The following is a 57,671-nucleotide window of genomic DNA, read 5'->3' as shown; positions in this document are numbered from 1 at the left end:
GGTACCTGGCCGCCTCGGCAGCCGCCCTCGCCCTCACCGCCGGCCTCGGGGCCACGGCCGCCCAGGCCGCCAACCCGTACGAGCGGGGACCCGCCCCGACCCTGTCCGCGCTGCAGGCCTCCCGCGGCCCCTACGCCGTCTCGCAGACGTCGGTCTCCCGGCTCGCGGCCTCCGGATTCGGTGGCGGTCAGATCTACTACCCGACCACCACGGCGGACGGCACGTTCGGCGCGATCGCGATCTCGCCGGGCTTCACCGCCTACTGGTCCAGCATCTCCTGGCTCGGCCCCCGCCTGGCCTCGCACGGCTTCGTGGTGATCGGCATCGAGACGCTGACCACCGCCGACCAGCCCTCGTCGCGCGGTGACCAGCTGCTCGCGGCCCTCGACTACCTGACCCGGTCGAGCTCGGTGCGCAGCCGGATCGACGCGAGCCGGCTCGCCGTGGCCGGGCACTCGATGGGCGGCGGCGGCAGCCTCGAAGCGGCCAGCGACCGGCCGTCCCTGCAGGCCGCGGTGCCGCTCGCGCCGTGGAACCTGGACAAGTCGTGGAGCGAGCTGCGCGTACCGACCCTGATCGTCGGCGGCGAGTCGGACGCGATCGCGCCGGTCTCCTCGCACTCGATCCCGTTCTACAACAGCATCCCGGCCTCGGCGGAGAAGGCGTACCTCGAGCTCAACAACGCCAGCCACTTCTTCCCGCAGAGCGTCGACACCTGGACCGCGGTGCAGGCCACGTCCTGGCTGAAGCGGTTCGTCGACAACGACACCCGTTACGACAAGTTCATCTGCCCGGGGCCGAGCAGCCTGCTGCAGATCTCGGATTACCGGAGCAGCTGCCCGCTGAGCTGATCCGATCCCGGAACGGCGCTGGGCCGGCGGTCATCACCGCCGGCCCAGCGAACTCATGTCCAGCCTGCCGGCGCGGTCCACCCCGGTCACTCGGTCGAACGACCGTGCCCGGCCTGCGGAAACGTTCGTATCGTGGGGTCCGCACCTACCTGGAGGCCCGGGTGATCACCCGGGGCGGGCTGCTGCGCCACCCCCGGTTCCCGCGCACCGACCTGGTCCGGTACGCGGACGCGCCGCACCGGGAGGCCCGGGCGCTCGTGGTGCTCGACCCGGGCGCGCCCGCCGCGCTGATCGACAGGCTCCGCCGCGACGAGCACCCCGGCGTCCGCGCCTGGATGGCGGACGACCCGCGCCTCGGCGTGCCGCGGGTGATCGAGCTGCTGGACGACGAGGAGCTTGCCGCGGCGGCGGCCCGGAACCCGAACCTGCCGGTCGGCGTGATGGAACGAGGACGCCGGCGAGCTGTAGGGACGACCGTGCCGGCGTCGCCACGACGGGGGGCAGCGCGACGCCGGCACGGGGGCTCGGTGGGGAGTGTCAGGAGGCGGGCTTGAGGACCGCGCAGGTCTCCACGGCCTTCGTCACGGTCGCGTCCGACTCGTCGAGGTTCGCCGTGTCGGTGACGCCGTTCTCCTTGAGGCAGTTCGTGTAGGCCGCGTCGGCGCCGTTGCCCTGCTGACCGCTGCCGTTGCCGCGGCCGGCGCCCATGCTCGGGCGCAGCGAGGCGCACGCGGACTGCGCCTTCTCCCAGGTCGCGTCGTCGACGCCCGCGGGCTGCTGGAACATGCCGCCGCCCGGGAAGCCGCCGCCACCACGCTGGCCGGCGCTGCCGGACGGACGCGGCTGACCGGAGGGGAGGCCCGCGCCGTCGGGAGCGCCGGAGGGACGGGCACCGCCGGAGGGACGGGCACCGCCGTTGCCCATGCCCGGGCCGCCGGACGGCATCGTGATCGTCACGCCGTTCTCGTTGAGGCAGCTGACGTACGACGCGAACGCGCCGGCGCCGCCCTGCTCGCCGCTCGTGCCACCGGCGCTGCCGTCGTCCGAGCCGCCGCCGCAGGCCGCCGTGAACAGCACGGCCACCGAGGCCACGAGCAGGGCGCCTGCGCGCAGGCGCGTCGTCGAACTGACTACCGGCACGTTGATCTCCTGACGATGGTCGAAACGGGGAAGGTCGGCTCAGAGGAAAACGTCCCCACCTGTGCGGGAGGTCGGCGGACGCTAGGAATCAGGTAAGAGCCGGTCCGGGCGCTCCGAGCGAACTCCGAGGCAGGATCCAGCCGGCGGCGAGAACGGCTCGCCAGACTCTGCGGCCATGGGTGTTGCACTGGCCGGTCGCCGGCGATTGATCTGGCTCCTCGTGGCGGCCGTCGTGCTCGCGTCGATCGCCTTCGGCGTGGTGCGTGCGCTGACGGCGGGCGCCGCGGAAGAGGAGACGAAGGCGGCCGAGACGGCCACGGCCGACCGGGGCGCGGTCACCACCGAGGTCGCCACGACCGGCACGCTGCAGGCCGCGCAGACGCGCAGCCTGTCGTTCCCGGTCGAGGGCACGGTGGAGACCGTCAAGGTACGGGCCGGCTCGACGGTCACCGCGGGACAGGTGCTCGCCACCGTCGACGACGCGGACGCCGCCGAGGCGGTCGAGGACGCCGAGGACGCGCTCGACGCGGCGCGGGATCAGCTCGACGAGGCCGAGGAGAAGGCGAGCACGACGTCGGCGACCACCGGCTGCGACATGGCGGCGGCCTACACCACGACGGTCTCGCCGGCGCCCAGCGCGACCGCCACGGCCACCGCCACGGCCACCGCCACGGCCACGGCCACCTCCCCGGCTCCCGCGGCGACGGCCACGACCGGCCCCGCCGCCACGGCCCCGCCGTCGTCCACCCGTACGTCCAAGGCGGTCACGTCTCCCACCGCGAAGGCCCCCGGCGGGTCCTGCTCCTCGACCGGGAGCGGCAGCGGCGGGCAGCAGGGCGGCGGCAGCGGCACCGACGCGATCCTCACCGCGCAGCAGCGGGTCAACAAGGCCGAGGTGACCCTCCAGGAGGCCGAGGAGGCGCTCGAGGGCACGACCATCACCGCGCCGATCGCCGGCAAGATCCTCACGGTCGGCGGCAAGGTGGGCAGCCGGGTGAGCTCAAGCTCGGCGTTCATCACCCTGGCGGACGTGTACGACATGCAGATCAGCGCCGACTTCCCGGAGGCCGACGCCGATCACCTGGAGGTGCGGCAGAGCGCCGTGATCACGCTGGCCGACCGGCCGGGGGAGACGTTCGGCGCCACGGTCGTGCAGGTCGACCCGGTCGGCACCAGCGACGGCACGCTCACCCGGTTCGGCGTGGTGCTCTCCTTCGACGACGCCCCGGAGGAGCTGCTCGTCGGGCAGAGCGCCGGCGTGAAGGTGACCACCGGCAGCAAGGAGGACGTGCTGCGGGTGCCGAGCACGGCGGTGCACGACGTGAGCGGCGCGGCCGGGACCGTCTCGGCCGGCGGCGCCGAGCGCCCCGTGCGGATCGGCCTGCGCGGCGATCAGTACACCGAGATCACCTCGGGGCTCGCCGAGGGCGAGGTCGTCGCCAAATCATGGTGAGTTCATAGCCTGCTCAAAGACTCGGTTGCTATTCCTTTCCGGGTGCTTACCGAGACCCGTAGCCCCGTGATCGCCGGCGACGCCGCGGCGCGTCCCGCCCGCGTCCTCGTCGTGGACGACGAGCCGAACATCTCCGCGCTGCTCAGCGCGACCCTCCGGCTCGTCGCCTTCGACGTCCGGGTGGCCGGCTCCGGGCACGCCGCCCTGGTCGCGGTGCAGGAGTTCGAGCCCGATCTGATCGTCCTGGACGTGATGCTCCCGGACGTCGACGGGTTCGAGGTGGCCCGGCGGCTGCGCGCCGCCGGGCACCGGGTCCCGGTCCTGTTCCTCACCGCGCGGGACGCCGTCGAGGACCGGATCCACGGCCTGTCGGCCGGCGCCGACGACTACGTGACCAAGCCGTTCAGCCTCGAGGAGGTCGTGCTACGGATACGCGCGATCCTGCGGCGCAGCCAGCCGGACGAGCCTGCGGAGGAGACCGGGGTCCTGCGCTACGCGGACCTGGAGATGGACGAGCACGCCCACGAGGTGCGGCGGGCCGGCCGGCTGATCGAGCTGTCCCCGACCGAGTTCAACCTGCTGCGCTATCTGATGATCAACGCGGGCCGGGTGGTGAGCAAGGCGCAGATCCTGGACCGGGTGTGGAAGTACGACTTCGGGGGCGACGGACGGATCGTCGAGTCCTACGTCTACTACCTGCGCCGCAAGATCGACCGGACGGATCCGCCGTTGATCCACACGGTGCGGGGCGTGGGGTACGCGCTCAGGCTGCCTCGCGGCGAAGAGGGATGAGGCGCTGGAAGCACTGGACGCTGCGCTCGCGGCTGGTCCTGGTCGTCGCCTTACTGTCGGCGATAGCGCTCGTTGTCGCCAATGCGGCCGGAGTGCTCCTGATCCGCAGCTATCTGCAGGACCGGATCGACGAACAGCTCATCGGCATCTCTCGCCCGATGTCGGAGATGTCGCCCGGCTTTGTTCCCCGACTGGGCGGCCGCTTCCGGATCGGCGCCGACCAGGTCACCTATGTGTATCAAGCGGACGGGACCCTGGACCCGGCCCGGAGCTCCACGGTCAGCGCCGACCGTCCCGCGATCGAGTCGCTCACGCGGGTGGCGGCCAGGGTGGGAGCGCCCTACACCGTCGACGCCTCCGAGGGGGCCGCCTGGCGCATGATCGCCGTCGCGATCGGGGACACCGGCGGCTACGCCGTCATCGGTACGTCGCTGAGCGAGGTCGAACAGACCACGGAGCGCCTGCTGCTCATCGACGCCGGCGTCATGGTCCTGGTGCTCAGCCTGCTGGGAGCCGGCGCCGCGTTCGTGGTCCGGCTCGGTCTGCGGCCGCTCACCGCGATGGAGTCGGTGGCCGCCGACATCTCCGCCGGCAGTCTCTCCGGCCGGGTCCCGGACACCGATCCGCACACCGAGCCCGGCCGCCTCGGGCTCGCGCTCAACGCCATGCTCACCCGGATCGAGGCCGAGGTGGACGCCCGTACGCACTCCGAGCAGCGGCTGCGGCAGTTCGTCGCGGACGCCTCGCACGAGCTGCGGACCCCGCTCACGTCGATCCGCGGGTTCGCCGAGCTCTACCGGCGGGGCGGCGCGTCCAGCAGGGGAGAGCTCGACGAGACGATGGCCCGGATCGAGGGCGAGGCCGGCCGGATGGGCGTGCTCGTCGAGGATCTGCTGATGCTGGCCCGGCTCGATCGGAAACGGACCCTGGAGATCCGCCGCGTCGACCTGCTGGAGATCGCGGCGGACACCATCCGGGACGGGCACGCGCGGCAGCCGGACCGGTCGATCGTGCTGGCCGACGCGTTCGAGCCGGCCACCGTGCTGGGGGACGAGCACGGGCTGCGCCAGGTCGCGACGAATTTGGTGGCGAACGCGCTGAGCCACACGCCGGTGGGGACGACCGTGACGGTTCGCGTCGGTTATTTCACGAAAAATCCGGATAAGGGGGTCGTGCGTTCCGGGCCGGTGACGCTCGGTAGCGACGTACCCAAGGCTGTTCTCGAAGTCAGTGACGACGGCCCGGGTATCTCCAGCGAACACGCCCAGCGCGTCTTCGAGCGGCTCTATCGCGCCGATCCGAGCCGTTCCCGCAGCAACGGCGGGGGTTCCGGCCTGGGGCTGGCCATCGTCGCGGCGATCGTTCACGGTCACGGCGGCTGGGTGGAGCTGGGTGAGTCGCCGAGCGGCGGCGCCTGTTTCCGGGTGATCCTGCCGGCCGTCGGTGACTCCTAGCCATCTCCCAGGTTCCGCCGAAGCTCCTCCTAGCCCGACCCCCGAGAGTTTGCGCCATGAAGGTACGTCTGAGCCGCCACCCGTCCTCGGTGGTCAACGCCGTGATCGGCGTCGCGCTCGTCGCCGGGGCATTCACGGTGTACGAGACATTCTCCTCTTCCGATGACGGGACGGCCGCCGTGGCCTCGGAGCGGACCGTGACCGTCCAGCAGGGAACGGTCACCAAGACCGCCACCGCGGACGGCACGCTCGAGAGCGCCAGCACGGCGAGCGCGAGCTTCGAGACCAGCGGCACGGTCACCGCGATCAGCGTGAAGGTCGGCGACAAGGTCAAGAAGGGGCAGGTCCTCGCGAAGGTCGACCCGGCCGCCGCCCAGCGGACCCTCGACGCGGCCGAGGCGGACCTGGACGCGGCGCAGGACGCCCTGGACCGGGCCGAGGACGCCGGCTCGGACACCTCGGACGCCGCCAATCAGGTCGACCAGGCCGAGCTCGCCGTCGACGAGGCCGAGGCCGGAGTCGACGGGGCGGTTCTCAAGGCTCCGATGGCCGGCACGGTGACCGCGGTGAACGGGACGCTCGGAAGCTCGTCGGGCTCGTCCGGCTCGTCGGGCGGCAGCGGGCAGGCCGGCTCGTCCGGGGAGAGCGGCAGCAGCGGATTCGTTGAAATAGCTGACTTGTCGAAGATGCAGGTGAGCGCCGCCTTCGCCGAGGCCGACGCCACCAGCCTCAAGGAGAAGCAGGCCGCCACGGTCACCTGGAACGCCCTGAGCGGCGTCGAGCAGAGCGCGAAGGTCTCCGCGATCGACCCCTCCGCCACCACGGCGAACAACGTCGTCACCTACGGCGTCACGCTCACCCTGGACAAGGTCCCGACCGGCGCGAAGGTCGGCCAGACCGTGTCGGTGAGCGTCACCACCGGCTCGGTCGAGAACGCCGTCTCCGTCAACCCGGCGGCGCTCACCACGGCCGGGAACCGGCACTCGGTCACCGTCGTGGCGAACGGCGTGCAGGAGACCCGCTCGGTGGAGATCGGCCTGGAGGGCGACTCGGCCACCGAGATCAAGTCCGGGCTCACGGCGGGCGAGCAGGTGGTCGTGAAGACGACCTCCTCGTCGACCGGCGGCAGCGGCAACCAGCAGGGCGGCTTCCCGGGCGGCGGCGCCGGCTTCGGTGGTGGCGGCGGCAACCTCGGTGGTGGCGGCGGCATGCCGGGCGGCGGGGCCGGCCGATGAACAAGCCGGTCATCGAGGTCCGCGACCTCAAGAAGATCTACGGCGAGGGCGAGGCGACCGTGCACGCGCTGCGCGGGGTCTCGCTCACCATCCAGCGCGGCGACTACGCGGCGATCATGGGCTCGTCCGGCTCCGGCAAGTCGACGCTCATGAACATCCTGGGTGCGCTCGACATCCCCACCTCGGGGGTCTACCGGCTCGACGGCGTCGACGTGAGCCGCCTCTCCGACGCGCAGCTCGCCCTGGCCCGGAACCGGCTCATCGGCTTCATCTTCCAGGCGTTCAACCTGATCCCGCGGACCAGCGCGGTCGCCAACGTGGAACTTCCCCTCGCGTACGCCGGAGTCAAACCGAAGGAACGCCGCCGCCGCGCCATGGACGCTCTGGAGATCGTCGGCCTGGCCGACCGCGCCGGGCACGAGCCGAACCAGCTCTCCGGCGGCCAGCAGCAGCGCGTCGCCGTGGCCCGCGCGCTGGTCACCGAGCCGGCGCTGCTGCTCGCCGACGAGCCCACCGGCAACCTGGACAGCAGGTCCACCGAGGACGTGCTGCAGGTCTTCGACGACCTCAGCACGGCCGGCCGGACCATCGTGATCATCACGCACGAGGACGAGGTCGGCGCCCGCGCCAAGCGGCTGATCCGCCTGGTCGACGGCTCGATCGTGACGGACCGGCGGCAGTCGCCCCTGCACCTGCCGCCGATCGGCGCGGCGGCGGCGCTCGCGGGACGGCACCACGCATGAGCCTTCTCGAAGTCATCCGCTTCTCGCTGCGCGGCCTCTCGGCCAACAAGCTGCGGTCGGCGCTCACCATGCTCGGCATCCTGATCGGCGTGGCCGCGGTGATCCTGCTGGTCGCGGTCGGCAACGGCTCGGCCAAGGCGATCAGCGACCGGATCGAGGCGCTCGGCACCAACACCATCACGGTGATGAGCACCGGGCGCGGCGGGTCGAGCAGCACCTCGCTCACCACGGAGATGGCCGAGGCGCTCGTCGACCCGGAGCTGGCGCCGGACGTGCGGTCGGTGTCCCCGGTGGTCAGCTCCTCCTCGGCGACCATGACGTACGAGGGCGCCGACCACGCGGTGGCGACCTTCGTGGGCACCACGCCGAGCTGGTTCGCCGCGTCGAGCACCCCGGTCGGCCGGGGCGCCATGTTCAGCGAGGACGACGTCGACCAGGGCCGGCGGGTCGTGGTGATCGGGCAGACCGTCGCCGAAGAGCTCTTCCCCGGCACCGACCCGATCGACAAGCAGGTCACCGTCGGCGGCGCGCTCTTCACGATCGTCGGCGTGCTGGAGGAGAAGAGCTCCACCGGCTTCCAGGACTCGAACGACACGGCGGTCGCCCCGCTCACCGCGGTGCAGCAGGTGCTGACCGGGTACGGCGCGCTCACCTCGATCATCGTGGAGGCGTCCGACCCGGACGCCGTGGACGCGGCGCAGAGCCAGGTGTCCACCATCCTGGACCAGAAGCTCGACGTCGCGGACGGCTCGGCCAGTACGCCCTACCGGATCCAGAACGCGTCCTCGCTGCTGGAGACGCAGACCGAGACGGCCGACACGTTCACCACGCTGCTCGGCGCGGTCGCCGCGATCAGCCTGCTGGTCGGCGGCATCGGCATCACCAACATCATGCTGGTGACGGTCACCGAGCGGACCCGGGAGATCGGCATCCGCAAGGCGCTCGGCGCGCCCCGGCGGGTCATCCTTTCCCAGTTCCTGATCGAGGCGACGCTGCTCAGCGTGCTCGGCGGCGGCCTCGGCGTGGCCGCCGCGCTGATCGGCAGCCGATTCGAGATCGTCGGCGTGCAGCCGGTCATCGTGCCCAGCTCGATCGGGCTGGCCGTGGGCGTCTCCGTCGCGATCGGACTGTTCTTCGGCGGCCTGCCCGCCGCCCGCGCCGCCCGGCTGCGTCCCATCGACGCGCTGCGCTACGAGTGAGGACTTCACGCTGTGAACCGTATGAACGATGAGACGGCGGTCATCCCGGCCGTGCCGGACGACCACGACGACCTCTCCCAGGAGCTGGCCGCCGCCGCGCCGAAGCGCTGGTGGAACCGGGGCACGATCGGCCTGGGCGTGGCGGCGCTGCTGATGGGCGGGTTCCTCGGCGGGATCCAGGCGCAGAAGCAGTGGGGCGCCACCGAGACGGCGAGCGCCTTCCCCGGCGGCGGCCGGGGCGGCGGCTTCCCGTCCGGTCTGTCCGCGAGCGGGATGCCCGGCGGCTTCGGCGGGCAGAACGCCCAGCAGAACGCCCAGCAGGCCGCCGGCGGCGGGACGACCGGCAAGGTCAAGCTCGTCAACGGCAAGACGATCTACATCGAGACCGAGGACGGCTCCACCGTGACGGTCAAGACCGACGGCGGCACCACCGTCGCGACCGCGGAGAAGGGCAAGCTCAGCGACGTGAAGGCCGGCGACTCGGTCACCGTCGAGGGGGAGACCGCGGACGACGGCTCGGTGACTGCGACGAGTGTCACCAAGAAGTAGCCATTGATGACCGACTAAGTCGTCCCTACAGTGAGCGCATGCTTCACGGGCGGGACGACCTGCTCGCGGCGATCGATGCCCGGCTGGCGGCCGGGGGAGGCGTGGCCCTGCACGGCCCGCCCGGCATCGGCCGCACCGCACTGCTCGACACCGTCGCCGGCCAGGCCGCGGCGCGCGGGGACCTGGTCCTCCGGCTGCGCCCGGCCCGCGGCGAGCGCGCTCTCGCGTACGCCGGGGCGGCCGATCTCGTACGCCAGGTCCCGGCGGAGGCGGTCGCGGCCCTGGCCCCCGCGCCGAGGCACTGGCTCGCCGCGCTGCGCCAGGGCCGGCCGCCCCGTACCGGCGGGCCGGCCCTGGCGAGGCGGCTCGTCCTGCCCGAGCTGCTCGCCCACTGCGCGCGGTCGCGGCCGGTCCTCCTGGTCGTGGACGGCGCGCAGTGGCTGGATCCGCAGTCGGCCGAGCTGATCGCGTTCGCCGTGCGCCGCCGGCCCGGGCCGCGGGTCCGGGTGATCGCCGCGTCGACGGCGAGGAGCCCGGCCCGGCTCTGCCCGTCCCCGGTCGCCGACCTGGTCGTGCCGCCGCTCGACCCGGACGCGCTGACCGCGCTGCTCGAGGAGAGCGGCCTGCCCTGCAAGACGGCGAGCCGGCTGCACGCGGCGAGCGCCGGGAATCCGTACGTCGCCCTGGCTCTCTCGAAGGGGGACGACGCCCGATCGTGGGCTCGGGAGCGTCTCGGCGACATCTCCGGGACATCGCGCCGGACGCTGCTCGTCGCCGCGCTCGCCACCGACCCGACGACCGCCCTGCTGCGCCGAGCCGGCCGCGAGGATGCCGAGCGGGAGCTGCGGGAGGCGGTCCGCGCCGGATTGATCCAGATGAATCGCGACAGGATCGTCTTCACTCCACCACTGCTCGGGCAGGTGCTCGCCGACGAGACACCGGCCCGTGAGAGGTCGGCGATCCACGCGGCGCTGAGCGAGGCCGCCACCGACCCGATCGACGCGCTCCGGCATCGGGCCCTTCGTACCCATCGGCCCGAAGCCCGGGTGGCCGAGGCTCTCGCCGACGCGGCGCGGCGATGCGCGCAGCGCGGAGCCGACCGGACCGCGGCGGAACTCTACGTCCTCGCGGCCGACCGGTGCCCGCACGGTCTCGCCGCCGACCGCCTCGACTGGCTCGTCACCGCGGCCCGGACGGCGATCACCGGTGGGTCGCCGGCGCTGGCGAGACGGGCCGCCGACGGGGTCCTCGCGACCGAGTCGGCGCCGGCCGCCCATCGGGTCAGGGCGCGGCTCGTGCTCATCGACCTGGCCGGCCAGGACCTCGCCGGGATGGCCGAGACGTTCGCGGCGGCCCTCGCCGAGGCCGGCGACGACCCGGCGCTGCTCGCCCCGGTCCGGCTCCGGCTCACCTGGCAGGCGTTCCTGGCCGGCGACGCGGACCGGGCCGCCGAGGAGGCCTCCCTCGCCCGGGACGCCGCGCGGACGGCCGGCGACCCGGCCACCGAGGCGATGGCGCTCAGCGCGCTGGCGCAGATCCGCCGCACCCGCGGCGAGCCCCGCTGGCGCGACGACCTGGACCGGGCCCTCGCCCTCCCGGCCGCGCCCGCCCCGGACTGGCTGCACTACGGCCCGCAGTACACGGCCGCCCGGTTCGCGCTCTTCGACGACCGCCTCGACGAGGCCCGCGCCGACCTGCTCGCCCTGCTCGCCGTGGCCGAGCACGACCGGGTCGGCGAGGCCCGGGTCGAGGTGCTGCGCAGCCTCTCCGAGGTGGCGACCCGGGCCGGGCGCTGCCAGGAGGCGCTGCGCTACGCCCATCGGGCGGCCAGGGCCGCCCAGGAGGCCGGTCTGAGCCCCGGCCCCACCTGGTACACCGCCGCCGTGGCCGAGCTCGCCGGCGGCAGCCTCGCCGCCGCGGCCGGGTTCGCCCGCCGCGGCGTCCGGGCCTCCGAGCAGGAGAGCGACGGCCTCTACCTGCGGCGCAACCTGCACGCCCTGGGCCAGGCCGAGCTGCGCGCCGGCGACACCCGGGCCGGGGTCGCCACCCTGCGCCGGCTGCGCGGCCTGGAGGCGGAGACCGGCAGCGCCGACCCGATGATCGTGCGCTGGCACGCGGACCTCGCGGCCGGGCTGGCCGCGCTCGGGGAGCACGCCGCCGCGGCCGCGACGCTCGCCGAGGCCCGGGCGGCCGCGCGCCGGCTGGGCGCGGCCCCCGCGCTCGCCGGCTACCTCGACCGGGCGGCCGCCATCGTCGAGTCGGAGTCCGGCCGCCCGGACGACGCGGTCAAGCTCTCGACGGCCGCGGCCGGCCTCTTCGAGAGGCTGCGCCAGCCGGTCGAGCAGGCGCACGCGCTGCTCGTGGCGGGCGGGGCGGAACGCCGGCGCCGGCGCTACGCGGCCGCCCGGGTGGCGATCGGCGCGGCGCTCGCGCTCTTCATGGCCGCCGACGCCCGGCCGTGGGCCGAGGAGACCGAGCGCGCCCTGATCCGCACCGAGACGCCCGACCAGGGCCTCACCTCGACCGAGCTGCGGATCGCCGCGATGGTCCGGGACGGCGCCAGCAACCGGGAGATCGCGGCCCGGCTCTACCTCAGCGTCAAGACCGTCGAGGCGACGCTCACCCGGGTCTACCGCAAGCTCGGCGTGCGCTCCCGGACGCAGCTGTCGTCACGCCTCGCGGTGTCCGAGATCACCGGCATCCCGTGAGCTGCCCTTTTTCTACGGAGCGTGACCTGGGTTACGGGAATCCCGTGGTCGCCGTCACTTTCGTCTCCAGAGTTTTACCTGGTGGATTTGGGGAAGAAGTGCGACTGCGGGATCGTTGTAGCCGGAAGCGACGAGGCTTTCTCCGTCACTATCCGTCGAGGAGTTCGACATGCAGTTTCTCCGCAACGCCCGGACCGCCATCGTCAACAACCGTGCCGAGCGCCGGGCGCACCGCCGGCTGAGCGAGGAGCTCGCCGCGTTCCGTACCGCCGCCGAGCGCAGCGAGCTCGACATGATCCTCAGCCGGCACACCGCCGCCGAGACGCGCGAGATCCACGACATCCTGACCCGGCAGGACGCCGAAAGGCGCTATCAGGTGGGTGTCGCCGGACACCAGAACTGATCCACACTGTTCCCCGGGCCGGAGGGCCGGCCCGATGGGTTGCCGACGCGAGTCCGGACCGTCCCCGGATGGCGCGCGCTGACCCGAACCGCCCCCGGCAAGCGAAGAATGCCGGGGGCGGTTCCCTTTTCCGGTTCCTGGCTTTTCTGGGCACCCGTATATCAGGGAAGATCAAGCTTCCCCACCCAATCTTCAGGTAGCTCGCAGAAACTTTGGGGATCCTGTGAGACATGCTTGAGGTCTCCGCGCTCGGGTGGACCGTCACCATCGGTGTCATCGTCGCCCTGCTCGCCCTCGATTTGACTCTCGGGGTGCTCCGTCCACACGTCGTCGGCTTCCGCGAAGCCGCCGCCTGGTCCATCTTCTATATCGCCGTCGCGATCGCGTTCGGTGTCGTCTTCGGAAGCATCGCCGGTTGGGATTTCGGCACCGAGTACTTCGCCGGATACATCGTCGAGAAGAGTCTGTCGGTCGACAACCTCTTCGTCTTCGTGATCATCATGGGCACCTTCGCGGTGCCCGAGCGCTACCAGCAAGAGGTGCTGACGTTCGGCATCATCATCGCGCTGGTGCTGCGGGTCATCTTCATCGCGGTCGGCGCCGCGCTGCTCAGCGCGTTCTCGTTCATGTTCCTGATCTTCGGCCTGATCCTGCTCTACACCGCGGTGCAGCTCTTCCGGCACCGTGACGAGGATCCGAGCGTCGACGACAACGCCCTGGTCAAGGCCGGCCGCCGCTTCCTGCCCATCACCGACGACTACGTCGAGGGCAAGATGGTCACCAAGATCGACGGAAAGCGGATGTTCACGCCGCTCTTCCTGGTCCTGCTGGCGATCGGCGGCACCGACCTGCTCTTCGCGCTCGACTCCATCCCGGCCGTGTTCGGCGTGACCGAGGAGGCGTACATCGTCTTCGTCGCGAACGCGTTCGCCCTGCTCGGCCTGAGGGCGCTGTTCTTCCTGGTGAAGGGGCTGCTGGACCGCCTGGTCTACCTGTCCACCGGCCTGTCCATCATCCTCGCCTTCATCGGCGTCAAGCTGGTCCTGCACTGGGCACACAAGGACCTCAGCGAGTCGGTCCCCGAGGTCAGCACGCCGGTCTCCCTCGGCGTCATCATCGGCATCCTGGTGATCACCACGGTGGCGAGCCTCATCAAGTCCCGCAAGGATCCGTCGCTGAAGGCCCACCCGGGCAGCCTGCGCGCCAAGTCCGAACAACACGCCGACAAATAGCTCTCCTCCGAAGGCCCCGGTGGTTGCGCCGGGGCCTTCCGCTTGCGCTTCATCCCCATTCGTACGATGGCCGGCGCCGTCCCCGACCGCACATTGCCCGTCCCGTGGCCAGACGCGGGCACGAGCGGGTGGTCCCGGCCGCCCGGCGCCTTTCGCGATGGGTGCCTGGTCACCCTCCGACCACTCCCCACCCCGCCCGAGTCCCCGCGCCGCCGCTCCCGGCGTGCCCGCTCGCCCGGCTGGAGCGCTACCGGAGTGCGGGTGGCAAGGGCGTCAGGCGGTCTGGAAGCTTCGCTTGGAGAGGCCCATCCAGAAGCCGTCGACGGACTGGTCGGGTGCCTTCTCCGGGGCGCCGGACGCGCCGAGGGTGAGGAACATCGGGGCGAAGTGTTCGATGGTGGGGTGGGCGTAGGGCATGCCCGGCGCGCGGTCGCGGAACTCGGCCAGCTCGTCGACCGCCCCGCGCGCGAGCGTCTCGGCGGCCCACGCGTCGAACTCGCGGGACCAGCCGGGCGCGGCCGCGTCGGGGCGCCAGTCGCGCAGGAACGGCAGGCCGTGCGTGGTGAAGCCGGAGCCGACGATGAGGACGCCCTCGTCGCGGAGCGGGGCCAGCCGGGCGCCGAGGTCGAGCAGCCGGTCCGGCTCGAGGGTGGGCAGCGACATCTGCAGCACCGGGATGTCGGCCTCCGGGTACATCACGGTCAGCGGCACGTAGGCGCCGTGGTCGAGGCCCCGGTTCGTGCGGGCGACCGTCTCGGAGTCCGGCATCAGCGCCTCGACCCGGTCGGCGAGGGCCGGTGCGCCGGGGGCCGCGTACTGCACCTCGTAGTACCTCTGCGCGAACCCGCCGAAGTCGTAGACGAGCGGCACCGGTGACGTGGCGCCGAGCATGAGCGGCGCGGACTCCCAGTGCGCCGACGCCATCAGGATCGCCTTCGGCCGGGGCAGGCCGGCCGCGAGCTCCTGGAGCTGCGCCACCCAGGTCGGGTCGTCGACCAGCGGCGGCGCGCCATGGCTGAGGAAGAGAGCGGGCATCCGCACGGTGGCCTCCTTGAAACTTCAACCTTCTGCGACCACCGTATCGGCAAAAAGTTGAAGAAGCAACTATCCCCGAGTCCGATAACTCTGTGTAGTTTCCCCAGGTTCATGATCACGCTGCGCCGAACTCCGGCCCGGGGCGCCGCCGACGCCGTATGCATTTCGACGAGATTAAATATCGACAAAACGCGACACGATGCCGCCGTTTATTGATCGACGCTCAAATTACCTAGCCAAGACTGTGATCAACAACGCCCACAGTAGAGCCGACATTTGTCTCATCTGGACGTTGCGCCGAACGGCGAGAGCTGGCAGGCTACCTCCGGTCGCGCCGGGGGGAGCGAACAGTAATTGCTTCGTGAAACGTCACCACATTACTCAAGGTGAACAGCGCGGGCATTTCCCAAGGCGTCGAGAGGAGAACGAGCAGTGGCGTCCCCGCCGCAGCTACCGCCCGCGGATGACCTCTACCTGACTGCGCACGACACGATTCGTGGCGGTTCCCTGCTGTCACCGGCCACGCTCGGCCTGGGTCTCGGCGCGGCACTGCTCGGCGAACTGATGTTGTGGCGGCGCGTCGACCTCGTCGAGACCGAGCTCGTGGTCATCGACGAACGGCCGACCGGCGACGCCGCGACCACCGCCGTGCTCGAGCAGCTGCGTCGCGAGGCGGGTCAGCACGGCGTACGCAACTGGCTCGCCTATCTCTCCACCGGCATCGCCACCGACCTCGTCGAGCGCCGCCTCGCCCGGGTCGGGCTGATCAAGCGGCAGGAGAAGCGCGGGCTGTTCAGCACGAAGGTCTCGTTCGTGCCCGCCGACTCGATGACCGCCGGCTGGCCCGCCACCCGCATCCGCACCAAGGTCTCCCGCGACGAGAACCTCGACGTGGCCGACCTGCTCCTGGCCGGGCTGATCCTCGCCACCGGCCTGGACCAGCACGTCCTCGCCACCCTCAACGCCCGTGACCGGGCCCGGTTGTTCGAGCAGTTCCGCCGGCTCTTCCCAGCCATGTTGCAGCAGCTCGTCGCCCAGGCCGAGGCGGCCGTCGGCGACGCGGTCATGGCCCGCCGAGCCTGAGCAGGCCAGGAAAGCCGAGCAGGCGCACGGAAGCAAGCCCCACACACAACACAACCCACCCCCGAAGATCGAAAACCCCTGGAGTCCCGCGTGTCGTCGACCGCAACCCAACCCGGAAGCCAGCTCTCCGACGCACTGGCCCGCGACCGCCTCGGCGTAGCCGCGATCGTCTTCTTCATGATGTCGGCGGCCGCCCCGCTGACCGTGGTCGCCGGCGTGGTGCCGACCGGCCTCGCGGTGACCGGCCTGACCGGCATCGCCATCGCCTTCCTCGCGGTCGCCCTCGTTCTGGCGATCTTCTCGGTCGGCTACGTCGCCATGGCCCGGCACATCGCCAACGCCGGCGCCTTCTACGCCTACATCGCGCAGGGCCTCGGCAAGCCGGTCGGCGTCGGCGCCTCCTGGGTCGCCCTGCTGTCCTACAACATGTTCCAGGTCGCCTCGTACGGCGGTTTCGGCGCGATCGCCCAGCCGCTCTTCGTCGACTGGTTCGGCGTGGACGTCCCCTGGTACGTCCTGGCCCTGGTCGCCTGGGCGCTGGTCGCGATCCTGGGTGTGCGCGACGTCGCCGTCAACGGCAAGGTCCTCGCCACGCTGCTGGTCGCCGAGATCGCGCTGACCCTCGTCTTCGCGTTCGCCGAGATCGGCTCGGACGGCTTCACCGCCTCCACGGCCGCCCTCGACCCGGGCACCCTGATCGGCGCCGGCTCCGGCGCGCTGCTCGTCATGGCGGTCACCGGCTTCGTCGGCTTCGAGCAGTCGGTGGTCTTCAGCGAGGAGTCCCGCGACCCCCGCCGCACGGTTCCCCGCGCCACCTACATCGCGATCGCCCTGATCGCCGTGGTCTACGCGTTCGCCTCCTGGGCGATGATCTCCGCGGCCGGCGAGAACGTCGTGCAGCGGGCCGGCGAGGAGGGCCCCGAGCTCTTCTTCAACCTGGCCGCCGTCCAGCTCGGTGACGCCGCCCTGCACATGGGCCACATCCTGTTCCTGACCTCGCTGATCGCCGCGATGATCTCGTTCCACAACATCATCGCCCGGTACATGTTCTCGCTCGGCCGGGAGGGCGTGCTGCCGCGTACGTTCGGCCGTACGGTGCCCGGCACCGGCGCGCCGAAGAACGGCTCGCTCGCCCAGTCCGCGGTCGGCCTCGCCGTCATCGTGGTCTACGCGATCGCCGGCTGGGACCCGCTGGTCCAGCTCTTCTTCTGGGGCGGCACCGGCGGCGGCCTCGGCGTGCTGATCCTGGTCACGCTGACCTCGTTCGCGGTGATCGGCTACTTCGCCCGGCACCCGCAGGGCGAGGACGTGCTGCACCGGGTCATCGCCCCGGTCGTCGGCGCGGTCCTGCTGCTGGTCATGACGTACCTGGCGTTCGACAACATCGCGGGCCTGCTCGGCGTCGAGCCCGGCAGCACCCCGGCCATCGTGGTGCCGGCGTCGTTCATCGTGCTGCTGGTCCTGGGCAGCCTGTGGGCGCTCTACCTGAAGTCGTCGCGGCCGCAGGTCTACTCCGGCATCGGCCTCGGCGCCCGCAGCGCCACCACCACGGGCGGCTTCTCGGCGGCGCTCAACAACGACGCGGCCGGCACCGGCTACAACGACGAGTCGGGGTACCGCCGATGACCAACCACGTGATCCGCCCGGCCACCGAGCAGGAGATCCCGGCGATCGGCGCGCTGGTCTCGCACGCGTTCGACGACCTGGCCGCGAACCACTACCTCGTCCCGGTCCCGGCCGAGCGCGAGAAGGTGATGGCCGGCTTCTTCACCATCGAGTCGGAGACCGCCCACAAGCAGGGCCGCATCGACGTGATCGACCACGAGGACGGCGGCTACGCGGCCGTCGCCGTCTGGTTCGACCGGGAGAGCGACCTGCCCGAGATCCCGGGCTACCTGGACCGGCTCGGCGCGATCACCGGCGAGCACTTCGAGCGCTTCGGCGCCCTCGGCGAGCTCTTCGACAAGAACCACCCGCACGAGGAGCACTGGCACCTCGCGTTCCTGGCGGTCCGCCCGTCGGAGCAGGGTCACGGCCTCGGCGGCGCGCTGATGGACCACATGCACCGCGAGCTGGACGCCCGGGGCGTGCCGGCGTACCTCGAGGCCACGAACGAGAACAACGTGCGCCTCTACCGCCGGCACGGCTACGAGCCGATGGACCCGTGCGAGATCTACCTGCCGGACGGCACCGCGTTCTACCGGATGTGGCGCACGGCGTCCTGACAGGACGGCAGCGGAAACGGATGAACGGAAGCCGGGGTGCGCGAGCACCCCGGCTTTTCGCTATTGACGTGGCGGCCGTCAGGTAATTACATCGAAACCAGGTCCAACCCAGCGTGGCCTTCCGGCTACCGCTGGGTGAACACGCCCATGGCCGGCCGGAAGGACCCGCAGATGTCCTCAGAAGACGCCCGGAGAAGATCCGGCTGGCCGACCCGCGACCGACCCGTCGTGAACACCCCGAGGGTCAACCCCCTGGTCCGGCGCGGCAGCTCGGCCGAGCGCCCGTACGACGTCCTGGTCAGCCCGGAGAACGCCGGGTGGCACTACAGCGGGCTGCGGGTGGTGGCGTTACCGGTCGGCGGGCGGATCCGGTTCTTGACCGAGAACGACGAGATGCTCGTGCTGCCGCTCGCCGGCAGTTGCGACGTGGCCTGCGACGACGAACGGCTGACGCTGACCGGCCGCCGGACCGTCTTCTCCCGGGTGACCGACTTCGCCTACCTGCCCCGGGACTCCGCGGTCACCCTGCGCGCGCCGAACGGCGGCCGGTTCGCGCTGCCGTCCGCCCGGGCCACCCGCAAGCTGCCGTTCCGCTACGGGCCGGCCGAGGACGTGCCGGTGGAGATGCGCGGCGCCGGGCAGGCCAGCCGGCAGGTCAACAACTTCTGCACGCCGGAGGCGTTCGAGGCGGACCGGCTGATCGCCTGCGAGGTGCTCACGCCGGGCGGGAACTGGTCGTCGTACCCGCCGCACAAGCACGACGAGGAGGGCCCGGACGAGTCCTGCCTCGAGGAGATCTACTACTTCGAGGTCACGACGTCGCCGGGCGGCGGCCCGGGCTGCGGCTTCCAGGTGGTGCACGGCGACCACGACCGGCCGATCGACGTCTGCACCGAGGTGCGCACCGGCGACGTGGTGCTCGTCCCGTACGGATGGCACGGGCCGTCGATGGCCGCGCCCGGCTACGACCTCTACTACCTCAACGTCATGGCCGGCCCCGGCGAGCGCCGCTGGGTGGTCCGGGACGACCCGGCGCACGGCTGGGTGCGCGGCCGCTGGCAGGGCCAGGAGGTCGACCCGAGACTGCCGCTGACCTCCACCCGGGAACGGAGGCGAATGTGAAGCACCGGCTCACCGTCGCGCAGGCGGTCGTCCGTTTCCTGACCGCCCAGTGGACCGAGCGGGACGGCGCCGAGCAGCGGGCGGTGGCCGGCTGCCTGGGCATCTTCGGGCACGGCAACGTGGCGGGGATCGGGCAGGCGTTGCTGCAGGCCCAGCGGGAGCACCACGGCAAGACCGAGATGCCGTACATGCTGGCCCGCAACGAGCAGGCCATGGTGCACACGGCCGCCGGATACGCCCGGATGAGGAACCGGCTCGCCACCCTGGCCTGCACCACCTCGATCGGCCCGGGCGCGACCAACATGGTCACCGGCGCGGCCCTCGCCACGATCAACCGGCTGCCGGTGCTGCTGCTGCCGTCCGACGTGTTCGCCACCCGGGTCGCCACCCCGGTGCTGCAGGAGCTCGAGGACCCGCGGGCCAGCGACGTCTCGGTCAACGACGCGTTCCGGCCGCTGTCGCGGTACTTCGACCGGGTCCTGCGGCCTGAGCAGCTGCCGTCCGCGCTGCTCAACGCGATGCGGGTGCTGTTCGACCCGGCCGAGACCGGCGCGGTCACCCTCTGCCTGCCGCAGGACGTGCAGGCCGAGGCGTACGACTTCCCGGACGAGCTGTTCGCGAAGCGGGTCTGGCACGTGGCCCGGCCGGCGCCCGACCCGCTCGCCGTGGAGCGGGCCGCGGCCGCGATCCGGGGCGCCTCCCGGCCGCTCATCGTCGCGGGCGGCGGGGTGATCTACGCGGAGGCCTCCGCGGCGCTGGACCGGTTCGCCCGGGAGACCGGCATCCCGGTGGCCGACACCCAGGCCGGCAAGGGCGCGCTGCCGTGGGACCACCCGAACGCCGTGGGCGGTGTGGGCGCCACCGGCAACCCGGTGGCGAACCGGCTGGCCGGGCACGCCGACGTGGTGCTCGGCATCGGCACCCGGTACTCCGACTTCACCACGGCGTCGCGCAGCGTCTTCCAGCACCCGAACGTGCGCTTCGTGAACCTCAACGTCACCGCCTTCGACGCCGGCAAGCTCTCCGCGCTGCCGCTGGTCGCCGACGCCCGGGCCGGCCTCACGGCGCTGCGCCCGCTCATGCACGGCAGGCGCTTCACCGGCGACTTCGGCGACGCGGTCCGGCAGTGGCAGGCGACGGTCGAAAGGGCGTACGCGGGAAAGAAGGGTGAGATGCCCACCCAGGCCGAGGTGATCGGGGTGGTGAACGAAGCGTGCGGAGCACGCGACGTGGTGGTGCAGGCGGCCGGGAGCCTGCCCGGCGACCTGCAGCGGCTGTGGCGGGCCCGGCACCCGAAGCAGTACCACGTCGAGTACGGCTACTCCTGCATGGGCTTCGAGATCGCCGGCGCGCTCGGCATCAAGATGGCCGACCCGAGCCGCGAGGTGTACGCGCTGGTCGGCGACGGCTCCTACCTGATGATGGCGCAGGAGATCGTCACGGCGATCGCCGAGGGCGTGAAGCTGATCGTGGTGCTGGTGCAGAACCACGGCTTCGCCTCGATCGGCGCGCTCTCCCAGCAGACCGGCTCGCAGCGGTTCGGCACCGCCTACCGCTACAAGAACCCGGCGACCGGCGACTACGACGGCGCCCGGCTGCCGGTCGACCTGGCCGCCAACGCGGAGAGCCTGGGCGCCGTGGTGATCCGCTGCCGGACCGCGGCCGAGCTCGCCGAGGGGCTGAAGAAGGCCCGGGAGTCGGAGCGGCTCACGGTCGTGCACATCGAGACCGACCCGCTCGCCACCGGACCGTCCTCCGAGGCCTGGTGGGACGTGCCGGTCGCCGAGGTGGCCACCCTGCACAGCACGCGGCACGCGCACGCCGGATACCTGGAGGAGAAGAAGCGGCAGCGGCACCACCTGCGACCCGGAGGGCGGTAGACGTGATCATCGAGCACTGGATAGGCGGCCGTGCGACGGGCGGCGACGCGACGCGGCGGGCCCTGGTCTACCAGCCGGCGACGGGTGAAGTGCAGCACGAGGTGTTATTAGGGGAAAAATCCGACGTCGAAGCCGCCATAAATGCCGCAGAAGCCGCATTTTCGGAATGGAGCCAGTCCTCCCTCAGTACCCGCACCAAGATCCTCTTCAGCTTCCGTGAGTTGATCAACGCGCACAAGGACGAGCTCGCCGCGATCATCACGGCGGAACACGGCAAGGTGCTCGACGACGCGGCCGGCGAGGTCCAGCGCGGCCTCGAAGTGGTCGAGTACGCCTGCGGCATCCCGCAACTGCTCCAGGGATCATTCTCCGACCAGGCCTCGGCCGGGGTCGACGTCTTCAGCTTCCGCGAGCCGCTCGGCGTGGTCGCCGGGATCACCCCGTTCAACTTCCCGGCCATGGTGCCGCTCTGGATGCACCCGATCGCGATCGCCTGCGGCAACACGTTCGTGCTGAAGCCGAGCGAGCGCGACCCCTCCTCGTCGAACTTCGTGGCCCGGCTCTGGCAGCGGGCCGGCCTGCCGGACGGCGTCTTCAACGTGGTGCACGGCGACCGGGTCGCGGTCGACGCCCTGCTCCGGCATCCCGGCGTCGCGGCGGTGTCGTTCGTCGGCTCCACGCCGATCGCCCGGCACATCCACCGCGAGGCGTCGCTCGCCGGCAAGCGGGTGCAGGCGCTCGGCGGCGCCAAGAACCACGCGGTGATCCTGCCCGACGCCGATCTCGACTTCGCCGCGGAGCACCTGGTGGCGTCGGCGTTCGGCTCGGCGGGGGAGCGCTGCATGGCGGTCTCGGCCGCGGTCGCGGTGGGCCCGGCGGCCGCGGTCGTCGATCTCGTGGCGGAGAGGGTCGCGAAGATCCGGGTGGGCCCGGGGCGGGATCCGGCCTCCGAGATGGGTCCGGTGATCACCGCGGCGGCGCAGGAGAGGATCAAGAGCCTGATCTCGGCGGGGGAGCGGCAGGGCGCGTCGGTCGCGGCCGATGGCCGCGATCTTCAGGTGCCCGGGTACGAGGGAGGCTTCTTCGTCGGTCCCACGGTGCTGGACCGGGTCACCACCGGGATGGACGTCTACCGCGAGGAGATCTTCGGGCCGGTGCTCTCGGTCGTCCGGGCCGCCGACGCGGAGGCGGCCATCTCTTTGATCAACAGCAATCCGTACGGGAACGGCACCGCCGTCTTCACGTCCAGCGGGGCGGCGGCGCGGACGTTCCAGCGGGGTGTGCGGGTCGGCATGATCGGCATCAACGTGCCCATCCCGGTCCCGATGGCGTACTACTCGTTCGGCGGGTGGAAGGACTCGCTGTTCGGGCAGAGCTCGATCTACGGCCCGGAGGGCGTCGCGTTCTACACCCGCGCCAAGGTGGTCACCCAGCGGTGGCCGGGCACCCGCGCGTCCGCCGAGGCGTCCCTGCACTTCCCGACGGCCCGGTGAGCGGGATGCTCCGCCTCGGCAGCTGCCCCGACTCGTGGGGCGTCTGGTACGCCGACGACCCCCGGCAGACCCCCTGGCAGCGGTTCCTCGACGAGTTCGCGCTCGCCGGGTACCGCAACCTCGAGCTCGGCCCCTACGGCTACCTGCCGGCCGACCCGGCGCGGCTCTCCGACGAGCTGGCCGCGCGCGGGCTGACCTGCGCGGGCGGCACGGTCGGCGGGGTGGGCGGACCGCACCGGGACCTCCCGGAGGTGCTCGCCGAGACCCGCCGGGTGGCCGATCTGACCGCCGCGCTCGGCGCCGAGAACGTGATCTTCGTACCGGTGCCCGGCTATCGCGACGACGCCACCGGCGGCTATCTGGAGGCGCGCGAGCTGGCGTACGGGCAGTGGCGCGCGCTCTGCGCCAACGCCGACACGCTCGGCCGGATGCTGTTCGAGGAGTACGGCCTGCGGCTGCTGTTCCACCCGCACGCCGACTACCAGGTGGAGAACCAGCAGCAGGTCGAGCGGTTCCTGGACGGGACCGACCCCCGGTTCGTCTCGCTCTGCCTCGACGTCGGTCACCTCGCCTACCGGGGTGCGGACGTGCTCGGCCTGATCCGGTCCTACGGCGAGCGCGTGGGCTACGTACATCTCAAGCAGATGGACCCGAATCTCGCAGCCCGCGCCGGAGCGGAGGACCTGGCCTTCGGCCAGGCCGTGGCGATGGGGGTGAGCGTCACGGCGCCGGCCGGCGTGCCGGAGATCCCGCCGGTGCTGCGAGCGCTCGCGGAGTTGGACAAAGATCTATACGTTGTGGTCGAGCAGGACATGTACCCGGTCGGCTTCGACGTCCCGCTGCCGATCGCCCGCCGCACCTTCGCCTATCTGACGTCATTGGGGGAGTTCGGATGAATCGTCTTGTGGTCGCGGGCGCCGCGATCCTGGTGCTCGCCGCCGGCTGCAGTGAGGGTGGCCGGGAGGAGCCCGAGGACACCGGCGGCAGCGCCAAGCAGCCCTCCGGATACACGATCGCCTTCGTCACCCACGAGACGCCCGGCGACACCTTCTGGGACAAGGTGCGGGCCGGCGCCGAGCAGGCCGCCACCGACACCGGCGTCGACCTCAAGTACTCGAACGACCCGGACGCCGGCAAGCAGGCCACCCTGATCCAGCAGGCCGTCGACTCGAAGGTGCAGGGCATCGCCACGACGCTGGTCACCCCGGACGCGCTGGCCGGCTCGGTCAAGGCCGCGACCGGCGCCGGCATCCCGGTGGTCGGGCTGAACGCCGGCATCGAGCAGTACAAGGAGCTGGGCGCGCTGATGTACTTCGGCTCCGACGAGACCCTCGCGGGCGAGAGCATCGGCGAGCGGCTCGCGACCGCGGGCGCGAAGCACCCGATCTGCGTGATCCACCAGCAGGGCTCGGTCGCCCTCGAGGCCCGCTGCGCCGGCGTGAAGTCGAAGGTCGCGGCGACCGAGAACCTCCAGGTCAACGGCGCCGACGACGCGGCCGTCACGACGGCGCTGCAGGCGAAGCTCGCGCAGGACAAGTCCATCGACTACATCGTGACGCTCGGCGCGCCGGTCGCCCTCGACGCCATCCAGGCCAAGGATCAGGCGTCCTCGCCGGCCAAGCTCGTCACCTTCGACCTGAACAGGGAGATGGCCCAGGCGATCAAGGACGGCAAGGTCGAGTTCGCCATCGACCAGCAGCCGTACGCGCAGGGCTACATGGCCGTCACCTCGCTGTATCTGTACCTGAAGAACGGCAACGACCTCGGCGGCGGCGGGCCGGTGCTGACCGGGCCGTCCTTCGTCGACTCCTCGAACATCGACACGATCCTGCCGTTCACCGAGAAGAACACCCGGTGAGCCGACCGGCCGTCCGGCTGCTGGCACGTCCCGAGGTGGGTGCGCTGGTGGCCGCCGTCGCCATCTTCCTGTTCTTCCTGGCGGTGGCGCCGGCGTTCCGGTCCGCGGGGTCGCTGTTCACCGTGCTCTACCAGTCGTCGACCATCGGGATCGTCGCGGTCGGCGTCGGGATGCTGATGATCGGCGGCGAGTTCGACCTGTCGGCCGGCGTGATCGTCACGTCGGCCGGCCTGGTCAACTCGCTGTTCTGCTGGTACTTCGGGATCAACCTGTGGGTCGGCGCGCTCCTGTCCCTGCTGTTCTGCCTCGCCGTGGGCTTCCTCAACGGATGGCTGGTGATGCGGACCGGGATTCCCAGCTTTCTGATCACGCTGGGGACGTTCTTCGTGCTGCAGGGCGTGAACCTCGGGGTCACGAAGCTGGTGACCGGCTCGGTGTCGTCCACCGACGTGTCGGACATCGACGGTTTCTCGTCGTTGCGGGCGGTCTTCGCGGGGTCCTTCGGCGTCGGTGACGTCACGGTGTGGACCACCGTGCTCTTCTGGTTCGTCTTCGTCGCGCTCTCCGCCTGGATCCTGCAGCGCACCCGGGCCGGCAACTGGATCTACGCGGTCGGCGGGGCGGCGGAGAGCGCGCGGGCGGTCGGCGTCCCGGTGGTCCGCACCAAGATCTCGCTGTTCGTCACGGTGTCGTTCCTCGGCTGGTTCGCCGGGATGCACAACCTGTACCGGTTCAACACGCTGCAGGCCGGCAACGGCGTCGGCAACGAGTTCCTCTACATCATCGCGGCGGTGGTCGGCGGCACCCTGCTCACCGGCGGCTTCGGCAACGCCATCGGGGTGGCGATCGGCGCGTTCATCTTCGGCATGACCAGCCTCGGCATCGTCTACGCCGGCTGGGACCCGAACTGGTTCCGGGCCTTCCTCGGCGTGATGCTGCTGCTCGCCGTCCTGGTCAACCACTACGCGCGGAAGTGGGGGTCGCGGTGACCGTCGTGATCGAGTTGATCGGGGCCGGGAAGAGCTACGGGCCGATCCGGGCCCTGCACGACGTGTCGCTCGCGGTCGAGTCCGGCTCGGTGACCTGCGTGCTCGGCGACAACGGCGCCGGGAAGTCCACGCTCATCGGCATCATGTCCGGCCTGCACCCGCACACGTCCGGTGAGCTGCGGGTGGACGGCGCCGCGACGTCGTTCTCCTCGCCCCGGGAAGCCCTCGCGCGCGGCATCGCCACCGTCTACCAGGGGCTCGCCGTGGTGCCGCTCATGCCGGTGTGGCGCAACTTCTTCCTCGGCTCCGAGCTGATCGCCGGCCGCTACCCGCTCGCCCCGATGCGGATCAGGGAGATGAAGCGGGTCGCGGACGCGGCGCTGCGCGACATGGGCATCGCGCTGGCCGACATCGATCAGCCGATCGGCACCCTCTCCGGCGGCCAGCGGCAGGGCGTCGCGATCGCCCGGGCCATCCACTTCGGCGCCCGCGTGCTGATCCTCGACGAGCCGACGGCGGCCCTCGGCGTGAAGCAGTCCGGCGCCGTCCTGAAACACGTGGCGGCGGCCCGGGACGCCGGCATCGGCGTCGTGTTCATCACCCACAACCCGCACCACGCCTTCCTGGTCGGCGACCACTTCGTCATCCTCAAGCTGGGCGCCGTGGCCCTCGACGCCCGCCGCGCCGACGTCACCCTCGACCAGCTCACCACCCAGATGGCCGGTGGCGACGAGCTGGAACAGCTGGCCCACGAGCTGGGCCGCGCGCCGTGAGCCTGCGGGTCGGGGTCGTCGGGACCGGGATGATCGGGCGGGATCACATCCGGCGGCTGACGAGTGTGGTGGCCGGGGTGGAGGTCGTCGCGGTGGCCGACGTGGACGACGGGGCCGCCGCCGCGGTCGCCGGCGAGGTGGGCGCGGACGTTCTCGCCGGGTCGCGGCTCGTCGAGGATCCGCGGGTGGAGGCGGTGCTGGTCTGCTCGTGGGGTGGCACGCACGAGGAGTACGTGCTTGCCGCGATCGGGGCGGGCAAATCGGTCTTCTGCGAGAAGCCGCTGGCCACCACGCCCGAGGCGTGCCTGCGGATCGTCGAGGCGGAGGTGGGGGCGGGGCGGCGGCTGGTGCAGGTCGGATATATGCGGAGATATGACCTCGGATATCGGGCGCTCAAGCGCGAGCTCGACGGCGGGGCGATCGGCGAGCCGCTGATGATGCACTGCGCGCACCGCAATGCGGGGGTGCCCGCGTTCTACCGGGCCGCCGACATGATCGCGGACACCGCGGTGCACGAGATCGACATGGTGCGCTGGATGTTCGGCGCCGAGGTGGTCGCGGTGCGGGTGCTCCGGGGCCGGGCCAGCGGCAACGCCGGTGAGCTGCCCGATCCGCTGCTGCTGATCCTGGAGCTGGCCGGCGGCGTGCTCGTCGACGTGGAGATCTCGGTGAACGCCCGGTACGGCTACGACATCCGCGGCGAGATCCTCGGCGAGGAGGGGACGGCGGCACTGGGCGAGGCCTTGGGCGGGGGCGTGACGGTTCGCCACGCCGGCCGGGTGGGCTCGCGGGTCGCGGCGGACTGGCGGGAGCGGTTCGGCCCCGCCTACGACACCGAGCTGCGGGAATGGGTCGCCGGGGTCCGGGCCGGGTCACCGCCGGACGGGCCGAGCGCGTGGGACGGGTACGCCGCGGCCACCGTGGCGGCCGCGGCGCAGCTGTCCCTCCGTACCCATGAACGGGTCTTGATCTCGAGCGTGGCTCAACCGGCGCTGTATCGCGTCAGCTGGGCAGCACCAGGACCTGACCGGGAATGATCCGGTCGGGGTTGTCCAGGATGTCGCGGTTCAGGCGGAAGATGTCCGGCCAGCGGTTGCCGTCGCCGAGCTGGGCCTTGGCGATGCCGAACAGCGTGTCGCCCTTCTTGACGACGTGCAGCCGCGGGATGGTCCCGACCGGCTCCTTCGGCGGGAGGACGAAGACCTGGCCCGGGAAGATCCGGTTCGGGTCGCGGATGTCCTTGCGGTTGAGCACGTAGATCTGCGTCCACCGCTTCCCGTCCCCCAGCTCGCGCTCGGCGATCCGGGTGAGGGTGTCGCCGGACTTGACGGTGTAGGTGGCGGGCTTCGGCGGCGCGGCCGGTCCGCCGAGGACGCCGGCGAGACGCAGCAGGTCGGCGAGCTCGTAGGTGCCCGGCTTGAGCGCCGGCAGCGTGGGCCGCCATCCGGGGATCTTGAGGATGGAGTCGTCGCTGCGCCGGATCAGCCCGATCAGGACCTCGGCCACGATGGTGCTGCCGACCGGTCCGAGCCGGGCGCCCTGGTGGAAGTGCTGCGCCTCGGCGAGGATGTAGTACCAGAGCGGGGTCCGGGATTCGAAGCCGCCGGCGGTCAGCGCCTGCGCCTGGTCGCTCGTGCCGCCGCCGGCCGCCGCGATGACGTCGTCCTTGGTGAGCACCGGCACGCCGAGCAGCTGGGCGACGGCCTGGCCGGTGGGCAGCCGGAGACGATATCCGCGGAGCAGGTTGCGGACCGCGAGCCGGGCCGCGAGGTCGGGCACCTCGCGCTGGCCGCGGACGTCGCGCAGGTTGAACAGCGCGAGGTTGCCGACCTTGGCGAGCGTCGGGTCGATCCTGCGGGCCTTCTGCGCGTCGTCGCCGACCAGGTTCTCCCACTCGACGATCCAGTTGTCCGGCAGCGTGTCGAAGTTGCCCAGCTCGCCGCTGAGCGCGGTGAACGTGAAGAGCAGTTCGAGGGTGGCCGCGCGATTCTCGGCGAAGTTGAAGTTGAGATTGAAGTTGTAGCCGCCGCGGACCATCGAGTGGCCGAACCGGTACGCGGCCACCGAGAACTCCAGCGGCATGAAGAAGCTCGCGCCGTACGGGTCGAACCAGCGGTTGCCGTTCGTCACGATGTCGTCCACGACCTCGGGCTGCGCGACCCGCTTGAGGAAGTCGTGGATCACGATGTGCTGGTAGTGCTGGCGCAGCGTGCGGCGCGCGGCCTCGAACGGCAGACCCTGCTCGACCAGGGCGTTGTGCGCTTTCAGGAACGCCACGTGCAGCTGCGAGATGATGGTGTTCTCGTCGTTGCGCGGGTCGCCGATCAGCGCGGCGCGGTCGTGGTCGAAGTCGGCGTTGCGGGGCTCGCGGGGCAGGTCGTTGAAGTCGTCCTTGCCCGGCGGGCGCTGGAACGGCTTCTGGTCGCCCGGCGCGTCGGCCACCTTGCCGACCTTCATGAGGTCGGCGTTCGCCTCGTCGCGCGGAGCCGGAGGATCGTAGACGCTGTCCAGGTCGAGGGTGGCGGTCCGCTGGTTGCGCAGCGCCGTGCGGACCTGGGCGAGCGGCAGCGGCGTCATGTTCGGGTCGAGCAGCTCGGCCATCGTGCCCGAGCCGGGCCTCTGGATCTCCAGGGTGATGTCGTGGTCGACGAACTGCCCGAAGTACGTGTAGACGGCCGGGATCGGGCTGTCCTCGCCGCGCGTGTCCGGGTCGGCCATCGCGGTGCCGAGCGCCGCCAGCTTCTCCGGGGTCTTCGGGGTCTGCTCGACCAGGTTGGCCTCGTCGTCCTGGAGGCCGGGGAAGAGCAGGTCGAACGGTCCTGGCGGCGGCGGGCCGGTGAGGGCGAACGTGGCTGCGGAACGAGCGCTGAACGCGGCGATGTCGGCGCGGGCGGCGTCGACCTCGTCTTCGGTGAGAGGTTTTCCGTGTGCGAGACGCGCCATGGCGGCTTCCCTTCGCAGCGAGATGGCGGCACGGGGGGCTCTACCCGGGCCACCTTAGGAAGCATCCGCCACGGATTGAGACGCGCAGATGACACAATGGAGTGGTTCTGTTCTCAGATGGCGCGGATTCAGCCGTCCGGGTGCCGCCGCAGGCCGTCGAACGCCAGCTGGGAGATCGTCGCGGCGATGGCGGCCGGGTCGCCGCGGTCCGGCCGGTACCACTCGATCAGCGAGTTGACCATGCCGAAGACCAGCCGGGCCGCGGTGGCCGGGTCCACGTCGGCGCGGACGCCGCCCTCGCCCTGAGCCCGGGCCACCAGGTCGGTCACCAGCCGGTCGAACTGCCGGCGGCGGGCCAGGGCGTGCTGCTCGGCCGCGGTGTTGCCGTGCACGCGCAACAGCAGGGTGACGAACTCGAGCCGCTCGGCGAGGACCAGGACGCTGCGCCGGATGAGGGTCTCGAGCCGCGCGGTGGCGCTGTCCTCCGGCACCGAGGCGGCGGCCTCGAACAGGCCGTCCAGCGCCCGGTCCACCGCCATGGTGAGCAGCTGCTCCTTGCTGCTGACGTGGTGGTAGAGCGCCGACTTGCCGATGCCGAGCGACTCGGCCACGTCGGACATGCTCGTCGCGTCGTAGCCGCGGTCGTTGAAGAGGCGCACCGCGGCGGTGAGCACGGCGTCCTGGTCGTGGCCGGGGCGTCCGCGGCGGCGCGGGGTCATGGTCGACGAACCTACCGCTTGATTTACTGACCGATTGGACGGTAAATAGAGGGGTGAATCCTGCTGAGCTGTACGAGACCCATCGCGATCTTCTGGCGCGCGCGGTCGAGGCGACCGTCGCGCGCGACTACTGGTCCGCCTTCCCGGAGTCGCCCAGCAAGTCGGTCTACGGCGAGGAGGCCGCCCCGGCCGGCGAGCGCGCGTTCACCGCGCTGCTCGGCAAGCCGTTCCCGATCGACGTCCCGGGCGCCACCGGCTCGGTCGCCACCGAGCGGTCGCCGTACGGGCTGGAGCTGGCGGTCAGCTATCCGCGTGCCGATCCGCTCGCGCTCGTGGCGGCGGCCCGGGCCGCGACGCCGGCCTGGCGGGCGATCGGCCCCGAGGGCCGCGCCGGGGTGGCCGCCGAGATCCTGCGCCGGATCAACGCGGCCAGCTTCGAGATGGCCCACGCGGTGCAGCACACCACCGGCCAGGCGTTCGTCATGGCGTTCCAGGCCGGCGGCGCGCACGCGCAGGACCGCGGCCTCGAGGCGGTGGCCTTCGCCCTGGCCGCGACCACCCGGCTGCCGTCCCGCGCGTCCTGGTCCAAGCCGCAGCGCGGCGGCGACCCGCTGACCCTCGACAAGACGGCCACCGTGGTCGGCCGCGGCGTCTCGGTGGTGATCGGCTGTACCACGTTCCCGACCTGGAACAGCTACCCCGGCATCTTCGCGAGCCTGGTCACCGGCAACCCGGTGATCGTGAAGCCGCACCCGGGCGCGGTCCTGCCGCTGGCGATCACCGTGCGGATCTGCCGGGAGGTGCTCGCCGAGGCCGGCCTCGACCCCAACGTCGTCACCCTCGCCGCCGAGGAGCCCGGCGACGGCATCGCCGCGACCCTGGCGACCCACCCGGACGTGCGGATCGTCGACTTCACCGGCTCCAGCGAGTTCGGTGACTGGCTCGAGGCGAACGCGCGCCAGGCCGTCGTCTACACCGAGAAGGCCGGCCTCAACACGGTCGTCCTCGACTCCACGGCCGACTACCGCGGGCTGCTGCGCAACCTGGCGTTCTCGCTCTCGCTCTACAGCGGCCAGATGTGCACGACCCCGCAGAACATCCTGATCCCCCGGGACGGCATCGAGACCGACGCGGGGCACCGCAGCGTCGACGAGTTCGGCGCCGATCTGGCCGCGGCGCTCGGCAAGCTGCTCGGCGACCCGGGCCGCGCGGCCGGCACGCTCGGCGCCATCGTCAACGACGGGGTGCTCTCCCGGCTGTCCGAAGCCGGCACGCTGGCCGCCGTCGCTCCGTCCGCGACCGTCGCTGACGCCCAGTTCCCGGAGGCGACGATCCGGACACCTCTGGTGGCCCGGCTCGACGCGGCCGACGAGAAGACCTACACCCGCGAGTGGTTCGGGCCGGTCTCCTTCCTGATCACCACCGAGTCGACCGACCACAGTCTGAAGATCTTCACCGAGACCGTACGGGGACACGGCGCGCTCTCCGCCCTCGTGCACTCCACCTCGCCCGCCGTGATCGAGGCGGCCCGGGAGGCGGCCCTCGACGCCGGCGTGCACCTGTCCGAGAACCTGACCGGCGGCGTGTTCGTGAACCAGACGGCGGCGTTCAGCGACCTGCACGGCACCGGGGCGAACCCGGCCGCCACCGCGGCGCTGACCGACGACTGGTTCGTGACCGGCCGGTTCTTCACCCTCCAGTCCCGGCGGCACGCATGACCACCGCTTTCGCCTCGTTCGACGAGGCCATCGCCCGTGACCAGCGGGTCGAGCCGGCCGACGAGATGCCGGACGGCTACCGGAAGACGATGATCCGGCAGATCGCCCAGCACGCGCACTCCGAGATCATCGGCATGCAGCCGGAGGGCGAGTGGATCACCAGGGCGCCCACCCTGCGGCGCAAGGCGATCCTGCTCGCCAAGGTGCAGGACGAGGCCGGGCACGGGCTCTACCTCTACTCGGCCGCCGAGACGCTCGGCGCCGACCGGGGGGATCTCACCCGGCGGCTCATCGAGGGCCGGCAGAAGTACTCGTCGATCTTCAACTATCCGACGCTCTCCTTCGCCGACGTCGGCGTCATCGGCTGGCTCGTCGACGGCGCCGCCATCTGCAATCAGGTGCCGCTCTGCCGCAGCTCCTACGGGCCCTACGCGCGCGCGATGATCCGGATCTGCAAGGAGGAGTCGTTCCACCAGCGGCAAGGGTACGAACTACTGCTCACCATGATGGGCGGCACCGAGGACCAGCGGGCCATGGTGCAGGACGCCGTCGACCGCTGGTGGTGGCCGTCGCTCATGATGTTCGGCCCGCCGGACGCCGACTCGCCGAACACGGCCCAGTCGATGGCCTGGAAGATCAAGCGGCACACCAACGACGAGCTGCGGCAGCGGTTCGTCGACATGACCGTGCCGCAGGCGGCCGCGCTCGGCGTGACCCTGCCCGATCCCGCGCTGCGGTGGAACGAGGCGCGCGGCCACCACGACTTCGGGCAGCCCGACTTCGACGAGCTGAAGCGGGTCATCTCCGGCGGCGGCGCCATGAACGAGCAGCGGATCGCCCGGCGCCGGCAGGCCGACGAGGACGGCGCCTGGGTCCGGGAGGCCGCCGCCGCGCACGCGGCCAAGCACGCGGGGGTGGGATCGTGAACCACGAGTGGCCGCTCTTCGAGGTGTTCGTCCGGGCCAAGCGCGGGCTCAACCACGTGCACGTGGGGTCGTTGCGGGCCGCCGACCACGAGATGGCGCTGCACCACGCGCGCGATCTCTACACCCGGCGCAACGAGGGCGTCAGTATCTGGGTGGTGCGGTCGGACCAGGTCGCCGCGTCGGATCCGGGGGAGAAGGAGGCGTTCTTCGAACCCAGCGCCGACAAGGTCTACCGGCATCCGACGCACTACTCGATCCCGTCGTCCGTGCCGCACATCTGAGGTGGTTCCCTTGGCTTTCGACGATGCCTATGCGGCGCTCACCGACCACGAGGACGACGCGCGGTGGGCGTTCGGCACCGGGTTCACGGATCCGCTGATCGACGTGCCGGACGCCCCGCCGGACGACGTCGACGTCGCGGACCTCTCGGCATATTGCCTGATGCTCGGCGACGACGCGCTGATCCTGTCGCACCGGCTCCAGCAGTGGGTGACCCGCGCGCCGGAGCTCGAGGACGAGCTGGCCGTCGCCAACATCGCGCTCGACCTGCTCGGCCAGGCGCGGCTGCTGCTGACCCGGGCCGGCCAGGGCTCGCACCTCTCCGAGGACGACCTCGCCTTCGGGCGGGACGCCGGCGAGTTCCGCAACGTCTGCCTGGCCGAGCGCGCCGACGAGGACTTCGCGTTCCTGGTGGGCCGGCTGTTCCTGCTCGTGACGTGGCGGCTGGCCGTCCTCGACCGGCTGTCCGGCTCGCGGGATCCGATGCTCGCCGCCATCGCGGCGAAGGGCGTCAAGGAACTGACCTACCACCGGGATTACGCGGCCCAGTGGGTGGTCCGGCTGGGCGACGGTACGCCGGAGTCCCACCGCCGCATGTCGGCGGCGATGACGGCCCTGCTGCCGCTGACCGGGGAGTTGTTCGTGACGCATCCGGTCGAGTCCCGGCTGGCCGCCGCGGGTGTGGCCGTCGACCCGGCGGCGGTGCGGGACGAGTTCACCGCGATCGTCGGCCAGGTCCTGAGCGCGGCGACCCTGTCCGCCTCCGATCAGCCGCCGGCCGAACCGGGCCGCGGCCGGGACGGGGAGCACACCACGGCGCTGCCGGAGATCGTGGGGGAGATGCAGGCAGTGGCGCACGGCGTACCCGGAGGGGTGTGGTGAAAGAAGCGGCGCAGGTCGTGGCATCCGTCGTCGACCCGGAACTGCCCATGGTCACCCTGGCCGAACTGGGCGTCGTGCGCGAGGTCCGGGAGGAGGGCGCGACCGTCGTCGTCACGGTCACGCCCACCTATTCGGGATGCCCGGCCATGGAGAGCATCCGGTCCGACATCCGGTTCTCGCTGCTGCGAGCCGGATACGCCGAGGTGGACGTGCGTACGGTGATCGCTCCGGCCTGGACCACCGACTGGATCAGCGAAAGCGGCAGGCGCAAGCTCGCGGAGGCGGGCATCGCCCCGCCCGGGCCCGCGCCCCGGCGCGCGGCCGGACCCGTGCCGCTCACCCTGACCACCCGCCCGGTCGCGGTCGCCTGCCCCCGATGCGGGCACGCGGAGACGTCGGTGGTGACCCCCTTCGGCGCCACCGCGTGCCGGGAACTGCGGCGATGCCCGGCCTGCCGGGAGCCGTTCGAGCACATGAAGGAGATCTGATGGCGCTCGGCTTCCATGCGCTGCGGGTGGCCGCAATCGATCGGCTCTGCCCGGACGCGGTGGCCGTGACGTTCGACGTGCCGCCGGACCTGCGGGATCGGTACGCGTTCCGGCCGGGGCAGTCGCTGACCGTGCGGTCCGGTGACGATCAGCGCCGGACGTATTCGATCTGCTCCCCGGCCGGGTCGGCCCCGCGGATCGGGGTGCGCGAGGTGCCCGGCGGGGCGATCTCCCGCTGGATCGTGCACGACCTCCGCCCCGGCGACCTGGTCGAGGTGGCGCCGCCGTCCGGGACCTTCACGCCCGACCTCACGGCCGGCGGCCGGCACGTGCTGATCGCGGCCGGCTCGGGGATCACGCCCGTGCTGTCCATCGCCGCCTCGCTGCTGCGCGACCCGCGGGCCGAGGTGGTGCTGCTCTACGGGAACCGCCGCGCCGGCACCGTCATGTTCGCCGAGGACCTGGCCGACCTGAAGGACGCCTACCCGGACCGGTTCCAGGTCGTGCACGTGCTGTCCCGGGAGAGCCGCGAGGTGGAGCTCTTCACCGGACGGCTGGACGGCCCGCGGCTCCGGGCCCTGCTACCCCTGCTCGTCGACGTGCCGGCGGTCGACCACTGGTGGTTGTGCGGGCCGTTCGGGATGGTCACCGAGGCCACCGCGGTCCTCGGCGAATCCGGCGTCGAACCGGCCCGCATCCACCGCGAGCTGTTCTGGGTCGACGAGGCGCCGCCCTCGGTCGTCCGCGACGAATCCGGCCCGTCCGGACCCAGCAGCTCGGTGACCGTGGTCCTCGACGGGCGGTCCACCACCGTCGACGTCGCGGACGGGACGGCGCTGCTCGACGGCGCCCAGCCCGCCCGGCCGGATCTGCCGTTCGCCTGCAAGGGCGGGGTCTGCGGGACGTGCCGGGCGCGGGTCGTGGAAGGGGAGGTCGCGATGCGGCGCAACTTCGCCCTGGAGGCCGCCGAGGTGGAGGCGGGGTTCGTGCTCACCTGTCAGGCGACGGCCCTCACCCCGAAGGTGGTGATCGATTTTGATCAGTAGGCCATCGCCTTCCTGAACTGCTCCGGCTGCTCGACCCAGGGGTAGTGGCCGCAATTCTCGATCACTACGGTTTCGCCGTTCGGAAAGAGGTCCGATAGCGCCAGCACCGGGGCCAGGCCGGTCAGGCAGTCCTGGGCGCCGGCGATGATGCGTACGGGGGTGGTTACCTTCTTGAGGCGCTCGGCGAAGTCTTGTGGGGGATTTATGGTGAAATATGCCTGCGCAGCAGGCAGGGACCAGCGGCCGATGGTGGCGTGCTGCCGCTCTGTCTCGGTCCAGGCGGCGTAGCCGAGCGGCGCGCACCGGGCGTGCCAGGCGTTGAAGGCGTCCTCGCTGGTCAGGTCGGGTCCTCGGCGCGACGCTGCCACGGCCGTTTCGAAGGCTGCGGCCTCGTCGTGGGCCGCTTTTGCCTCGGCGACTGCGGCCTCTTTGGCTTGGGCTTCGTCGCGGGCCGCTTCTGCCTCGGCGGCTGCTGCCTCGTTCGGGGCCTGCTTCTGGATGCGGCGGGCGATCAGGGCGTTCGCGTCCGGGGCGGTGCTGACCAGGTGCGTCGCGGGCGGGGTGATCAGGATGAGCCGCTCGAGCCGGTCCGGGAACTGCGCGGCATAGGCGGTCGTCAGCCTCGTCCCCGCCGAATGCCCGGCCAGCGCGATCCGGTCGAGGCCGAGGTGCTCGCGCAGGTGCTCCAGGTCGGTGGCCTGCCGCCAGTAGGACCCGGCCTTCGCCTGCCCGGCCGGCGACTCACCCACGCCACGCAGATGGGGGACGACCAGCCGGCGGCTTCCGGCCAGCCCGCCCAGGTCACCGAGGTAGTCGGGATGCCTCGCCGCACCCCCGGCCAGCACGATCAGCGGCGGCGCGGCCGAGCCGGGGTCGGTGTCGTCGTAGTGCAGTGGCGTCCCGTCGGACCCGGTGTAGATCGGCACACCGCGACCCTATGCCATCCCCGGGGCCGATCCCGGCCGCCCCTCGCCGGCCCTTGCCGCCCCTCGCCGGCCCTTGCCGCCCCTTGCCGCGCCTCGCCGGCGCTTGCCGCATCCCGCCGGCCCTTGTCGCGCCTCGCCGGCGCTTGCCGCATCCCGCCGGCGCTTTGCCGCGTTCGGCTCAGCCCGGCAGCTGCGCCAGCGCGAAGATCTGGCTCTCCACCGGCCCGCCCGGCGGCTGGAACTCCACCGTCTCGATGCTGACCACCTCGAAACCCTTCGCCGCCAGCAGCGCCTCGAGATCAGCCTCCCGGTAGCCGGAAACGGTCACCGGCACCCCGAGAAACTCCACCGGCGCACTGTCCGCATCGAAGTCGACCATGCCGATCGCGAGGTACCCGCCCGGCTTCAGCCACCCGGCCACCTTCGTGAGCGTCGACTCGATCCGCGCCTTGCTCAGCATCAGCAACGAGAAGAAAGCGGTCACCGCGTCGAACGTGCCGAAGTCCTCGGCGAGCTCGGCGAAGTCGGCGTGCACGAATTCCGCAGTCGGGACCTGCGTACGAGCCAGCCGCAGCATCCCCTCGGAAATGTCCACCCCGACAACCCGGTGATCGGATTCGGCCAGGATCGCGGCGGTGGGGACGCCGGTGCCACACCCCAGATCGAGCACCGAAGCGCCCGCCGGGAGCAGCCCGCCGACCCGCGAGGTCAGCTCGGCCTGGAACGGATTGCTGCTGTGCTCGCCCTGATACTTCTCGGCGAGCTGATCGAAAACCTCCATGATCCAAAATCTACAGTGGATCAGGCTCAGAGCACACGGGTCACGTACTCGGCCTGGATCCGATCGTCGAGCCGCGCCGGATCGAGGTTCGCGCAGAGCACGATCGACGCGCCCGCGGTGAGCGGCGCCATCAGCCAGACGAGCGGCTCCTCGACGGCCGAGGTCTCGATCAGCACCCGGTCACCGGCGACGATCCCCCGCGAGCGGGCCACCTCGGCGGCGACCGCGCCGTACTCCCCGAACGTCGTCCCGTCCACGGTCGCGACCTCGCCCTCGGCGGCGCTGGCCCGCGGCGGTGGCGCGCCGAGATGGGCGCGGGCCGCGGACGGGAAGTCGCGGTACCCGAACGGCACGTCGGCCGACGGCGCACCCGACGGCCGGAGCCCGAGCACGAACTGGAACGTGGCCGGCGGCACCTCCTCCAGCCAGCTCCCGACCCGCCGCCGCTCCACGAACGTCACGTCGAGGGCCGGCCCGTCGTCCCGCCCGAGCCCGGCGGTCGCCCAGCCGCGGAACGACACCTCGATCCCGGCCGCCCACGCGCCGAGCAGCACCGCGGCGGTCTGCCAGTGCGGCGGGAGCAGCACGCCCGCACGACTGCCCCGGCGCAGCCCGCACTCGCGGGTGAGCAGGTCGGCGGTGGCGGCGACCCAGTCACCAAGCTCGGGAGCGGTCAGCCCGAAGCGCTCCCCGGTGGCGTCGTCGTAGTACGTGAGGAGTTCGTTCGTCATCGGCTTCCGACACTATCGGCGCCGGGGCCGGCCCGTAATCACCCGCGAGCGGGTCAGGCCGCCTCCATCCGATGCGCCTCCCGCGCCTCGGCCGCATAGCGCGCCAGCAGATGAACGGTCGCCGGCCCGGCCTCACCGTCGGCCTCCAGCCCGGTGCGCCGCTGGAAGTAGCGGACCGCCTCGGCCAGCTCCGCCTCACCGGGCCCGATGATCACGCCCATCTCGGCGAAGAGCCCCCGCAGCGTCGCCGGATCGGCCGGCGGCGTATGACCGGACCAGCCGATCAGCCCGCCGACGGCGGTACCGACCACGCTGAGCATCCCTCGTGCGGACATCGTTGCCTCCCCTTCCGCGCTGATACATCCAGCGTGGCGGGCGCGGCTGTGCGCGACATCTGACGGAAGTCTCCGAATCCTGTGGACCCCTGCCACTTTCGGCCGAGTCCGAAAGTCTTACCGGCCCGCCCGAATTCCGATACCGAAGTTCACTGTCCGCCGGCCGCTCTCGGGGGGAGGCTTGCTTTTGCGTACGGGCGAAGCCCCGCTCCGGCGGCCCGCGCCTCGAGTCCGTGGCCCGCCGGTCACCGCAGATCAGGAGCGACAGAGATGGGAGTTCGCCAGTGACACGACTTCGACGGCGTCGGTGGTGCTCAGGCCGTACCCGGCAAGGTTTTTCGCCACCGCGGCCCGCCGCTGGCCGGCGGCGAGTCCCGCACATGCCTGATCGCCCAGGTCCGTGATCTCCTCGGGACGCATGTCGAGCGCCATCTCGGGCAGCCGTCCGCGCACCGCAGCGAGGAACCCGGCCGCCGCCGGCGCACCGGCGGGAGCGGGCAGCGCGTCCCCGGCCTGCCCGGACGACTGACCGTCCCCCGGCGCGAGCTCACCCTGCCCGGCGCCGGGCTGCTCGCCGCCCGGTTGCGCTGCGCCCTGCCTGGCGCCGGGCTGCTCGCCGCCCGGTTGCGCTGCGCCCTGCTGCCCGTCGCTCGGCTGCCCTGCGCCAGGCTGCCCATCGGCGGGCTGTCCGTCACCCGGCTGTCCGGAGCCCGGTTGTCCGGAGCCCGGCTGCCCGGCGGCGGGAGAGGAGAGGGGCGCGGCCTTCCACTCGGCGGGGCGGGGTCCGGCATCGCACCCGGCCAGCATCGGCAGGGCCGCCACCGGAAGGGCAGCGGCCGCGACGACGAGCGAGAGGCGGAGCCGTTTCACCGATCTCCCGGAACCGGCAGCCGAGGCAGCACGGCGAGCGCCGGCGTGCCTGAGGCGTGGGCTACGGGTGGCAGGTCGGGGAGGAAGGAGGCGGAGGAGGAGGGGGTGGGGGCGGGGGCCGAAGCGAAACCTTGAACCGGCGGGTGCGGGTCGTGCTCGCGGCTCGGGGACTGCTGGGCGGGGTCATCGGGCGCGGGCATGACGGCCGGATCGCCGGTTGTGGAGAAGCGGGGAGGGAGCTGGGGGAGTGCTGTACGCAGAGCTGCCGCCGGTTCGCTGATCGTGGGGCCGAAGGGGCGGCGTTCGACTACCGTTCGCGTGGTGTTCGTGGGGGACACGCCGGGAACCTTAGAGGTCAGGCGCGCGTGTTCGCGGCGGCGCGCCGATTCTGGCCGGATGGGCGGCCGGTCCCACCCGGAAGGGTTACCGCGTTCGCATTCCGGCTAGCCGGATGGGCGACCCCGCGCACACAGCGAAGTCACAGAGCGCTCACCGCCGGGCGACAATGTGGCGGCGCATCGTCGTTCGCATGACCGATCTGCTGACGCGCCAGGCCGCCACCGACGAGCAGGCGACCGCCGGGGTGCCGCCCACCGAGTTCCCGCCGACGCATGTTTCGCCGACGGACATTCCGCCCACCCACGTTCCGCTGGCGGACATTCCGCCGGTGATGATGAAGCCGCCGCGCGATCCGCGGTGGAAGAGGCGGGTGGCCGGCGGGGCCGCGGTGCTCGTGCTGATCGCGGGCGGGGGGAGCGGCGGGGCGTACCTCATGGATCAGCACCTCGCGAGCGGCGCCGGGTCGTCGGTGAGCGGTACCGCTGTCGCGTCGGTGACCGAGGGCACCGACCTGGCGCCGATCGTGGCGAAGGTGCAGCCCAGCGTCGTGACCGTGCTGGTGGACGGTGCGCGGTCGTCGTCGCTCGGGTCCGGGGTGGTGCTCAGTTCGGACGGCCTGATCCTCACGAACAACCACGTGATCGAGTCGGACGGGACGGTCAGCGTGCGGCTGTCCACCGGGCAGACCGTGCCGGCGCAGGTGGTCGCCGCCGACGCCACGCACGACCTGGCGCTGGTGCAGGCGACGAGGCTGTCCGGGCTGACGCCGGTCACGTTCGCCACGGACGACACGGTCGCGGTCGGTGACACGGTGCTGGCGTTCGGGGCGCCGCTCGGCCTCGAAGGCACCGTGACGTCGGGCATCGTGTCGGCGCTCGACCGCAGCCTGGACACCGGCGACGAGAAGCTGAGCGGCCTGTTGCAGACCGACGCCGCGATCAACCAGGGCAATTCGGGCGGCGCGCTCGTCGACATGTCCGGCCACGTCGTCGGCATCAACGTCGCGATCGCCACGGCCGGCGACAGCACCGGTTCGGTGGGGCTCGGGTTCGCCATCCCCTCCGACACGGTCACCGGCGTCGTCGCCCAGCTCAAGAGCCAGATGACGAGCGCGAGCTGACCTCCCGTTCCCTCGATCTTGTTGATTGCGGTGGTGCCGTTCCTGCACAGATCAACAAGATCGAGAGGGAAGCGGGGCACGGTGGCGAGCAGGGCCAGTCGCCCCGCCCGCCAGCGGCCAGCCGCCAGCGGCAGCGGCCAGCGGCCAGCCACCCGGCCACCCGGCCGCCCAGCGGGGCGAGCGGGCAGCGGGCGGCGGGCAGCGGGCAGCGGGTGGAGCCGGGATCAACCTGCCAGGTGGCCCCAGTCGCGCTCCAGGTCGCGCCAGCTGCCCTGTGCCTCGGCCCGCCCGCCGATCAGCACGACGACCCGGTCGGCCTGGGCCAGGGCGGCGCGCTTCGACGTGGAGCCGACGACCGTCACCCCGTGCGAGCGCAGGGCCCGCCAGAGCTCCAGCTCCGTCGTCACGTCCAGGGCGGACGAGACGTCGTCGGCGATCAACAGTTCGGTGCGGGGTGCGAGCGCCCGGGCCAGGGCCAGCCGCTGCAGCTGGCCGCCGGAGAGCCGGGTGCCCTTGTGCCCGATGAGCAGCTGGAGGCCGCCGCCGGACGCGGACAGGTCGTGCTCGAGCTGGGCCACCGACACCGCGTCGGCCGCGTCCACCTCGTGCCCGAGCTGGATGTTGTCGGCGACCGTCCCGGAGAGCACCCGGGGCAGCTGGGCGACGTATCCCACCTGGTTGGGCCGCAGGAACATCTCCGGCTCGCGGACCGGCTCGTCGTTCCAGCGCAGCTCACCGGTGTGGTGCACGATCCCGGCGAGCGCCCGGAGGAGCGACGACTTGCCGGAACCCACCGGGCCGACGACCAGCACGAGCTCGCCGCGCTGGACGGTGAGGTCGATGTCCCGTACGCCCAAGGCTCCGTTCTCGTGCACCGCGCTGAAGTGACGCAGCGAGAGTGCCCGCAGCGGGTTGCGCGGTGCCGAAGGCGGCGCCGGCGCGGTCCCGGCGGAGATGTCCACCCCCGGAATCGCCGACGTGTAGTCGGAGACCCCGGTCATGGCCACCGTGCGCCGGGTCCAGACCCGCGCCGACGGGAAGTGCGAGACCAGCGACGCGATCGTCCACGCGAACCACCGGGCCGAGCCGAGCGTCGCCACCGCGATGAGGGTGGCCGCCGCGCTGAGCTGGTTGTTCAGGTAGAGGTACCAGGCCGCGATCGGCAGCAGACCGCTCGCGATCGACGGGGTCGAGCGCGCCCACACCTGGATCGCGATCTCCCGCCGTTGCAGCTCGCTGCGGGTGCCGTCGAGCTTCGCCAGATGTGCGAGCACCGGCTCGGTCGCGCCGGCCAGTTTCACCGTGCGCGCCGCCGACAGCGACGAGACCAGCGAGGTCGCGAACGCGGCGCGGGCCGCCACGGTACGCCGGGCCGCCTGCTCCAGCCGCGGCCCGAACAGGGTCGCGGCCAGGCCGGACAGCACCATCGTGCCGACGAACAACCCGGCCGGCACCGCCGACTGCGACGTCAGCGTCATGGCGATCACGGTGATCACCGCGATGCCGTTGTCGATCAGGTTGTCGGCGAGCATGACGACGCGTTCGGTGTCGCCGCCCTGCGCCACCACCTCGGCCGGCGTGTGCTTGCTGACCCGGCGCGGCCCGATCTGCCCGTGCACGAGGCGCAGGCTGATCCGCAGCATCTGCCGGACCCACCACTCCGGGAACCAGGCGCCGGTGAAGTACAGCGTCGGGATCAGCGCGAGCAGCGCCGCCGCGATGCCGAGCGCCGGCACGACCGGGCTGCCCTGGCCGTCGACCACGTCCGCCCAGAGCAGCGGCAGGATCGCGCCGTCCAGGCCGAAGAGCACGAGCAGCAGGAACAGGCCGACCGCGCCGAGACCGTACCGCTTGTCGTTGGTGGCGAGCCGCACGATCTCCCGCATGGTCCGGGCCTGCGGGGGCTCGGGCAGCGGGGGAGGCTCCACGCTGGGCAGTGGCCCGGCCAGCGCGTCCTGGCCGAGTTCGACCTGGGCGGCGGTGTCCCAGTCGCCGTCCTCGACCAGCCCGACGTTCCCGGAATGTCGCACAGGGGCGGGAACGGCGAGCCTGCTGCTCGCCATCAACTCCGCGAACCGCTGCGACTCGAGCAGCGGCCCCTGCTCCAGCACCTCGCCGTCGGCGAGCACGACCACCTCGTCGCACCGCTGCACACTGGACAGCCGGTGCGCCACGATCACGCCGATCCGGCCGTCGAGCAGCCGGTCGGTGGCGCGCTGCACCCACGCCTCGGTGACCGGGTCCATCCGCGCGGTCGCCTCGTCGAGGATGACCACGTGCGGGTCGCGGACCAGGATCCGGGCGAACGCGACGAGCTGTTCCTGACCGGCGGACAGCTTGTAGCCGTTCTCGCCGAGCCGGGTGTCGACGCCGTCCGGGAGCCCGGCCACCCACGCGGTCAGGCCCAGCTCCTCGATCGCCCGCGACGTGGCCGGGAGCAGCTTCTCGTCGAAGAGCGCGATGTTCTCGGCGAGCGTGCCGGCCAGGATCTCGGTGCGCTGCGGGACGATCGCGGTCCACCGGCGCAGGCCTTCCACGCCGATGTCGTTCACGTCGACGCCGCCGAGGAAGACCGTGCCGCGCGGCACGTCGACAGCCCGGGTGAGCACCTTCGCCAGGGTGGATTTGCCCGACCCGGTGCGCCCGATCAGGGCGTACGAATGGCCTCTCTTGAAGTTGATGTTGATGTTCTTCAAAGCCGGCGGGCGGGTGTCGTCGTCGCCCTGGTGGTAGCGGAACGTCAGATCGCGCACCGTGAGGTCGCCGTCGGTCGGGTCCACGCCCTCGGTCGGCTCCTGCGGGACCTGGCCGAGCAGCTGCACGCGGCTCCAGGCGCCGAGCGCGTTCTGCAGCTCGGGCACCATGCGGGTGACGTGTTCGAGCGTGCCGCCGAATCCGAGCGCCAGGAGCCAGACCGCGGTGAGCCGGGCCGCGTCGATCGCTTCCGCGACGAGGGCCCAGGCCCCCGCGACGACCAGAAAAGCGATGAGGGTACGGGTGATGGCGCCCGCGCCCATGGTGATCCTCGAACTGGACCGCCAGACGCGGCGGCCTCGCCGGAGGACCTCAGCGGCCCGGAGCGCGTAGAGCCTCCGGACGTAGGGCGCGGCCAGGCTCGTCCGCACGTCGTCCTGACCGTGGATCGCCTCCTCCATCACCGCCGCCAGATCGGACCAGGCCTCCTCCTCCGCGATACGGAGCGGGGAGATCCGCTGGACCGGTTTGTTCATGACGACGAAGAGCAGGATCGACACCAGGATCATGGCGATCGCGGCCGGCCACCAGACGAAGAACGTCGTGACGATCGAGAGGGTCGCCACCGCCAGCGACTGGGCCAGCCGGACACCGCTGCCGCGCAGCTCGGCGCCGACCTGGTAGACGTCCGAGTCGATCCGGTCGAGCAGCTCGCCGACCGGCGTGTTCTCCAGGGTGGGCACGTCCTGGCCGAACGCGACCCGGTTCAGGCCGCGGCGGACCCGGGCCGCCCAGTCGGCGGTGAGCCGGGCCACCACGAGACCGACGAAGACGTCGCTGAGCACGCCGGCGACGAGCGCGATCACCAGCACGGTGAACAGCGGCCACGAGCGGTCCACCAGCACCGGGCCGGCGACGGCGAGCGCGATCGCCCCGCCGGTCGCGCCCACGAGGATCAGGAGCGCGGTGAGCGCGGTGCGACTTCGGCTTGTGGCCCACAGGTCGCGGAGCAGACGCATGGATGTTCCTCGGGCAGTCGGGGATGGCGGTGTCCCCATCCTGCGCGGCTTCCATCCGGCGCCTCAACCGGTTTATTCCGGCTTAATCCGGGTGCCCGTCAAGAGACACTTCTCATGTACGCGTCCGCGGCTCCCGGGTCGGCGAACCAGGAGATCAGGTCGTTCGGGTCCTCGAAGCCGTGGGCGAACCGGCGCGCCACCGCCGGGTTCGCGCTCGCGGCGCCGAAGACCTGCTGGGCGTGCGGCGGCAGCGGCTGCAGCATCCCGTTCGTCCACAGCGTCACGGCCCGGCCGTGCGCCTGCCAGAACGACTCGAACGTCGCCGTCATCCACTCCTCGTCGAACGGCCTGTCCCCGTTCGCGACGATCGCCCGCAGGTAGTGGTCGGCCGCCTTCGCCGCGGTGTTCGCCCCCTGACCGGTGATCGGGTCGTTCGCGATGACGATGTCACCGATGCCGAGCGCCTTCCCGCCGCCGTTCAGGTGCGCCACCGGCTTCCGTACTGTCGGCGTGAACCTCCCCTGCAGGGTGGCCTTGTCGTCGGCGAGCCGGACGTCGGCGCAGCGCTCGTGGAACCAGGGCAGGTTCTCCTTGATCAGGCTGAGCGACGTCTCGAGGTGGTTCTCGGTCGCGCCGAACACGTCCAGCGGGCCGCCGGGCAGCACCTCCCAGAAGAGGATGTCGGCCGGCCCGGTCCGGGTCAGCGCCGGGATCACGAACAGCTCGCCGAGCCCGGGAACCGCGTGGAACTCGACGTGCGGCTCCGGCCAGCCCGGGTCCGGGGCCAGCCCGTGCACGTAGGCGACCGCCAGCCCGCGCTGCGGCTGCTCATACGGTGACCGTTCCGGATCGCGTTCGAACAGCTCCACGAGGTCGCCGCGGCCGGCCGCCACGACGGTCAGGTCGTACCGCTTGGCGAGCGCCTCCAGGTAGGCCGGGCTGACCGGCTGGTAGATCACCTCCACCCCGGCCTGCTCGGCGTCGGTGAGCCAGCGGGAGAACTTGATCCGCTGATCGGTGGAGAACGCCGGCTTGCCGAGCGGCGCGGTGAACTGCAGGGCCAGGTTCCCGGGCGGCGCCGCGAGCATCACGTGCAGCCCCCGGATCGGCGGGGCGACCTGGTCGTAGTGGTTGAGGCCGTACGCCCGCTCGGTCTCCAGCGCCGGATCGAACATGGCCTGGGTCGAGGTCGGCCACCCGTCCCGGATCTCACCCGGCGTCTTCGCCGACATGAGCGTGACCCGGTAGCCCCGGGCGTTGAGGCTGAGCGCCAGTTGGAGTCCGGCCTGGCCGGCGCCGACTATCAGGATGTTGCGCAAGCTGTGTCTCCCCGTGTGTGAGGTCGGTGGTTGATCACTGTCCCCACCAGAACCGTACACAGAGAAGTCCGAATATGACTATGGGTTAGCTAACTGTCTGCAGTGGACGGTTAACGCACAGCTCTTGATCAGCGCAAATGCGCCCGCCGCGCCGCCCCGCCCACGGATCTTGGACGCTTCGCCACCGTTTTCGGTGGTCGATCGTCCAAGATCGCGGAGGGGGTGCGGTGACGGGCGAGCGGGTCGTGCGGCGGCGGCGAGCGGGTCGTGCGGTTGGGGGGTGCCGGCCGTGCCGTCCTCCCATGGATCTTGGACGTTTGGCCGCCGCTTTCCGGATCTTGGACGCTTCGCCACCGTTTTCGGTGGTCGATCGTCCAAGATCGCGGAGGGTGTGCGGTGGCGGCGGCGAGCGGGTCGTGCGGCGGAGAGGCGACGGCTGCGCGCGAGAGGCGCGCTCGGGCGGTGACGCGTGAGGGGCGCTCGGGCGGTGACGCGTGAGGGGCGAAGCTGCGCCCGTCCGAAGGGCACAGCGCGCGGCGGTGAACGGGCGCAGCGCCACCGTGTGGGAGGGCGCAGCGTCCGGCGGTGGGAGAGTGCCGCGGCACCGCGTGGCAGCGCCGGGTCGGAGGGGCGGCAGCCGGCCGGCGGGCGGGTGCGGCGGCGCCGCGTGACAGGGCTCGGCGGCGGCCGGTGGTGCCGCGTGACAGGGCTCGGCGGCGGCCGGTGGTGCCGCGTGACGGGGCTCGGCGGCGGCCGGTGGTGCCGCGTGACAGGGCTCGGCGGCGGCCGGTGGTGCCGCGTGACGGGGCTCGGCGGCGGCCGGTGGCTGGGTGTGCGGGTCAGGAGGCCGGCTGGGCGGCTCGCAAGGTGAGGAGGGTGATCTCGCTGGGGGCGAAGATGCGGAACGGCGGGCCCCAGAAGCCTGTGCCCCGGCTGGTGTAGAGCTGGGTTCGCTCGGAGTGGCGGCTCAGGCCCTGGAGGACCGGCTGGTCGAGGCGGACCAGGTAGTGGAAGGGCCACATCTGGCCGCCGTGGGTGTGGCCGGAGAGCTGGAGGTCGATGCCGTGGGCGACCGCGCCGTCGATCTGGTGGGGCTGGTGGGCCAGCAGGAGGACGGGCAGCGACGGGTCGGCGCCGGCCAGGGCCGCCTCGTGGTCGGCGTGGTGGCCGGGCAGGCCGGAGCCGGCGGCGGTGCGGTCGTCGACGCCGGCGACGATCAGGGAGTCGCCGCCTCGGGTGACGACGAGGTGGCGGTTGTGCAGCGCGTCCCAGCCGAGGGACGTCATGTGCTCGACCCAGCCGAGGGCGCCGCTGAAGTATTCGTGGTTGCCGGTCACGTAGACCCGGGCGTGCCGGGCCCGCACGTCGGCGAGCGGCGCGGCCATCGAGAGGCGCTGCTGGACCTGGCCGTCGGCGATGTCACCGGTGTGCGCCACGATGTCCGGGTCGAGCGAGTTGATCACCTGGGTGACGCCCCGGGACCAGCGGGTGCGGTCGATCGGGCCGTAGTGGGTGTCGGTGATCAGGACGACGCGCAGGCCGTCCAGGCCGGCACCGAGCCGGGGGATCGTCACGTCGACCCGGCGGACCCGCGCGACGCGCATCGCCTCGAAGTGGCCCCAGAGCAGCAGCACCACCGAGATCAGCAGGACGCCCGCGGTGACGAGACGGGAGCGGAGCGGGTCGTCGAGCGGGGTGAGGCGCAGCAGCAGGGCGGCGATCTGGCCGATCACCGACCAGGTGAACAGCACCCAGACCACGCCGAGCAGCGTGTCGGCGACCCGCGAGGCGGCGTCGCTGTGGCCGCCGTGCCCGCGGAACATCAGCACCGGGAAGGAGAGCGCGACCAGCACGACGGCCGCGGTCAGGCCGAGCTGCACGCCGAGCGGCCAGTCGTTGCCCGACCACACCAGCGTCTCCAGCGGCACGCCGAACAGCAGCGCCACCACCGCGAGAACCACCACACCGAAGATCGCTCGCCGCGGCGAACGCCGCTGCGGCTCGCTCTCGACCGCCTCACCCACCGACATGAGGGCAAGCATGCCACTCGCCTACGACAGAAAGAGCCTCATGCGTACGGCGGGAGCCCGAGCACGTCGCCCGGAACCGTCAGATCCGCCCGTGACCTGGTGGTGGCGATGAGTGTGGCGTTCACCTCGTCGGTGCCGGTGGCCCACGCCTCGGCATCCGCGGCGGACTTGCCGAACCGGACGTGCCGCTCGATCAGCCGGCGCAGCCGCTCCTCCCGGTCGAGGTCGGCGTACCAGACCTCGGTGAGCAGCTCCCGCACCGGCCGCCAGCGCGGCGAGTCGACGAGCAGGTAGTTGCCCTCGGTCACGATCAGCCGGGCCGCGGACGGCACCCCGATGGCGCCGGCGATGGGCTGTTCGAGGACCCGCTCGAACCCCGGGGCGTAGACCACCGGATCCCGGTCGTCGAGCAGCCGCCGGAGCAGGGCGGCGTACCCATGAGCGTCGAACGTGTCCGGAGCGCCCTTGCGATCTCGCAGGCCCAGTCGATCCAGCTCGGCGTCGGCGAGGTGGAAGCCGTCCATGGGCACGTGCGCCACCCAGTCCGGGCCGTGCTCCTCGCCGATCGCGGCGACCAGCGCCGCGGCGAGCGTGGTCTTGCCCGCGCCCGGCTGGCCCGCGATGCCCAGCACGGCCCGCCGGCCGTCCCGCACCAGGGCGGCGGCGCGGGCGGCGAGGTCCGGGAAGGTGATCGTCATGCGCCGACGGTACCGGTGACCCGGTCGAGGTCGGATCGACGACTGCGCGAGCGCCCCGGAAGCCCGGACGATGGGCGGGAACACACATGGGGGAATCACATGATCACTAAGAGTGTGGTCGCGGCCGTCGTGGGGGCGGCCGCGATCCTCGTTCCGGCCGTCCCGGCGGCGGCCGCGACGGATCCGCGCACGGTGGCGACCGGCCTGGACAACCCGAGAGGGCTCGCGTTCGGGCCGCACGGCGAGCTCTACGTCGCCGAGGCGGGCCGGGGTGGCGCCGGGCCGTGCCGGCCGGGACCGGAGGGCGGCGAGGTCTGCTTCGGCCGGTCCGGGGCGATCACGGTCGTCAAGTTCGGCAGGCAGTGGCGGGTCCGGACCGGGCTGCCGTCGCTGGCGTCGCCGCGGGGCACCGAGGCGAGCGGGCCGTCCGACGTGGTGGCCGGGCCGGACGGGGGGCTCACCTACACGGTCGGCCTCGGCGGCGACCCGGACCTCCGTACCCAAGTCCCGCAGTTGTCCGGAACCGCGAAGCTCTACCGGGCCGGGCGCACGCCGTCGGTCCTGGCGGACCTCGGCGCCTACGAGAAGAGCGCGAACCCGGACGGCGTGACGCCGCCGGACACCAACCCGGTCGCGGTCCTCGCCACCCGGCGCGGCCACCTGGTCGTGGACGCCGGCGGCAACGCGCTGGTCCGGGTGACGCCGCGCGGGCGGATCTCCACGGTGGCGGTGTTCCCGGGGCGCGGGGCGATGCAGTCGGTGCCGACCTCGGTGGCGCGGGGGCCGGACGGCGCGTTCTACGTCGGCGAGCTGACCGGGTTCCCGTTCCCGGTGGGGCAGGCGCGGGTCTGGCGGGTCGTGCCGGGGGAGGAGCCGCGGGTCTACGCGACCGGGTTCACCAACATCATCGATCTCGAATGGGCGCCGGACGGCCGTCTCTACGTGCTGGAGATCGCCCACCGGGGGCTGCTCTCCGGAGACCGGGCCGGCGCCCTGCTCCGGGTGGACCGCAAGGGCACGCCGCGGGTGGTGGCCTCGGCCGGGCTGACGGCGCCCGCCGGCCTGGCGATCCGGGACGGGTACGCGTACATCGCGAACTGCGGGGTGTGCGCGGGAACGGGCTCGGTGGTGCGGGTCAGGATGTGAAGCTGAGCCCGAGGCGCAGCCCGGCCACCCCGGCCGGGGAGAGCGGGCGGGCGGTGGCCCGGCACAGGTCGGAGCGGACCTGTGCCGGCAGCTCCTCGCCGAGCGAGCAGAGCGCCGGGAAGAGGTCGAGGACCTGCCGGTGGGTGAGCGCGCCGACGCCGATGAGCAGGCCGTTCAACGCGGTCCGGCCCTCGGCCAGCTCGGAGCAGAGCTGCATCCGCCAGGCCACGTCGTGCACGTGGTCGGCGAACTCGCGGGCGATCCGGTTGCCGGACGGGGCGCGCAGCCCGCCGATCGAGGACTGCCGGAAGCGGGCGACCGAGGGGGCGAGGCGGCAGGCGATGCCGAGGCGGCGGGCGAGCTGCGGGACGGTGAGCACGTCCAGCCCGGCGGAGCAGCGCTCGCAGAGGCGCTCGAAGGTCTTGGCGTGCACCACGGACGCCGGGCGCTGGCAGGCGCCGTCGAACCCGCAGATCGGGTCGAGGATCACCTCGGTGAGGGTGCCCTCGTGGTCGAAGCGGCCGACGGCGAACCAGGTGGCCGGCGTGGTGCGGTAGTGGGCCAGGGCCGCACGGGCGCTGACGTATCCGTCTGGATCGACGCCGATGCGGGGCACACCGTCCTCGGTGTGCAACTGGATGAGGCGGAACATGGCGCGCTCCCGGGGTAGAGCAGTTTTCCCTGTCGTTCACCGGTACGTCCGCACGAGAACAAAAGTTCACACATCACCGTGAGTCAGCAAAGTGTGACGGTGTATGCGCTGCTCGGCGTGCCGGGGGAAGGCGAAGATTACTCGGTGTAATGGTTTTAGGCCAGAGGTGTGGGACACTCGCCGGATGAGCGAGGCCACGCCGATCTGCGTCTGCGACCACCCGAAGCGGGCGCATGAGCACCACCGCGCCGGGACCGAGTGCGCGCTGTGTGACTGCGCGCGTTTCCGCCGCCGTGACCGATGGTGGCGGCGATGGGCGTGACGTGCGCCACACGGCGTGCCAAATCCTAGTGGATCTGTAGGCTTACCCTCAATTGGCACGGACTCGAGGGGGCCCGATGGCACTGCCCGATTTCCTGATCGCCGGCGTACCGAAAGCCGGCACCACGGCCTTGCACGCCGCGCTGGTGGGCCACCCGCAGCTGTTCCTGCCGTCGGTGAAGGAGCCGAAGTTCTTCCTCTCCGACGGCCCTCCTCCGGCCGTCGGCGGTCCGGGCGACGTGCAGACCTATCAGGAGCACGTCTGGCGCCGCGACGACTACGAGGCTCTCTTCGAGCCCGCGCCGGTGGGCGCGCTGCGTGGGGAGGCCACGCCCTTCTATCTGTACGACCGGAGCGCGCACGAGCGGATCGCCAAACTGCTCCCGGACGTGAAGCTGGTGATCCTGCTGCGCGATCCCGTCGATCGCGCGCACTCCAACTGGACCCACCTGTGGGTGGCCGGGCTGGAGGAGAAGGCATCCTTCCTCGAGGCGTGCCACGCCGAGGAGGAGCGCAGGGCCGCGCGGTGGGCCGACTTCTGGCACTACATCGGGCTCGGCCGGTACGGCGAGCAGCTCCAGCACCTCTACCAGCACGTCGACCGCGACCGGGTGCTGCTGCTGCGCTACCGCGAGCTCAAGGACGACCCGGCCCGCACCCTTGACAAGGTCTGCGCGTTCCTCGGCGTGCGCACCGGGGTGCTCACGTCGATCCCGAAGGAGAACGTGAACCGGCACTACGTCGAGGACAACGCGGTCAACCGGGTGCTGCGCGGCCTGCTGCGGACCGGCGGCGGGTTCGGCCACCGGTTCCCGGTGCCGCTGCGCCTGGCCGCCCGCGGGCCGCTGCTCACCCTGCTGCACCGCACGAAGGGCAACCGTCCGGTGACCACACCGGAGGAACGCGCCGCCCTGCTGCCCTACTTCGCCGACGACATCGCCCTGCTCCAGGAGGTCACCGGCGAGCGGTACGACGACTGGCTCAGTCCCGACCGACACGCCCGGGCGTCGTGAACCGGTGCGCTAAACCCCACTTTCCCCATAGATGATGCAAACTTGACGGGTTCCGTCGCCGCAACCCAGGAGAGCCGCCTTGACCATCGGAATCACGGCCCTGCCCCTGCCGCGCTGGGAAGACTCCACCGTGGTGGTGGAGCCTCCGGGCACCGAACCGGGCGCCTGGTCGGGCGCGCCGAGCACGATCCGGGCGGACGGCTTCATCTACCTCGCCTACCGCCTGCGCCTGCCGATCGGCGCGGGCCGGGGCATCGCCAACGTGGTGGCCCGCTCGGCCGACGGCCTCACCTTCGAGGTCGTCGCCGAGGTGGGCAAGGACGGCTTCGAGGCCGAGTCGCTGGAGCGCCCGGCGCTGACCCGGACGCCGGACGGCCGCTGGCGGCTCTACGTCAGCGCGGCCACGCCCGGCACCAAGCACTGGCGGGTCGACCTGCTCGAGGCGGACACCCCCGAGGGTCTCGCCACGGCGGCGCCGCGGACCGTGCTGGCCGGCGACGAGCGGCACGGCGTCAAGGACCCGGTGCTGCACCACGACGAGCACGGCTGGCACCTCTGGGCGTCGGTGCACCCGCTGGAGTCCTGGGACGACGCCGACCGGATGACCACCGAGTACGCCACCAGCCCGGACGGCGTGCACTGGACCTGGCGGGGCACCGCGCTGGCCGGTCGTCCCGGAGAGTGGGACGCCCGCGGCGTGCGGGTCACCTCGGTCGTGGTCGACGGCGACGAGATCACCGCGTCCTACGACGGCCGCGCCACGGCCGGCGAGAACTGGGAGGAGCGGACCGGTGTGGCCCGCGGCTCCCGCCTGCCGGACGGCTCGTTCGGGCCGCTCACCGCGGAGGACCACGAGCCGGTCGGCAGCCCGCACGCGCCGCACGGGCTGCGCTACCTGAGCCTGGTCGGCCTCCCGGACGGCGGGCGGCGGATCTACTACGAGGCCACGCGCGAGGACGGCGCGCACGACCTTCGTACCGAAATCGCCTGAACCCTCGCTCAGGGTGACGGAAATTCGACCGCGACGACCGATTCGACCGGTTCTGGCGTGTCACATGCTGAGAGCATGATCACGCTGGGTGGGGCCGGGTTGGTGGCCGGACGTGAGGTGTCCTAACGTTCTCCAGGACGTCAGGTGCACCGGAAAACGGCCGCACTGGCCAACAGCGGAGCCGCGCCCACAAGGCGCGGCTTCGCTGTTTTTCCGCCGGCTCCTCTTTCGGACACGAACGGATGGGGCCTGCCTCCCGGCGGCGTTTGCCCTTTTGCCGCCTGGGTAAGTCCGCCTCGACGCGGGTGGGGTGCTCGCAGGGGGTCTGAGGGGGGACGATGCGCACGCTGGCCGGGCGGTATCGACTGGTGAACCGCATCGGACTCGGCGGAATGTCGGAGGTCTGGCGCGGCCACGACCAGGTGCTCGACCGGCCGGTCGCCGTCAAGATCATGGCGCCGGCCGTGGAGGGCACGCTCGGCGCCGTCGGGGTGGACCTGGTGCGCACCGAGGCCCGCGCGGCGGCCCGCCTCGCCCACCCGAACGTCGCCGCGGTGCACGACTTCGGCACCTCGCCGGCGGGGGAGCGGGACGTCCCGTACATCGTCATGGAGCTCGTCGACGGGCAGACGCTCAGCGCCCACCTGGCCGCCGGCCGGCTGGACTGGCGGATCGGCGTACGGATCTGCGCCGAGGTGGCGGCGGCCCTGGCCGCGGCCCACGCGCAGCAGGTCGTGCACCGCGACATCAAGCCCGCCAACATCATGCTGACCCCGGCCGGCGCGAAGGTCCTCGACTTCGGGATCGCCGCCGCGATCGGCTCGCCCGACCCGGACCCGGAGGGCCCGGTCATGGGCACGCCCGCCTACATCGCGCCGGAACGGTTCGACGGGACGCCGGCCACCCCCGCGTCCGACATGTTCGGGCTCGGCACCCTGCTCTACCACTGCCTCTCCGGCCGGCTGCCGTGGAAGGCGCGCACCCACACCGAGATGGTCATGGCGCAGCGCTTCGAAGATCCACGACCGCTTCCGTACGTGGAGGGACTGCCGCCGGAGGTGCTCGACCTCTGCTCGCGGTGCCTCTCCCGGGAACCCGGGGAGCGGCCGACCGCGCTGGTGGCGGCGCTGCTGCTGGCCGAGGCGGTGGACGCGCGGGTCTACGTGCCGCTCGCCGACCTGGGCCTCGAACCGGAGCGGCCGGCCGCGGTCTCGGCGTGGGACGCGCAGGCCGCCGGGGAGGCGACCACGCCCGCGGACGGCGACCGGGAGTCGGCCCACGCGGGCGCCGCCGGTGGCGACCGGGTGGGCCGCCACCGGCGCTAGACCCTTCCGGTCACGCCCGGGGGACGACCACGAGCGGGCGCCTCGCTCTTCTCAGGAGACGGGCCGAGACGCCGCCGAGCAGCACCCGGCGGGCCGGGCCGTATCCTCGCGAGCCGCAGAACAGCACGTCCACCTCGGTCAGCTCGGCGAGGGTCTCCACCACGTCACCGGAGCGCAGCTCCCACTCCACCGTGACGCCGGGGACGGCCTCGGCCGCCTTGCGCAGCGCCTCCTCGTACGTCTCCCGCGCGGTGTCCAGGAAGGCGCGCTCGGCGTCCGCACCCAGCATGAACGGCAGCGCGGCATCGCCGCGCGCCACCACGGTGACCAGCAGCAGCGGGCTGCCGGTGCGGCGGGCCAGCCGGGCCGCGGACTCGAGGGCGGCCCGGCCGTCCGGGGTGTCCACATAGGCGACGCCGATCCGGCCGGCCGTGCCGGGCGGCTCGGCCATCCCGGACGGCGCCACCGCGACCGGGCAGACGCTGCCGGCGAGCAGGCGGTCCGCGGTGCTGCCGGGCAGCAGCCGGGACACCGGGGCGGACGCGGTGGAGCCGACCACGAGAAGCGCGGCCTTCCGCTGCTCGGCGAGGTCGTGCAGGCCGTGCGCCGCCGAGCTGGACGCGACCACCCGGTATTCCACGTCCGGGGGATCGCCGAGGGTCTCCCGGGCGGTGGCGAGGACCCGTTCCGCGGCGGCGCGGCGGTCCGCGATCCACTCGGCGTCGACCCGGCCGGAGCCGAGAGCCGACGGCGCAGGGTGCACGACCGCCACGATCAGCGTGGTCCCCAGGGTGCGGGCGGCCCAGTGGGCGAGCGCCAGCGCGTCCTGCGTGCACGCTCCCGCGTCGGCGCCGACGATGACCGGTTCGGTGACCGGCGGCGGCGCGGTCACGGCTGTTCCTCCTCACCGCGGGTCTCCGGGCGCTCGGCCGGGCCGGCCGGCGACGACGCGGCCTGGCGCAGCCGGGAGTTGCGGTAGCCGTAGAAGGCGTAGATCAGCAGGCCGACGGCGAGCCAGCCGACGAACCGGATCCAGGTGTCCAGCGGCAGGTCGGACATCAGGTAGACGGCGAACGCCACACCGATCAGCGGCAGCACCGGCGACCACGGCACCCGGTAGGGCCGGGGCATGTCCGGGCGGGTCCGGCGCAGCACGATCACGCCGATGTTGACCAGCACGAACGCGAAGAGCGTACCGATGTTGACCAGTTCCACGATGGTGCCGAGCGGGACCAGCGCGGCCAGGATCGAGATCAGGATGCCGAGGCCGACGGTGAGCCGGGCCGGCGTGCCGAACCGCTGGTTGACCTTCGCGAGCCGGCGGGGCAGCAGGCCGTCCCGGCACATCGCGAAGAAGATCCGGGTCTGGCCGTAGAAGATGACCAGGACCACGCTGGTGATCGCGACGACCGCGCCGAGCGCCAGGATCGCGGCGGCCCAGCTCATGCCGGCGCCCTCGTCCAGAGCGGCGGCCAGCGGCGCGTCGCTGCCGGAGAGCTGCTCCGGGGTGGCGATGCCGATCGCCCCGGCCACGGTGAGGACGTAGAAGATCGTACAAATGATCAATGAGCCGAGGATCGCGAGCGGCAGGTCCTTGGCGGGATTGCGGGCCTCCTCACTGCCGGTCGAGACCGCGTCGAACCCGATGTACGCGAAGAAGATGATCGCCGCTGCCGCGGTCACCCCGTCCACGCCGGCCGGGGCGAACGGGCTGAAGTTGCCGGTGCTGAAGTTCGCGAACGCCACCACGATGAAGAAGATCAGCACGGCCAGCTTGATCACGACCATGGCGAGGTTGACGCGCACGCTCTCGGTCACGCCCCGGACCAGCAGCAGCGTGATGGCCAGGACGATGAAGACGGCGGGCAGGTTGAACACGCCGCCGTCCTCCGGCGACTTCGCGATGGCGTCCGGCAGCGCGAAGCCGAACGCGGCGTCCAGGAACGCGTTGAGGTTGCCGCCCCAGCCGACCGCGATGGCGGCCACCGAGACGCCGTACTCCAGGATCAGGTCCCACCCGATGATCCAGGCGACCAGCTCGCCCAGCGTCGCGTAGGCGTAGGTGTAGGCGCTGCCGGACACCGGGATCGAGGACGCCAGCTCGGCATAGGAGAGCGCCGAGAACGCGCAGGCCACGGCGGCCAGCACGAACGAGAGGATGACGGCCGGCCCGGCCAGCGCGGCCCCCTCGCCGATCACCACGAAGATCCCGGTGCCGATGATCGCGCCGACCCCCATGGCGGTCAGCTGCGTGGCGCCGACGGCGCGCTTGAGCTGGCCGTCCCCCGAGGTGTCGGTGATCAGTGAGCCCACGTCACGGACCGCGAAGACCCCTGGCTTCATATCGACTCCTTCGACCGGCGGCGATTCCTGTCACCGTGTCCTTACCCACCGCAGGCCCGCAAGATGATCGGCGCGATGCGCCGAAAACGGTCACCCGAGTTGCTTTCTCGCGCTCGGCGTACGCGTTGTGCGCCGTGATCGCCGAACCACACGGCAGCCTGCTTCGGGGCGGTACGGTGGGTGAAACGGGTACATTCCCGGCTCGGAGGGCGTAATGGGCGAGGCCGTGATGACGACACGGCGGCAGGCGGACGGCGCGTTGGTCGTCGAGATCCGCGGCACCCTGGACGCCGCCACGGTCTCCGCAGTCCGCGCCGAGCTGCTGACCGCCCTGGCGCGCGACCGTCCCCGCGCCCTCCTCGTCGATCTCACCTTCGTGACGTTCATGGACTCGATGGGCATCGGCGCGCTGGTGGCCGCCCACGAGGCGGCGCGCGAGTTCGGCGCGCGGGTGCAGCTGCGCAACCCGAGCGAGTTCGTCCACCGTCAGCTGAGGGTCACCGGCCTGTGCGATCTGTTCGGGCTGCGGCCGGGGCCTTCGAACGCCCGCACCTACCGTTTCTGATCTCGGTTGCCGAGCTTGTCCCACAGCTCGTAGGACCTGTCCCGCAGATTCGAGGGGCGCGTCTCGTCGCTGTTCGGATCCTCCCGCATCGACGCGACCAGATGCCTCACCAGAGCCTTGGCCTCCTCGGACATGGCCTTGACGACGGTCTCCGTCTCGGGTCGCTGCTCCGCCAGCACGGCGATCACCGGCCACCAGTCCTCGGCCTGGGTTTCACCCGCCGGCAACAGGCAGTGCGCCAGCAGAATGGCGAGGTCCGCCGCTTCCCGGTAGAGATCCGGGTCGCGGAGGGCCGGGAGGTTCCCGATCACCTGGGGGCGCCGGCAGATGTTGAGCAACAGCGCCGTGGCATCGATCTCCTTGAGCTGATCGAGGCCGAGGAGCACGCTCAGATACCCGTGCAGGAAATCACTGTCCGGTTGCCAGCTCAGGAGGAGCCGCTCGAGCACGCTGGCGATGAGCCTGGCCGTCGTCGGATCCGTCTCCGTGGTTCCGGGAGGGTCGGTGGACATGTCGACCGGTGGTGTCCGGCCGGTGAGATCGGCGATGAGGGTCGCCAGGAGGCTCACGCCCGATCTCCCGATGTCGACGGCGATGCCGTCGTGGAGCGCCAGACCGAACGCGCTCCGCGCCTGCGCCGCCGCATCGTTCAGCAGCGCGGCATGACGGTAGTCGGCGGTCTCGGGGGACACCGCGACCTGGCCGGTCCCGAGGTGGTCGCCGGCCCGCTCGATCCACGTGAGCATGGCGTGCCAGCCGTCCGCCCGCAGGCCGGCCTTCCACAGAGCGAGCGCCGAGGCCCACTCGTCGTCGTCCCGTACGATCTCGCCGACCGGCACCGGACCACCCGCGATCAGGATCCGGATCAGGACGAGGTTGGCGGAGTAGCAGGCCAGGCCGTTCACCAGGTCGGGCTTCGTCGGCCGGTACGCGCCGAGAAGGTCGAGGGAGGGGCGTGTGCGGTGGTTGCGGATGACGAAGTCGAGTACCCGGACGACGTCGTCACGCTCCGCGCGGTCCAGGCCGGTGAAGAGGGACCGGAAGAAGCTGAGCACGCTTCCCCGCGCGGCCAGCGGCTGGTGCGACAGGAGCGCCGCGAGCCGGGCGTCGTCGGGGTCGCGCTCGTGCCTGCCGGAGTAGGCCTAATGAGCATGCAAGGGCTGGTCTTGCCCGGCTCGTTCAGAGATCTCGGGTGGTAGCCCGCGCCGTGAGCGCTTCGACAAGACCGATCCGAT

General features: G+C 72.0%; 52 protein-coding genes. 35 read left to right on the top strand and 17 right to left on the bottom strand.

What is annotated here, in order from left to right:
- Positions 1–5 precede the first annotated feature (5 nt).
- The gene (locus AB0G10_RS38290) at positions 6–851 is read left to right on the top strand and encodes an alpha/beta hydrolase (protein WP_360934081.1); all 846 of its coding nucleotides are present in this window, start codon (positions 6–8) and stop codon (positions 849–851) included.
- 161 nt (positions 852–1,012) lie between these two features.
- On the top strand, positions 1,013–1,405 hold the full coding sequence (locus AB0G10_RS38285; protein WP_360933629.1) for a hypothetical protein: 393 nt from the start codon (positions 1,013–1,015) through the stop codon (positions 1,403–1,405).
- On the opposite strand, the gene AB0G10_RS38280 is transcribed toward AB0G10_RS38285, so the two are convergent.
- Positions 1,389–1,991 carry a hypothetical protein gene (locus AB0G10_RS38280; RefSeq protein WP_360933626.1) on the bottom strand — a complete coding sequence of 201 codons (603 nt, stop codon included), beginning with the start codon at positions 1,989–1,991 and terminating at the stop codon, positions 1,389–1,391. The two genes, AB0G10_RS38285 and AB0G10_RS38280, sit on opposite strands and share 17 nt — an antisense overlap.
- Before the next feature lie 175 nt (positions 1,992–2,166).
- Between AB0G10_RS38280 and AB0G10_RS38275 the strand changes: the two genes are divergently transcribed.
- The 10 genes from AB0G10_RS38275 to AB0G10_RS38230 all read left to right on the top strand — a co-directional run bounded on the left by AB0G10_RS38275 (position 2,167) and on the right by AB0G10_RS38230 (position 13,759).
- Complete coding sequence (locus AB0G10_RS38275; protein ID WP_360933623.1) at positions 2,167–3,444, top strand: efflux RND transporter periplasmic adaptor subunit; 1,278 nt, start codon at positions 2,167–2,169, stop codon at positions 3,442–3,444.
- A gap of 69 nt (positions 3,445–3,513) precedes the next feature.
- On the top strand, positions 3,514–4,236 hold the full coding sequence (locus AB0G10_RS38270; protein ID WP_360934078.1) for a response regulator transcription factor: 723 nt from the start codon (positions 3,514–3,516) through the stop codon (positions 4,234–4,236).
- Entirely contained in the window at positions 4,233–5,690 is a 1,458-nt protein-coding gene (locus tag AB0G10_RS38265; RefSeq protein WP_360933620.1) for a HAMP domain-containing sensor histidine kinase, read from the top strand. Before AB0G10_RS38270 ends, AB0G10_RS38265 begins: the two co-directional genes overlap by 4 nt.
- A 56-nt stretch (positions 5,691–5,746) precedes the next feature.
- Positions 5,747–6,925 (top strand): biotin/lipoyl-binding protein, encoded by a 1,179-nt coding sequence (locus AB0G10_RS38260; protein WP_360933617.1) that lies wholly within the window; start codon positions 5,747–5,749, stop codon positions 6,923–6,925.
- Positions 6,922–7,668, top strand: coding sequence for an ABC transporter ATP-binding protein (locus tag AB0G10_RS38255; protein ID WP_360933614.1), 747 nt, complete (start codon positions 6,922–6,924; stop codon positions 7,666–7,668). The genes AB0G10_RS38260 and AB0G10_RS38255 overlap by 4 nt, the downstream gene beginning before the upstream one ends.
- A complete protein-coding gene (locus AB0G10_RS38250) occupies positions 7,665–8,867 on the top strand; it encodes an ABC transporter permease (RefSeq protein WP_360933611.1) in 1,203 nt (400 codons plus the stop codon). The genes AB0G10_RS38255 and AB0G10_RS38250 overlap by 4 nt, the downstream gene beginning before the upstream one ends.
- A 21-nt stretch (positions 8,868–8,888) precedes the next feature.
- Positions 8,889–9,416 (top strand): hypothetical protein, encoded by a 528-nt coding sequence (locus tag AB0G10_RS38245; protein ID WP_360933609.1) that lies wholly within the window; start codon positions 8,889–8,891, stop codon positions 9,414–9,416.
- A 38-nt stretch (positions 9,417–9,454) separates the two neighbouring features.
- Positions 9,455–12,124, top strand: a complete 2,670-nt coding sequence (locus tag AB0G10_RS38240) for an AAA family ATPase (RefSeq protein ID WP_360933606.1) — start codon at positions 9,455–9,457, stop codon at positions 12,122–12,124.
- Between the two features lie 169 nt (positions 12,125–12,293).
- Complete coding sequence (locus AB0G10_RS38235; RefSeq protein ID WP_360933604.1) at positions 12,294–12,527, top strand: hypothetical protein; 234 nt, start codon at positions 12,294–12,296, stop codon at positions 12,525–12,527.
- 230 nt (positions 12,528–12,757) lie between these two features.
- Positions 12,758–13,759, top strand: a complete 1,002-nt coding sequence (locus AB0G10_RS38230; protein ID WP_360933602.1) for a TerC family protein — start codon at positions 12,758–12,760, stop codon at positions 13,757–13,759.
- Between the two features lie 273 nt (positions 13,760–14,032).
- Here the strand turns inward: AB0G10_RS38230 and AB0G10_RS38225 are convergent, their stop codons facing one another.
- Entirely contained in the window at positions 14,033–14,794 is a 762-nt protein-coding gene (locus tag AB0G10_RS38225) for a class III extradiol ring-cleavage dioxygenase (protein WP_360934075.1), read from the bottom strand.
- Between the two features lie 432 nt (positions 14,795–15,226).
- Here AB0G10_RS38225 and AB0G10_RS38220 point away from each other — a divergent pair, with 432 nt between their 5' ends.
- The 11 genes from AB0G10_RS38220 (at position 15,227) to AB0G10_RS38170 (ending at position 27,254) form a co-directional block, all read left to right on the top strand.
- Positions 15,227–15,877: a GPP34 family phosphoprotein gene (locus AB0G10_RS38220; protein WP_360933599.1), complete on the top strand. Its 651-nt coding sequence runs from the start codon at positions 15,227–15,229 to the stop codon at positions 15,875–15,877.
- 90 nt (positions 15,878–15,967) lie between these two features.
- Complete coding sequence (locus AB0G10_RS38215; RefSeq protein ID WP_360933596.1) at positions 15,968–17,503, top strand: APC family permease; 1,536 nt, start codon at positions 15,968–15,970, stop codon at positions 17,501–17,503.
- Entirely contained in the window at positions 17,500–18,102 is a 603-nt protein-coding gene (locus AB0G10_RS38210) for a GNAT family N-acetyltransferase (RefSeq protein ID WP_360933593.1), read from the top strand. The genes AB0G10_RS38215 and AB0G10_RS38210 overlap by 4 nt, the downstream gene beginning before the upstream one ends.
- Before the next feature lie 171 nt (positions 18,103–18,273).
- Positions 18,274–19,224: a 5-deoxy-glucuronate isomerase gene (iolB, locus tag AB0G10_RS38205; protein ID WP_360933590.1), complete on the top strand. Its 951-nt coding sequence runs from the start codon at positions 18,274–18,276 to the stop codon at positions 19,222–19,224.
- Positions 19,221–21,104 (top strand): 3D-(3,5/4)-trihydroxycyclohexane-1,2-dione acylhydrolase (decyclizing), encoded by a 1,884-nt coding sequence (gene iolD / locus AB0G10_RS38200; RefSeq protein ID WP_360933588.1) that lies wholly within the window; start codon positions 19,221–19,223, stop codon positions 21,102–21,104. The genes iolB and iolD overlap by 4 nt, the downstream gene beginning before the upstream one ends.
- Positions 21,105–21,106: 2 nt before the next feature.
- A complete protein-coding gene (locus tag AB0G10_RS38195) occupies positions 21,107–22,597 on the top strand; it encodes a CoA-acylating methylmalonate-semialdehyde dehydrogenase (protein WP_360933585.1) in 1,491 nt (496 codons plus the stop codon).
- A 5-nt stretch (positions 22,598–22,602) separates the two neighbouring features.
- A complete protein-coding gene (locus AB0G10_RS38190) occupies positions 22,603–23,493 on the top strand; it encodes a sugar phosphate isomerase/epimerase (protein ID WP_360934073.1) in 891 nt (296 codons plus the stop codon).
- On the top strand, positions 23,490–24,455 hold the full coding sequence (locus tag AB0G10_RS38185) for a substrate-binding domain-containing protein (RefSeq protein ID WP_360933582.1): 966 nt from the start codon (positions 23,490–23,492) through the stop codon (positions 24,453–24,455). Before AB0G10_RS38190 ends, AB0G10_RS38185 begins: the two co-directional genes overlap by 4 nt.
- On the top strand, positions 24,452–25,444 hold the full coding sequence (locus AB0G10_RS38180; RefSeq protein ID WP_360933579.1) for an ABC transporter permease: 993 nt from the start codon (positions 24,452–24,454) through the stop codon (positions 25,442–25,444). Before AB0G10_RS38185 ends, AB0G10_RS38180 begins: the two co-directional genes overlap by 4 nt.
- Before the next feature lie 5 nt (positions 25,445–25,449).
- Complete coding sequence (locus AB0G10_RS38175; protein ID WP_360933576.1) at positions 25,450–26,217, top strand: ATP-binding cassette domain-containing protein; 768 nt, start codon at positions 25,450–25,452, stop codon at positions 26,215–26,217.
- Entirely contained in the window at positions 26,214–27,254 is a 1,041-nt protein-coding gene (locus AB0G10_RS38170) for a Gfo/Idh/MocA family oxidoreductase (protein WP_360933573.1), read from the top strand. Before AB0G10_RS38175 ends, AB0G10_RS38170 begins: the two co-directional genes overlap by 4 nt.
- Here the strand turns inward: AB0G10_RS38170 and AB0G10_RS38165 are convergent.
- Entirely contained in the window at positions 27,220–29,160 is a 1,941-nt protein-coding gene (locus tag AB0G10_RS38165; RefSeq protein WP_360933570.1) for a LysM peptidoglycan-binding domain-containing protein, read from the bottom strand. The genes AB0G10_RS38170 and AB0G10_RS38165 overlap by 35 nt on opposite strands.
- 128 nt (positions 29,161–29,288) lie before the next feature.
- Positions 29,289–29,879 carry a TetR/AcrR family transcriptional regulator gene (locus AB0G10_RS38160; protein WP_360933567.1) on the bottom strand — a complete coding sequence of 197 codons (591 nt, stop codon included), beginning with the start codon at positions 29,877–29,879 and terminating at the stop codon, positions 29,289–29,291.
- Between the two features lie 53 nt (positions 29,880–29,932).
- On the opposite strand from AB0G10_RS38160, the gene paaN reads away from it, so the two are divergent.
- From paaN to paaE, 6 genes are read left to right on the top strand one after another with little or no spacing between them, the layout of a single operon-like run.
- Entirely contained in the window at positions 29,933–31,597 is a 1,665-nt protein-coding gene (gene paaN / locus AB0G10_RS38155) for a phenylacetic acid degradation protein PaaN (RefSeq protein WP_360933564.1), read from the top strand.
- Positions 31,594–32,523 (top strand): 1,2-phenylacetyl-CoA epoxidase subunit PaaA, encoded by a 930-nt coding sequence (paaA, locus tag AB0G10_RS38150; protein ID WP_360933561.1) that lies wholly within the window; start codon positions 31,594–31,596, stop codon positions 32,521–32,523. The genes paaN and paaA overlap by 4 nt, the downstream gene beginning before the upstream one ends.
- Complete coding sequence (gene paaB / locus AB0G10_RS38145) at positions 32,520–32,804, top strand: 1,2-phenylacetyl-CoA epoxidase subunit PaaB (protein ID WP_360933558.1); 285 nt, start codon at positions 32,520–32,522, stop codon at positions 32,802–32,804. The genes paaA and paaB overlap by 4 nt, the downstream gene beginning before the upstream one ends.
- 10 nt (positions 32,805–32,814) lie before the next feature.
- Complete coding sequence (gene paaC, locus AB0G10_RS38140) at positions 32,815–33,684, top strand: 1,2-phenylacetyl-CoA epoxidase subunit PaaC (RefSeq protein WP_360933555.1); 870 nt, start codon at positions 32,815–32,817, stop codon at positions 33,682–33,684.
- Entirely contained in the window at positions 33,681–34,172 is a 492-nt protein-coding gene (gene paaD / locus AB0G10_RS38135; RefSeq protein ID WP_360934070.1) for a 1,2-phenylacetyl-CoA epoxidase subunit PaaD, read from the top strand. Before paaC ends, paaD begins: the two co-directional genes overlap by 4 nt.
- Entirely contained in the window at positions 34,172–35,218 is a 1,047-nt protein-coding gene (gene paaE / locus AB0G10_RS38130; RefSeq protein WP_360933552.1) for a 1,2-phenylacetyl-CoA epoxidase subunit PaaE, read from the top strand. Before paaD ends, paaE begins: the two co-directional genes overlap by 1 nt.
- On the opposite strand, the gene AB0G10_RS38125 is transcribed toward paaE, so the two are convergent.
- The 5 genes from AB0G10_RS38125 to AB0G10_RS38105 all read right to left on the bottom strand — a co-directional run bounded on the left by AB0G10_RS38125 (position 35,212) and on the right by AB0G10_RS38105 (position 38,861).
- Positions 35,212–36,144 carry an alpha/beta hydrolase gene (locus AB0G10_RS38125; protein ID WP_360933549.1) on the bottom strand — a complete coding sequence of 311 codons (933 nt, stop codon included), beginning with the start codon at positions 36,142–36,144 and terminating at the stop codon, positions 35,212–35,214. The genes paaE and AB0G10_RS38125 overlap by 7 nt on opposite strands.
- 178 nt (positions 36,145–36,322) lie before the next feature.
- Positions 36,323–36,925 (bottom strand): methyltransferase domain-containing protein, encoded by a 603-nt coding sequence (locus AB0G10_RS38120; RefSeq protein WP_360933545.1) that lies wholly within the window; start codon positions 36,923–36,925, stop codon positions 36,323–36,325.
- 26 nt (positions 36,926–36,951) lie between these two features.
- Positions 36,952–37,656 (bottom strand): TIGR03089 family protein, encoded by a 705-nt coding sequence (locus tag AB0G10_RS38115; RefSeq protein WP_360933542.1) that lies wholly within the window; start codon positions 37,654–37,656, stop codon positions 36,952–36,954.
- Positions 37,657–37,709: 53 nt separating this feature from the next.
- On the bottom strand, positions 37,710–37,991 hold the full coding sequence (locus AB0G10_RS38110) for a peptidoglycan-binding domain-containing protein (protein WP_360933539.1): 282 nt from the start codon (positions 37,989–37,991) through the stop codon (positions 37,710–37,712).
- A gap of 255 nt (positions 37,992–38,246) precedes the next feature.
- The gene (locus AB0G10_RS38105) at positions 38,247–38,861 is read right to left on the bottom strand and encodes a DUF732 domain-containing protein (protein WP_360933536.1); all 615 of its coding nucleotides are present in this window, start codon (positions 38,859–38,861) and stop codon (positions 38,247–38,249) included.
- Between the two features lie 529 nt (positions 38,862–39,390).
- Here AB0G10_RS38105 and AB0G10_RS38100 point away from each other — a divergent pair.
- On the top strand, positions 39,391–40,320 hold the full coding sequence (locus AB0G10_RS38100; RefSeq protein WP_360933533.1) for a trypsin-like peptidase domain-containing protein: 930 nt from the start codon (positions 39,391–39,393) through the stop codon (positions 40,318–40,320).
- Positions 40,321–40,544: 224 nt separating this feature from the next.
- On the opposite strand, the gene AB0G10_RS38095 is transcribed toward AB0G10_RS38100, so the two are convergent.
- The 4 genes from AB0G10_RS38095 to AB0G10_RS38080 form a co-directional block, all read right to left on the bottom strand.
- The gene (locus AB0G10_RS38095) at positions 40,545–44,033 is read right to left on the bottom strand and encodes an ABC transporter ATP-binding protein/permease (RefSeq protein ID WP_360933530.1); all 3,489 of its coding nucleotides are present in this window, start codon (positions 44,031–44,033) and stop codon (positions 40,545–40,547) included.
- Between the two features lie 98 nt (positions 44,034–44,131).
- Positions 44,132–45,352, bottom strand: coding sequence for a styrene monooxygenase/indole monooxygenase family protein (locus tag AB0G10_RS38090; RefSeq protein WP_360933527.1), 1,221 nt, complete (start codon positions 45,350–45,352; stop codon positions 44,132–44,134).
- Between the two features lie 839 nt (positions 45,353–46,191).
- On the bottom strand, positions 46,192–47,382 hold the full coding sequence (locus AB0G10_RS38085; protein ID WP_360933524.1) for a metallophosphoesterase: 1,191 nt from the start codon (positions 47,380–47,382) through the stop codon (positions 46,192–46,194).
- 38 nt (positions 47,383–47,420) lie between these two features.
- Positions 47,421–48,080, bottom strand: a complete 660-nt coding sequence (locus AB0G10_RS38080; protein ID WP_360933521.1) for a nucleoside/nucleotide kinase family protein — start codon at positions 48,078–48,080, stop codon at positions 47,421–47,423.
- Between the two features lie 99 nt (positions 48,081–48,179).
- Here AB0G10_RS38080 and AB0G10_RS38075 point away from each other — a divergent pair, with 99 nt between their 5' ends.
- Positions 48,180–49,226, top strand: coding sequence for a ScyD/ScyE family protein (locus AB0G10_RS38075; protein WP_360933518.1), 1,047 nt, complete (start codon positions 48,180–48,182; stop codon positions 49,224–49,226).
- Here the strand turns inward: AB0G10_RS38075 and AB0G10_RS38070 are convergent.
- Positions 49,216–49,878, bottom strand: a complete 663-nt coding sequence (locus tag AB0G10_RS38070; RefSeq protein WP_360933515.1) for a hypothetical protein — start codon at positions 49,876–49,878, stop codon at positions 49,216–49,218. The genes AB0G10_RS38075 and AB0G10_RS38070 overlap by 11 nt on opposite strands.
- Positions 49,879–50,276: 398 nt before the next feature.
- Between AB0G10_RS38070 and AB0G10_RS38065 the strand changes: the two genes are divergently transcribed.
- The 3 genes from AB0G10_RS38065 (at position 50,277) to AB0G10_RS38055 (ending at position 53,528) form a co-directional block, all read left to right on the top strand.
- Positions 50,277–51,212: a sulfotransferase gene (locus AB0G10_RS38065; protein WP_360933512.1), complete on the top strand. Its 936-nt coding sequence runs from the start codon at positions 50,277–50,279 to the stop codon at positions 51,210–51,212.
- 79 nt (positions 51,213–51,291) lie between these two features.
- Positions 51,292–52,203, top strand: a complete 912-nt coding sequence (locus AB0G10_RS38060) for a hypothetical protein (protein WP_360933509.1) — start codon at positions 51,292–51,294, stop codon at positions 52,201–52,203.
- Between the two features lie 338 nt (positions 52,204–52,541).
- Complete coding sequence (locus AB0G10_RS38055; protein ID WP_360933506.1) at positions 52,542–53,528, top strand: serine/threonine-protein kinase; 987 nt, start codon at positions 52,542–52,544, stop codon at positions 53,526–53,528.
- A gap of 10 nt (positions 53,529–53,538) precedes the next feature.
- Here AB0G10_RS38055 and AB0G10_RS38050 read toward each other — a convergent pair whose 3' ends face one another.
- Entirely contained in the window at positions 53,539–54,420 is an 882-nt protein-coding gene (locus tag AB0G10_RS38050) for a universal stress protein (RefSeq protein ID WP_360933503.1), read from the bottom strand.
- Positions 54,417–55,871, bottom strand: a complete 1,455-nt coding sequence (locus tag AB0G10_RS38045; protein ID WP_360933500.1) for an amino acid permease — start codon at positions 55,869–55,871, stop codon at positions 54,417–54,419. The genes AB0G10_RS38050 and AB0G10_RS38045 overlap by 4 nt, the downstream gene beginning before the upstream one ends.
- Positions 55,872–56,100: 229 nt before the next feature.
- Here AB0G10_RS38045 and AB0G10_RS38040 point away from each other — a divergent pair, with 229 nt between their 5' ends.
- Positions 56,101–56,436: an STAS domain-containing protein gene (locus AB0G10_RS38040; protein WP_360933497.1), complete on the top strand. Its 336-nt coding sequence runs from the start codon at positions 56,101–56,103 to the stop codon at positions 56,434–56,436.
- Here AB0G10_RS38040 and AB0G10_RS38035 read toward each other — a convergent pair.
- The gene (locus tag AB0G10_RS38035) at positions 56,424–57,491 is read right to left on the bottom strand and encodes a hypothetical protein (protein WP_360933494.1); all 1,068 of its coding nucleotides are present in this window, start codon (positions 57,489–57,491) and stop codon (positions 56,424–56,426) included. The genes AB0G10_RS38040 and AB0G10_RS38035 overlap by 13 nt on opposite strands.
- Positions 57,492–57,671: the final 180 nt, after the last annotated feature.

Origin of the sequence: Actinoplanes sp. NPDC023714 (assembly GCF_040639855.1) — a bacterium.
In the GTDB taxonomy this organism is placed as follows: Bacteria; Actinomycetota; Actinomycetes; order Mycobacteriales; family Micromonosporaceae; genus Actinoplanes.
The sequence above is the reverse complement of the archived record's forward strand: the minus strand, read 5'-3'. Positions and strand labels throughout refer to the sequence as shown.

Bases quoted from the DNA above. Each gene is read 5' to 3' on its own strand.
- AB0G10_RS38185 (WP_360933582.1), top strand. From the start codon at position 23,490: ATGAATCGTCTTGTGGTCGCGGGCGCCGCGATCCTGGTGCTCGCCGCC.
- AB0G10_RS38075 (WP_360933518.1), top strand. From the start codon at position 48,180: ATGATCACTAAGAGTGTGGTCGCGGCCGTCGTGGGGGCGGCCGCGATC.
- AB0G10_RS38255 (WP_360933614.1), top strand. From the start codon at position 6,922: ATGAACAAGCCGGTCATCGAGGTCCGCGACCTCAAGAAGATCTACGGC.
- AB0G10_RS38225 (WP_360934075.1), bottom strand. From the start codon at position 14,794: ATGCCCGCTCTCTTCCTCAGCCATGGCGCGCCGCCGCTGGTCGACGAC.
- AB0G10_RS38095 (WP_360933530.1), bottom strand. From the start codon at position 44,033: ATGCGTCTGCTCCGCGACCTGTGGGCCACAAGCCGAAGTCGCACCGCG.
- iolB (WP_360933590.1), top strand. From the start codon at position 18,274: ATGTCCTCAGAAGACGCCCGGAGAAGATCCGGCTGGCCGACCCGCGAC.
- AB0G10_RS38040 (WP_360933497.1), top strand. From the start codon at position 56,101: ATGACGACACGGCGGCAGGCGGACGGCGCGTTGGTCGTCGAGATCCGC.
- AB0G10_RS38120 (WP_360933545.1), bottom strand. From the start codon at position 36,925: ATGGAGGTTTTCGATCAGCTCGCCGAGAAGTATCAGGGCGAGCACAGC.
- AB0G10_RS38190 (WP_360934073.1), top strand. From the start codon at position 22,603: ATGCTCCGCCTCGGCAGCTGCCCCGACTCGTGGGGCGTCTGGTACGCC.
- AB0G10_RS38070 (WP_360933515.1), bottom strand. From the start codon at position 49,878: ATGTTCCGCCTCATCCAGTTGCACACCGAGGACGGTGTGCCCCGCATC.
- AB0G10_RS38045 (WP_360933500.1), bottom strand. From the start codon at position 55,871: ATGAAGCCAGGGGTCTTCGCGGTCCGTGACGTGGGCTCACTGATCACC.
- AB0G10_RS38080 (WP_360933521.1), bottom strand. From the start codon at position 48,080: ATGACGATCACCTTCCCGGACCTCGCCGCCCGCGCCGCCGCCCTGGTG.
- AB0G10_RS38210 (WP_360933593.1), top strand. From the start codon at position 17,500: ATGACCAACCACGTGATCCGCCCGGCCACCGAGCAGGAGATCCCGGCG.
- AB0G10_RS38275 (WP_360933623.1), top strand. From the start codon at position 2,167: ATGGGTGTTGCACTGGCCGGTCGCCGGCGATTGATCTGGCTCCTCGTG.
- AB0G10_RS38250 (WP_360933611.1), top strand. From the start codon at position 7,665: ATGAGCCTTCTCGAAGTCATCCGCTTCTCGCTGCGCGGCCTCTCGGCC.
- AB0G10_RS38265 (WP_360933620.1), top strand. From the start codon at position 4,233: ATGAGGCGCTGGAAGCACTGGACGCTGCGCTCGCGGCTGGTCCTGGTC.
- AB0G10_RS38065 (WP_360933512.1), top strand. From the start codon at position 50,277: ATGGCACTGCCCGATTTCCTGATCGCCGGCGTACCGAAAGCCGGCACC.
- AB0G10_RS38055 (WP_360933506.1), top strand. From the start codon at position 52,542: ATGCGCACGCTGGCCGGGCGGTATCGACTGGTGAACCGCATCGGACTC.
- paaE (WP_360933552.1), top strand. From the start codon at position 34,172: ATGGCGCTCGGCTTCCATGCGCTGCGGGTGGCCGCAATCGATCGGCTC.
- paaA (WP_360933561.1), top strand. From the start codon at position 31,594: ATGACCACCGCTTTCGCCTCGTTCGACGAGGCCATCGCCCGTGACCAG.
- AB0G10_RS38160 (WP_360933567.1), bottom strand. From the start codon at position 29,879: ATGACCCCGCGCCGCCGCGGACGCCCCGGCCACGACCAGGACGCCGTG.
- AB0G10_RS38230 (WP_360933602.1), top strand. From the start codon at position 12,758: ATGCTTGAGGTCTCCGCGCTCGGGTGGACCGTCACCATCGGTGTCATC.
- AB0G10_RS38240 (WP_360933606.1), top strand. From the start codon at position 9,455: ATGCTTCACGGGCGGGACGACCTGCTCGCGGCGATCGATGCCCGGCTG.
- AB0G10_RS38245 (WP_360933609.1), top strand. From the start codon at position 8,889: ATGAACGATGAGACGGCGGTCATCCCGGCCGTGCCGGACGACCACGAC.
- AB0G10_RS38235 (WP_360933604.1), top strand. From the start codon at position 12,294: ATGCAGTTTCTCCGCAACGCCCGGACCGCCATCGTCAACAACCGTGCC.
- AB0G10_RS38085 (WP_360933524.1), bottom strand. From the start codon at position 47,382: ATGTCGGTGGGTGAGGCGGTCGAGAGCGAGCCGCAGCGGCGTTCGCCG.
- AB0G10_RS38115 (WP_360933542.1), bottom strand. From the start codon at position 37,656: ATGACGAACGAACTCCTCACGTACTACGACGACGCCACCGGGGAGCGC.
- AB0G10_RS38110 (WP_360933539.1), bottom strand. From the start codon at position 37,991: ATGTCCGCACGAGGGATGCTCAGCGTGGTCGGTACCGCCGTCGGCGGG.
- AB0G10_RS38100 (WP_360933533.1), top strand. From the start codon at position 39,391: ATGACCGATCTGCTGACGCGCCAGGCCGCCACCGACGAGCAGGCGACC.
- AB0G10_RS38165 (WP_360933570.1), bottom strand. From the start codon at position 29,160: ATGGCGCGTCTCGCACACGGAAAACCTCTCACCGAAGACGAGGTCGAC.
- AB0G10_RS38260 (WP_360933617.1), top strand. From the start codon at position 5,747: ATGAAGGTACGTCTGAGCCGCCACCCGTCCTCGGTGGTCAACGCCGTG.